Origin of the sequence: Streptococcus cristatus (assembly GCF_003943535.1) — a bacterium.
In the GTDB taxonomy this organism is placed as follows: Bacteria; Bacillota; Bacilli; order Lactobacillales; family Streptococcaceae; genus Streptococcus; species Streptococcus cristatus_L.
This window is the reverse complement of record NZ_RJPU01000003.1, coordinates 1-56962: the sequence shown is the minus strand read 5'-3', so window position 1 is coordinate 56962 and position 56962 is coordinate 1. Positions and strand designations below refer to the sequence as shown.

Annotated in this window: 58 protein-coding genes and 2 pseudogenes (1 of these 60 cut by a window edge); 47 read left to right on the top strand and 13 right to left on the bottom strand. The window is 44.2% G+C overall.

Going from position 1 to position 56962, the window contains the following annotated elements; translation table 11 throughout:
- The 8 genes from grpE to D8790_RS06095 all read left to right on the top strand — a co-directional run.
- Window positions 1-448, top strand: partial view of a nucleotide exchange factor GrpE gene (gene grpE, locus D8790_RS06130; RefSeq protein WP_125387968.1) — the 3' portion only. 119 nt of this gene lie to the left of the window's left edge; only the last 448 of its 567 coding nucleotides appear in the window; its start codon lies off the left edge, out of view; it ends in the stop codon at window positions 446-448.
- 252 nt (window positions 449-700) lie between these two features.
- Complete coding sequence (gene dnaK / locus D8790_RS06125; RefSeq protein ID WP_125387967.1) at window positions 701-2530, top strand: molecular chaperone DnaK; 1830 nt, start codon at window positions 701-703, stop codon at window positions 2528-2530.
- Window positions 2531-2740: 210 nt separating this feature from the next.
- Entirely contained in the window at window positions 2741-3070 is a 330-nt protein-coding gene (locus D8790_RS06120; protein WP_125387966.1) for a hypothetical protein, read from the top strand.
- Between the two features lie 278 nt (window positions 3071-3348).
- A complete protein-coding gene (gene dnaJ / locus D8790_RS06115; protein ID WP_045497925.1) occupies window positions 3349-4482 on the top strand; it encodes a molecular chaperone DnaJ in 1134 nt (377 codons plus the stop codon).
- A 49-nt stretch (window positions 4483-4531) separates the two neighbouring features.
- Window positions 4532-4951 (top strand): GNAT family N-acetyltransferase, encoded by a 420-nt coding sequence (locus D8790_RS06110; RefSeq protein WP_125387965.1) that lies wholly within the window; start codon window positions 4532-4534, stop codon window positions 4949-4951.
- Window positions 4952-5040: 89 nt separating this feature from the next.
- Window positions 5041-5460 carry a VOC family protein gene (locus D8790_RS06105; RefSeq protein WP_125387964.1) on the top strand — a complete coding sequence of 140 codons (420 nt, stop codon included), beginning with the start codon at window positions 5041-5043 and terminating at the stop codon, window positions 5458-5460.
- Entirely contained in the window at window positions 5453-6040 is a 588-nt protein-coding gene (locus tag D8790_RS06100) for a TetR/AcrR family transcriptional regulator (RefSeq protein WP_125387963.1), read from the top strand. The genes D8790_RS06105 and D8790_RS06100 overlap by 8 nt, the downstream gene beginning before the upstream one ends.
- On the top strand, window positions 6024-6770 hold the full coding sequence (locus tag D8790_RS06095; protein WP_125387962.1) for a DNA alkylation repair protein: 747 nt from the start codon (window positions 6024-6026) through the stop codon (window positions 6768-6770). The genes D8790_RS06100 and D8790_RS06095 overlap by 17 nt, the downstream gene beginning before the upstream one ends.
- 28 nt (window positions 6771-6798) lie before the next feature.
- Here D8790_RS06095 and rnjA read toward each other — a convergent pair whose 3' ends face one another.
- Window positions 6799-8481: a ribonuclease J1 gene (rnjA, locus tag D8790_RS06090; RefSeq protein ID WP_048765385.1), complete on the bottom strand. Its 1683-nt coding sequence runs from the start codon at window positions 8479-8481 to the stop codon at window positions 6799-6801.
- A 3-nt stretch (window positions 8482-8484) separates the two neighbouring features.
- Window positions 8485-8715, bottom strand: a complete 231-nt coding sequence (gene rpoY / locus D8790_RS06085) for a DNA-directed RNA polymerase subunit epsilon (RefSeq protein WP_045497905.1) — start codon at window positions 8713-8715, stop codon at window positions 8485-8487.
- 287 nt (window positions 8716-9002) lie between these two features.
- On the opposite strand from rpoY, the gene tsaB reads away from it, so the two are divergent.
- The 7 genes from tsaB to D8790_RS06050 all read left to right on the top strand — a co-directional run bounded on the left by tsaB (window position 9003) and on the right by D8790_RS06050 (window position 13885).
- Entirely contained in the window at window positions 9003-9689 is a 687-nt protein-coding gene (tsaB, locus tag D8790_RS06080) for a tRNA (adenosine(37)-N6)-threonylcarbamoyltransferase complex dimerization subunit type 1 TsaB (protein ID WP_125388036.1), read from the top strand.
- On the top strand, window positions 9686-10138 hold the full coding sequence (rimI, locus tag D8790_RS06075; protein ID WP_125387961.1) for a ribosomal protein S18-alanine N-acetyltransferase: 453 nt from the start codon (window positions 9686-9688) through the stop codon (window positions 10136-10138). The genes tsaB and rimI overlap by 4 nt, the downstream gene beginning before the upstream one ends.
- On the top strand, window positions 10128-11138 hold the full coding sequence (gene tsaD, locus D8790_RS06070; RefSeq protein WP_125387960.1) for a tRNA (adenosine(37)-N6)-threonylcarbamoyltransferase complex transferase subunit TsaD: 1011 nt from the start codon (window positions 10128-10130) through the stop codon (window positions 11136-11138). The genes rimI and tsaD overlap by 11 nt, the downstream gene beginning before the upstream one ends.
- 9 nt (window positions 11139-11147) lie before the next feature.
- On the top strand, window positions 11148-11843 hold the full coding sequence (locus D8790_RS06065) for an AzlC family ABC transporter permease (RefSeq protein ID WP_125387959.1): 696 nt from the start codon (window positions 11148-11150) through the stop codon (window positions 11841-11843).
- Window positions 11833-12171: a branched-chain amino acid transport AzlD family protein gene (locus D8790_RS06060; protein WP_125387958.1), complete on the top strand. Its 339-nt coding sequence runs from the start codon at window positions 11833-11835 to the stop codon at window positions 12169-12171. Before D8790_RS06065 ends, D8790_RS06060 begins: the two co-directional genes overlap by 11 nt.
- Before the next feature lie 123 nt (window positions 12172-12294).
- Window positions 12295-13041: a class I SAM-dependent methyltransferase gene (locus D8790_RS06055; RefSeq protein WP_125387957.1), complete on the top strand. Its 747-nt coding sequence runs from the start codon at window positions 12295-12297 to the stop codon at window positions 13039-13041.
- Between the two features lie 103 nt (window positions 13042-13144).
- Complete coding sequence (locus D8790_RS06050; RefSeq protein WP_125387956.1) at window positions 13145-13885, top strand: MerR family transcriptional regulator; 741 nt, start codon at window positions 13145-13147, stop codon at window positions 13883-13885.
- 181 nt (window positions 13886-14066) lie between these two features.
- Here D8790_RS06050 and D8790_RS06040 read toward each other — a convergent pair whose 3' ends face one another.
- The 4 genes from D8790_RS06040 to D8790_RS06025 form a co-directional block, all read right to left on the bottom strand.
- Window positions 14067-14522: an 8-oxo-dGTP diphosphatase gene (locus D8790_RS06040; RefSeq protein ID WP_125387955.1), complete on the bottom strand. Its 456-nt coding sequence runs from the start codon at window positions 14520-14522 to the stop codon at window positions 14067-14069.
- A 9-nt stretch (window positions 14523-14531) separates the two neighbouring features.
- Window positions 14532-15053, bottom strand: coding sequence for a DUF1697 domain-containing protein (locus tag D8790_RS06035; RefSeq protein WP_125387954.1), 522 nt, complete (start codon window positions 15051-15053; stop codon window positions 14532-14534).
- A gap of 13 nt (window positions 15054-15066) precedes the next feature.
- A complete protein-coding gene (aao, locus tag D8790_RS06030; RefSeq protein WP_125387953.1) occupies window positions 15067-16248 on the bottom strand; it encodes an aminoacetone oxidase in 1182 nt (393 codons plus the stop codon).
- A 161-nt stretch (window positions 16249-16409) separates the two neighbouring features.
- Complete coding sequence (locus D8790_RS06025) at window positions 16410-17336, bottom strand: aldo/keto reductase (RefSeq protein ID WP_125387952.1); 927 nt, start codon at window positions 17334-17336, stop codon at window positions 16410-16412.
- A 273-nt stretch (window positions 17337-17609) separates the two neighbouring features.
- Between D8790_RS06025 and rpsO the strand changes: the two genes are divergently transcribed.
- From rpsO to D8790_RS05965, 10 genes are all read left to right on the top strand, one after another.
- On the top strand, window positions 17610-17879 hold the full coding sequence (rpsO, locus tag D8790_RS06015; protein WP_001018251.1) for a 30S ribosomal protein S15: 270 nt from the start codon (window positions 17610-17612) through the stop codon (window positions 17877-17879).
- A 358-nt stretch (window positions 17880-18237) separates the two neighbouring features.
- Window positions 18238-18651: a YjdF family protein gene (locus D8790_RS06010; RefSeq protein WP_125387950.1), complete on the top strand. Its 414-nt coding sequence runs from the start codon at window positions 18238-18240 to the stop codon at window positions 18649-18651.
- A gap of 221 nt (window positions 18652-18872) precedes the next feature.
- Window positions 18873-20684, top strand: a complete 1812-nt coding sequence (glmS, locus tag D8790_RS06005) for a glutamine--fructose-6-phosphate transaminase (isomerizing) (RefSeq protein WP_125387949.1) — start codon at window positions 18873-18875, stop codon at window positions 20682-20684.
- A gap of 212 nt (window positions 20685-20896) precedes the next feature.
- Window positions 20897-21946, top strand: coding sequence for an LLM class flavin-dependent oxidoreductase (locus tag D8790_RS06000; protein WP_125387948.1), 1050 nt, complete (start codon window positions 20897-20899; stop codon window positions 21944-21946).
- A gap of 251 nt (window positions 21947-22197) precedes the next feature.
- Window positions 22198-23196 (top strand): uroporphyrinogen decarboxylase family protein, encoded by a 999-nt coding sequence (locus tag D8790_RS05990; RefSeq protein ID WP_125387946.1) that lies wholly within the window; start codon window positions 22198-22200, stop codon window positions 23194-23196.
- A gap of 15 nt (window positions 23197-23211) precedes the next feature.
- Window positions 23212-24096, top strand: a complete 885-nt coding sequence (locus D8790_RS05985) for a transporter substrate-binding domain-containing protein (protein WP_125387945.1) — start codon at window positions 23212-23214, stop codon at window positions 24094-24096.
- 21 nt (window positions 24097-24117) lie between these two features.
- A complete protein-coding gene (locus tag D8790_RS05980) occupies window positions 24118-24810 on the top strand; it encodes an amino acid ABC transporter permease (protein ID WP_125387944.1) in 693 nt (230 codons plus the stop codon).
- A gap of 3 nt (window positions 24811-24813) precedes the next feature.
- On the top strand, window positions 24814-25500 hold the full coding sequence (locus D8790_RS05975; protein ID WP_125387943.1) for an amino acid ABC transporter permease: 687 nt from the start codon (window positions 24814-24816) through the stop codon (window positions 25498-25500).
- A 12-nt stretch (window positions 25501-25512) separates the two neighbouring features.
- Window positions 25513-26277 (top strand): amino acid ABC transporter ATP-binding protein, encoded by a 765-nt coding sequence (locus D8790_RS05970; protein ID WP_125387942.1) that lies wholly within the window; start codon window positions 25513-25515, stop codon window positions 26275-26277.
- A 432-nt stretch (window positions 26278-26709) separates the two neighbouring features.
- Window positions 26710-28821, top strand: a complete 2112-nt coding sequence (locus D8790_RS05965) for an ATP-dependent Clp protease ATP-binding subunit (RefSeq protein WP_125388035.1) — start codon at window positions 26710-26712, stop codon at window positions 28819-28821.
- Window positions 28822-29125: 304 nt separating this feature from the next.
- Here D8790_RS05965 and D8790_RS05955 read toward each other — a convergent pair whose 3' ends face one another.
- The gene (locus D8790_RS05955; RefSeq protein ID WP_125387941.1) at window positions 29126-29998 is read right to left on the bottom strand and encodes an AraC family transcriptional regulator; all 873 of its coding nucleotides are present in this window, start codon (window positions 29996-29998) and stop codon (window positions 29126-29128) included.
- A gap of 264 nt (window positions 29999-30262) precedes the next feature.
- Complete coding sequence (locus tag D8790_RS05950) at window positions 30263-30613, bottom strand: hypothetical protein (RefSeq protein WP_062005058.1); 351 nt, start codon at window positions 30611-30613, stop codon at window positions 30263-30265.
- A gap of 285 nt (window positions 30614-30898) precedes the next feature.
- On the opposite strand from D8790_RS05950, the gene D8790_RS05945 reads away from it, so the two are divergent.
- The 9 genes from D8790_RS05945 (at window position 30899) to D8790_RS05905 (ending at window position 39115) form a co-directional block, all read left to right on the top strand.
- Window positions 30899-31357: a CtsR family transcriptional regulator gene (locus D8790_RS05945; RefSeq protein ID WP_125387940.1), complete on the top strand. Its 459-nt coding sequence runs from the start codon at window positions 30899-30901 to the stop codon at window positions 31355-31357.
- A gap of 4 nt (window positions 31358-31361) precedes the next feature.
- Window positions 31362-33791: an ATP-dependent Clp protease ATP-binding subunit gene (locus D8790_RS05940; protein ID WP_125387939.1), complete on the top strand. Its 2430-nt coding sequence runs from the start codon at window positions 31362-31364 to the stop codon at window positions 33789-33791.
- Between the two features lie 14 nt (window positions 33792-33805).
- The gene (locus D8790_RS05935) at window positions 33806-34246 is read left to right on the top strand and encodes a GNAT family N-acetyltransferase (RefSeq protein ID WP_005591148.1); all 441 of its coding nucleotides are present in this window, start codon (window positions 33806-33808) and stop codon (window positions 34244-34246) included.
- A gap of 84 nt (window positions 34247-34330) precedes the next feature.
- Window positions 34331-34813 carry an ECF transporter S component gene (locus D8790_RS05930; RefSeq protein ID WP_125387938.1) on the top strand — a complete coding sequence of 161 codons (483 nt, stop codon included), beginning with the start codon at window positions 34331-34333 and terminating at the stop codon, window positions 34811-34813.
- Window positions 34797-35198, top strand: coding sequence for a DUF4430 domain-containing protein (locus D8790_RS05925; protein ID WP_048791764.1), 402 nt, complete (start codon window positions 34797-34799; stop codon window positions 35196-35198). Before D8790_RS05930 ends, D8790_RS05925 begins: the two co-directional genes overlap by 17 nt.
- Before the next feature lie 178 nt (window positions 35199-35376).
- Window positions 35377-36435, top strand: a complete 1059-nt coding sequence (locus D8790_RS05920) for an AAA family ATPase (RefSeq protein ID WP_005591145.1) — start codon at window positions 35377-35379, stop codon at window positions 36433-36435.
- A gap of 21 nt (window positions 36436-36456) precedes the next feature.
- A complete protein-coding gene (gene pnuC / locus D8790_RS05915) occupies window positions 36457-37272 on the top strand; it encodes a nicotinamide riboside transporter PnuC (protein ID WP_005591144.1) in 816 nt (271 codons plus the stop codon).
- A 57-nt stretch (window positions 37273-37329) separates the two neighbouring features.
- On the top strand, window positions 37330-38118 hold the full coding sequence (locus tag D8790_RS05910; protein WP_125383460.1) for an NUDIX domain-containing protein: 789 nt from the start codon (window positions 37330-37332) through the stop codon (window positions 38116-38118).
- A 235-nt stretch (window positions 38119-38353) separates the two neighbouring features.
- Window positions 38354-39115: a hypothetical protein gene (locus D8790_RS05905; protein ID WP_125387937.1), complete on the top strand. Its 762-nt coding sequence runs from the start codon at window positions 38354-38356 to the stop codon at window positions 39113-39115.
- Window positions 39116-39173: 58 nt separating this feature from the next.
- Here D8790_RS05905 and dusB read toward each other — a convergent pair whose 3' ends face one another.
- The gene (gene dusB, locus D8790_RS05900; RefSeq protein WP_125387936.1) at window positions 39174-40151 is read right to left on the bottom strand and encodes a tRNA dihydrouridine synthase DusB; all 978 of its coding nucleotides are present in this window, start codon (window positions 40149-40151) and stop codon (window positions 39174-39176) included.
- Window positions 40138-41010, bottom strand: coding sequence for an Hsp33 family molecular chaperone HslO (hslO, locus tag D8790_RS05895; protein WP_125387935.1), 873 nt, complete (start codon window positions 41008-41010; stop codon window positions 40138-40140). The genes dusB and hslO overlap by 14 nt, the downstream gene beginning before the upstream one ends.
- A 236-nt stretch (window positions 41011-41246) precedes the next feature.
- On the opposite strand from hslO, the gene D8790_RS05890 reads away from it, so the two are divergent.
- Together D8790_RS05890 and trxA are read left to right on the top strand one after the other, a co-directional pair.
- The gene (locus D8790_RS05890; protein ID WP_125379903.1) at window positions 41247-41468 is read left to right on the top strand and encodes a DUF4649 family protein; all 222 of its coding nucleotides are present in this window, start codon (window positions 41247-41249) and stop codon (window positions 41466-41468) included.
- A 15-nt stretch (window positions 41469-41483) separates the two neighbouring features.
- The gene (gene trxA / locus D8790_RS05885) at window positions 41484-41798 is read left to right on the top strand and encodes a thioredoxin (RefSeq protein WP_001029581.1); all 315 of its coding nucleotides are present in this window, start codon (window positions 41484-41486) and stop codon (window positions 41796-41798) included.
- A 91-nt stretch (window positions 41799-41889) separates the two neighbouring features.
- Here trxA and D8790_RS05880 read toward each other — a convergent pair whose 3' ends face one another.
- Window positions 41890-42558 carry an MIP/aquaporin family protein gene (locus D8790_RS05880; RefSeq protein WP_125387934.1) on the bottom strand — a complete coding sequence of 223 codons (669 nt, stop codon included), beginning with the start codon at window positions 42556-42558 and terminating at the stop codon, window positions 41890-41892.
- Window positions 42559-42778: 220 nt separating this feature from the next.
- On the opposite strand from D8790_RS05880, the gene D8790_RS10880 reads away from it, so the two are divergent.
- Window positions 42779-43123, top strand: a complete 345-nt coding sequence (locus tag D8790_RS10880; RefSeq protein ID WP_045497799.1) for a hypothetical protein — start codon at window positions 42779-42781, stop codon at window positions 43121-43123.
- A gap of 86 nt (window positions 43124-43209) precedes the next feature.
- Here the strand turns inward: D8790_RS10880 and pepF are convergent, their stop codons facing one another.
- Window positions 43210-45006, bottom strand: a complete 1797-nt coding sequence (pepF, locus tag D8790_RS05870) for an oligoendopeptidase F (RefSeq protein WP_125387933.1) — start codon at window positions 45004-45006, stop codon at window positions 43210-43212.
- Between the two features lie 367 nt (window positions 45007-45373).
- Here pepF and pnp point away from each other — a divergent pair, with 367 nt between their 5' ends.
- The 8 genes and pseudogenes from pnp to kimA all read left to right on the top strand — a co-directional run bounded on the left by pnp (window position 45374) and on the right by kimA (window position 54231).
- Window positions 45374-47572: a polyribonucleotide nucleotidyltransferase gene (gene pnp / locus D8790_RS05865; protein ID WP_125387932.1), complete on the top strand. Its 2199-nt coding sequence runs from the start codon at window positions 45374-45376 to the stop codon at window positions 47570-47572.
- Window positions 47573-47660: 88 nt separating this feature from the next.
- Window positions 47661-48278, top strand: coding sequence for a serine O-acetyltransferase (gene cysE / locus D8790_RS05860; RefSeq protein ID WP_125387931.1), 618 nt, complete (start codon window positions 47661-47663; stop codon window positions 48276-48278).
- Window positions 48279-48454: 176 nt separating this feature from the next.
- Complete coding sequence (locus tag D8790_RS05855) at window positions 48455-49219, top strand: nucleoside phosphorylase (RefSeq protein WP_125387930.1); 765 nt, start codon at window positions 48455-48457, stop codon at window positions 49217-49219.
- Between the two features lie 8 nt (window positions 49220-49227).
- The gene (locus tag D8790_RS05850; protein WP_000301981.1) at window positions 49228-49749 is read left to right on the top strand and encodes a dihydrofolate reductase family protein; all 522 of its coding nucleotides are present in this window, start codon (window positions 49228-49230) and stop codon (window positions 49747-49749) included.
- A gap of 17 nt (window positions 49750-49766) precedes the next feature.
- Window positions 49767-51104 (top strand): annotated as a pseudogene (gene cysS / locus D8790_RS05845) (cysteine--tRNA ligase); the annotation flags it as partial.
- 447 nt (window positions 51105-51551) lie between these two features.
- Window positions 51552-51710: pseudogene (locus D8790_RS11080) on the top strand (CysS/YqeB C-terminal domain-containing protein); the annotation flags it as partial.
- Window positions 51703-52095, top strand: coding sequence for a Mini-ribonuclease 3 (locus tag D8790_RS05835; RefSeq protein WP_125387929.1), 393 nt, complete (start codon window positions 51703-51705; stop codon window positions 52093-52095). The pseudogene D8790_RS11080 and the gene D8790_RS05835, both read left to right, overlap by 8 nt.
- Window positions 52096-52383: 288 nt before the next feature.
- The gene (gene kimA, locus D8790_RS05830; protein WP_125387928.1) at window positions 52384-54231 is read left to right on the top strand and encodes a potassium transporter KimA; all 1848 of its coding nucleotides are present in this window, start codon (window positions 52384-52386) and stop codon (window positions 54229-54231) included.
- 79 nt (window positions 54232-54310) lie between these two features.
- On the opposite strand, the gene D8790_RS05825 is transcribed toward kimA, so the two are convergent.
- The gene (locus D8790_RS05825; RefSeq protein WP_125387927.1) at window positions 54311-55276 is read right to left on the bottom strand and encodes an aromatic acid exporter family protein; all 966 of its coding nucleotides are present in this window, start codon (window positions 55274-55276) and stop codon (window positions 54311-54313) included.
- 255 nt (window positions 55277-55531) lie between these two features.
- On the opposite strand from D8790_RS05825, the gene rpoE reads away from it, so the two are divergent.
- Together rpoE and D8790_RS05815 are read left to right on the top strand one after the other, a co-directional pair.
- Window positions 55532-56122 carry a DNA-directed RNA polymerase subunit delta gene (gene rpoE / locus D8790_RS05820; protein ID WP_015604416.1) on the top strand — a complete coding sequence of 197 codons (591 nt, stop codon included), beginning with the start codon at window positions 55532-55534 and terminating at the stop codon, window positions 56120-56122.
- A 188-nt stretch (window positions 56123-56310) separates the two neighbouring features.
- Window positions 56311-56793, top strand: coding sequence for a sigma-70 RNA polymerase sigma factor region 4 domain-containing protein (locus D8790_RS05815; RefSeq protein WP_125387926.1), 483 nt, complete (start codon window positions 56311-56313; stop codon window positions 56791-56793).
- Window positions 56794-56962: the final 169 nt, after the last annotated feature.

Here is a 56962-nt window from a genome sequence, read left to right as displayed (position 1 = left end):
TCCTGAAAAATCAGAATTAGAACTAGCCAATGAGCGTGCAGAAGACTTTGAAAATAAATACCTTCGCGCTCATGCAGAAATGCAAAATATCCAACGTCGTGCCAATGAAGAGCGCCAACTCTTGCAACGCTATCGTAGCCAAGATTTGGCAAAAGCGATTCTCCCTTCTTTGGACAACCTTGAGCGTGCGCTTGCCGTTGAAGGATTGACAGACGATGTCAAAAAAGGCTTGGAAATGGTGCAAGAGAGCTTGATTCACGCTTTGAAAGAAGAAGGAATCGAAGAAATCGCAGCTGACGGCGAATTTGACCATAACTACCATATGGCCATCCAAACCGTTCCAGCAGATGACGAACATCCAGCAGATACCATTGCCCAAGTCTTCCAAAAAGGCTACAAACTCCATGACCGCATCCTAAGACCAGCTATGGTAGTAGTTTACAGCTAAGCTAGAAAGCTTAAAAAACTTGTCCGAAACGACAATAAACTATGAAGAAAGATAAAAAATTGTTCAGCTTTGCAACAGTGAGCGAAGCGAACCAAAGACAATACTCTTCGCCGTGGCGTTATTTGCGCAAACTTTGAGACTTAGGCTCAAAGTTTAGTCAAAGAGATTGACGAAGTCAAGCTCTGACGGCGCCGCCACCTAAGAAGAGTATTAAAAAGAAAAACAGAAAATAAAATTTAAGGAGAAAAACACATGTCTAAAATTATCGGTATTGACTTAGGTACAACAAACTCAGCAGTTGCAGTTCTTGAAGGAACTGAAAGCAAAATCATTGCAAACCCAGAAGGAAACCGTACAACTCCATCTGTAGTGTCATTCAAAAATGGTGAAATCATCGTTGGTGATGCTGCAAAACGTCAAGCAGTTACAAATCCAGATACTGTTATCTCTATTAAATCTAAGATGGGTACTTCAGAAAAGGTTTCTGCTAACGGTAAAGAATACACTCCGCAAGAAATTTCAGCTATGATCCTTCAATACTTGAAAGGCTATGCTGAAGACTACCTTGGTGAAAAAGTAACTAAAGCAGTTATCACAGTTCCAGCCTACTTCAACGACGCACAACGTCAAGCAACAAAAGACGCTGGTAAAATCGCTGGCCTTGAAGTAGAACGTATCGTCAACGAACCAACTGCAGCAGCCCTTGCTTACGGTTTGGACAAGACTGACAAAGAAGAAAAAATCTTGGTATTCGACCTTGGTGGTGGTACATTCGACGTATCTATCCTTGAATTGGGTGACGGTGTCTTTGATGTATTGGCAACTGCAGGGGACAACAAACTCGGTGGTGACGATTTTGACCAAAAGATTATCGACCACTTGGTAGCAGAATTCAAGAAAGAAAACGGTATTGACTTGTCTACTGACAAGATGGCAATGCAACGTTTGAAAGATGCAGCTGAAAAAGCTAAGAAAGACCTTTCTGGTGTGACTTCAACTCAAATCAGCTTGCCGTTCATCACTGCGGGTGAGGCTGGACCTCTTCACTTGGAAATGACTTTGACTCGTGCCAAATTCGACGATTTGACTCGTGACCTTGTAGAACGTACAAAAGTTCCAGTTCGTCAAGCCCTTTCAGACGCAGGTTTGAGCTTGTCAGATATCGACGAAGTGATCCTTGTCGGTGGTTCAACTCGTATCCCAGCCGTTGTAGAAGCTGTTAAGGCTGAAACTGGTAAAGAACCAAACAAATCAGTAAATCCTGACGAAGTAGTTGCTATGGGTGCGGCTATCCAAGGTGGTGTCATCACTGGTGATGTTAAAGACGTTGTCCTTCTTGACGTAACCCCATTGTCACTTGGTATTGAAACAATGGGTGGAGTATTTACAAAACTTATCGATCGTAACACTACTATTCCAACATCTAAATCACAAGTCTTCTCAACTGCAGCAGACAACCAACCAGCTGTTGATATCCACGTTCTTCAAGGTGAACGCCCAATGGCGGCAGATAACAAGACTCTTGGACGTTTCCAATTAACAGATATCCCAGCTGCACCTCGTGGAATTCCTCAAATCGAAGTAACATTTGACATCGACAAGAACGGTATCGTATCTGTTAAGGCGAAAGACCTTGGAACTCAAAAAGAACAAACAATTGTCATCCAATCTAACTCAGGCTTGACGGACGAAGAAATTGACCGCATGATGAAAGATGCAGAAGCAAACGCTGAAGCAGATAAGAAACGTAAGGAAGAAGTTGACCTTCGTAACGAAGTGGACCAAGCTATCTTTGCAACTGAAAAGACTATCAAGGAAACTGAAGGCAAAGGCTTTGATGCAGAACGCGACGCTGCCCAAGCTGCCCTTGATGACCTTAAGAAAGCGCAAGAAGACAACAACTTGGACGACATGAAAGCAAAACTTGAAGCGTTGAACGAAAAAGCTCAAGCTTTGGCAGTGAAACTCTACGAACAAGCCGCAGCAGCTCAACAAGCTCAAGCACAAGCAGGAGCAGAAGGCGCACAAGCAACAGGAAACGCAGGCGATGACGTCGTAGATGGAGAGTTTACGGAGAAATAGGCGGTGAGACAGAACTAAAAATTGAAAGTTTTTAGTTCGTAGTCGAACCCCCGCGAGGATGATTAGGATTTTTGGGAGTCTGAAAGACGAACCCAAAATCCAATCAGCTACCGCGTCAAAGGTTTTTCGAAAAATTAGATGAGGTAGATAAGTTGGTGTCTTAGCCTCGGTCTATTATTGAAAATTAAAGATGAGGACCTACCAAAACTGATGGCTACTAAGGAAGAACGTGAATATCTTTCACGATATGTTGATATTTCTAATTCGCGTTTAAATGATAATGACGTAAGTTTGTTATTAAAATTTAAAGGTTGCGTTGGAAACAGTTCCGTGAAGGAACATAGTTTTGATAACTGGTGTTCTGATGGTAAGTATACTAGAAAAGAGATTAATGAGTATATTGTTGAGGATGACCATACAATCACTCATAATTATAGTTACTGCGATGATGATGGAACAAACGGCTCTTATTCTAAGAGGTATTCGAGAGCTAGAGAAATTATCAATATACTTAGAGAGGTTCCAGGATTACTTAAATAGTAAATATTTGAAATCCAGAGGTTGCAACCCAGCCTCTGTTTTTCGGTAAGAAAAGAGTTGGAACGTAAATTTTTGGTTTTTCTTTAAACTAAGTTAGAAAGGAACTGAACCCGACCTAAATCGAGGTTTCGTTCCGCAATATTAACAGAAAGGAACAAGGGTGTTCGTAATTGAACCCGAGCGGAAAGCTTGGAAATTAGATAAATCTCCTAAGAAATCAGGATTTCTTGTCGGTTTCCTAAATTTTAGTCGCTTTCTGTTCGCTCTTGGTATCTTATATGAACAATACAGAATTTTATGATCGTTTAGGTGTCTCAAAGAATGCTTCTCAGGATGAGATTAAGAGAGCCTATCGGAAATTATCTAAAAAATATCACCCAGATATCAATAAAGAGCCTGGGGCGGAAGATAAATATAAGGAAGTCCAGGAGGCTTATGAAACGCTGAGCGATGAGCAAAAGCGGGCTGCCTATGACCAATATGGTGCGGCGGGTGCCAATGGTGGCTTTGGCGGTGGCGCAGGCGGCTTCGGCGGCTTTGATGGCTCTGGTTTTGGTGGCTTCGAAGATATCTTTTCTAGCTTCTTTGGCGGTGGCGCGACTCGTAATCCAAACGCTCCGCGTCAAGGAGACGATCTCCAGTATCGGGTAAATCTCCGCTTTGAAGAGGCTATTTTCGGTACAGAAAAAGAAGTTAAATACAATCGTGAAGCTAGCTGTCGCACTTGTCATGGTTCAGGTGCCAAGCCAGGAACTAGCCCAGTAACTTGTGGGCGCTGTCATGGTTCTGGTGTCATCAATGTTGATACTCAGACACCGCTGGGTATGATGCGTCGACAAGTAACCTGTGATGTCTGTCACGGTCGCGGACAAGAAATCAAAAGTCCATGCGAAACCTGCCATGGAACAGGACATGAAAAGCAAGCGCATAGCGTTCATGTAAAAATTCCGGCTGGTGTGGAAACAGGTCAACGAGTTCGCTTGGCGGGTCAAGGTGAGGCAGGCTTTAATGGCGGTCCTTATGGAGACTTGTATGTAGTAGTGAACGTTGAGCCAAGCGATAAATTTGAGCGTGACGGTTCTACCATTTACTACAAGCTCAACCTCAACTTTGTGCAAGCAGCTCTGGGCGACAGTGTGGAAATCCCAACTGTGCATGGAAATGTTGAATTGACAATTCCAGAGGGAACCCAGACTGGCAAACGTTTCCGTCTGCGTGGTAAGGGAGCACCAAATCTGCGCGATGGAAGTGTCGGTGACCAATATGTCACTGTCAATGTCGTAACGCCAACAGGCCTCAATGACCGTCAAAAGGCGGCTCTTAAGGATTTTGCGGCGGCTGGAGACATCACAGTGAGCCCTAAAAAGAAAGGCTTCTTTGATAAGATGAAAGATGTCTTTGAAGGGGAATAAAGAAGGAAAAAGCAGAGTTACTATTCTGCTTTTTCGTTAGGAGCAAGAAATGACAGAATTTCATGACTTTATCGAGCAAGTTTTCAAGGAGCAATATGAGGCTTCTTTTGGGTCGGCTAGGCTTGAAGAACTTGAGCCCAAGGATTATTATCTGACACGTGAAGAGGAAGGGAAATTAATTGCCTTGCTCCATGCCCAACAGGTGTTGGAAAACATTCATATAAAGGCCTTAGTGGTAGATAAGGGATACCAGAAAAAGGGCTTGGGAGCTAGTCTGCTGGCAGAATTAGAAGAAAAGGCTGAGAAAGCGGGAGTCAGCAGCATCACCTTGTCCACCAAATCTTATCAGGCCAGGGATTTTTACATCAAGCAAGGCTATGAAATCTATGCCAGTCTGGAAGATGTTCCACAAAAAGGTGTGACCAAATATCATTTCATCAAGCGATTAAACGAAGCCATTCTCAAATAGACGGAAGCCAATTCGGTTTCTGTTTTTTAATATTCATTTGCATACATTCAGTATGTATGTTAAAATAAAATCTAAGAAAAGGAGAACAAGTGATTACCAGTTTATATCCCGTTTTAATGAGCGAAGATGTCCATCAAGCGGCACAATTTTTTATTGAGCATTTCCAATTTCAGGAAACCTTCCGTTCAGATTGGTATATTAGTTTAAAGAATATCAAGAGTGGTTTTGAGCTTGCTTTTATTGATAGTAAGCATGGGACAGTGCCACAAGCTTACCAGTCTAAGGCGAGTGGCCTAATCATCAATATCGAAGTTGACAATGTGGATTGTCTTTATGAAGAATTGCGTCAGCAAGGAGAAATGGAGTTCCTTCTTCCCATTAAGAGTGAAGATTTTGGTCAGCGCCATTTCATTGTGGAAGCGCCGGGTTCTGTTTTGGTTGATGTCATTCAAGTCATTCCCCCTAGCGCTGAGTTTGCGGCAAATTATTTGGAGAGTGAAGATGAATAAAAAGCAGCAGGCTTCCCTAGAGACAAGTAGCAAAATATTAGCTATCGCCCGGAAACATTTTTCTTTAAAGGGTTATGCAGAAACTTCCTTGGAAGAAATTGTAGATGAGTTGGGAATGACAAGAGGCGCACTTTATCACCATTTCGGGAATAAGAAGACTTTATTTACCGCCGTACTGGCACAAATTCAATCCGAACTGGGGTCTTATGTAGAAAAAAACGCCCTAGAAGCACAGGATTCTTGGGAGCAGTTGGTGGAAGGCTGTGTTGCTTTTGTTCGTTTTGCGACCTTGATCGAAAATAAACGCATTCTCCTGCTTGATGGTCCCAATGTCGTTGAGTGGAAAGAGTGGCGTCGTCAGGACGAGGCTAATTCTTTCTTTCATTTGAGAGAGCAATTAGACATTTTATCTAGAGAAGGAAGACTTATCTATATTGATTTGGATATGGCAGTTCATATGATTTCAGGCGCCTTGAATGAGTTGTCTCTTTTTCTGGCTGAGAAAGAGGAAGAATCAGAAGTTAGAGAAGCAGTGAGAAGTCTGTTAAGGGGATTTAAAAATCATGGCGAAAAAGGTTAAAGATTATTATGATTTGGTTTATGCCGAGGATCTGAGCCGTCGTTTGCAAGAAGTCACAGATAAATTTGATGCTCAGCATTTTATGTCTCTAGTTGAAAGCGACTTAGAGGCTTTGGAATTTACTCAGCGTCAGGAGCTGCTAGCAAGGAGTATCAAAGAATGCTTGCCGCTTTCTTATGCTGATTCTCTTAAGGTTTTTGAGCAGATACTTGGTCCAGAGTTAGAGGGCGGCTTGGGGATGTTTTCAGAAGGATACTGGTTGTGGCCGATTGGCAAATACGTAGAACTTTACGGAGGTCAGGAATTCGAGTTGAGTGCCTCCTTCAGCAAGGAATTAACCAAGCGATTTACTGGAGAATTTTCCATGCGGCCCTTGCTGGCTAATTATCCTAAAGCTACCATGGATTTACTGTTAGAGTGGAGCCAAGATGAGAATATGCGTGTCCGCAGGTTAGCCAGCGAGTGTATGCGTATCCGTCTGCCCTGGGCTAAGAAACAGACTGTGGTTTTAGATTATTTTGATGAATTTACCGCTATTTTAAGGAATCTAAAGAATGATAGGGATAAATCAATCCAAAAAAGTGTCGCCAATAATTTGAATGATTTATATAAAGAAGATCCTGAAAAATTCGAAAGGGTGATTGGAACTTGGCAGGAGGAAGAACTGAGTCCGAGTTGTGCTTGGATTATCAAGCATGCTTCGCGAACAAAAAATAAAGCAGAAAAATAAGCTTTGCTAGTCTAGCAAAGCTTATTTTTTAGTTGTCTTCGTCTGGTGTAAGCACCATCGGAATGATAATCGGTTCGCGCTCAGTGCTTTCGTAGAGGAAAGGACGCAAGGCGTTGACGATAGCGCCGCTGACAGATTGGACGCTGGCATCTTTATTCTTGAGTGCAATGCGAATAGCATTGAAGAGGATGCGCTGGCTTTGGCGAATGAGATCACCTGATTCGCGCATGTAGATAAAGCCACGGCTGAGAATATCTGGACCGGCTAAAATCATCTTGGACTCAAAGTCAACTGTTGCGACAGCCAGAACCACACCGTCCTCTGACAGGTCTTTACGGTCGCGTAGGACTGCAGCTCCGATTTCACCAATGCGGTTCCCATCAACATAAATATCTTGAGCGTTGAAGCTACCAGCAATACGAGCTGAGTCAGCTGTCAGAGCCAGCACGTCACCATTGCTCATGATGAAGATATTGTCTTTTGGTACTCCGGTATCAACGGCTAGACCTGCATGGACTTTTTGCATACGGTATTCACCATGAACGGGCATGAAATATTTAGGCTTGATTAAGCGAAGCATGAGTTTCTGCTCTTGTTGGCCACCGTGTCCAGAGGTGTGGATATTGTTAATCTTACCGTGGATGACTTCTACACCAGCCTCGGAAATGATGTTAATCAGCTTGTTTACGCTGGTCGTATTACCAGGGATCGGGCTAGATGAGAAGATGACTGTATCTCCAGGTTGCAGCTGAACCTGGCGGTGGGTACCATTGGCAATCCGTGACAGTGCTGCCATGGGTTCACCCTGACTTCCGGTACACATAATCAGCACTTCGCCAGCTGGATAGTCCTTGAGTTCATTTGGCTCGATGAAGGTATCTTTGGGAACCTTGATGTAGCCTAGCTCAATCCCGTTGACAATGGCCTTCTCCATAGAACGGCCAAAGACCGCAATTTTGCGCCCTGTCTTGACAGCAGCTTCTGCTGCCTGCTGGAGTCGGAAGATGTTTGAAGCAAAGGAAGCAAAAATAATCCGTCCATGTATGCCTTCGATAATCTTCATAATAGACTGTCCGACCACTTTTTCGGAATTGGTGAAGGTCGGAACTTCAGCATTGGTCGAGTCGGACAGGAGGCAGAGGACGCCTTCCTCGCCCAGAGCGGCCATGCGGTGCAAGTCTGCTGGTTCGCCGACTGGTGTAAAGTCAAACTTGAAGTCACCGGTACAGACAATCTTACCTTGCGGCGTATGGATGACAATTCCCAAGGGCTCTGGAATAGAGTGGGTTGTGCGGAAGAAAGTCGCCTTCAGATTTTTAAAGGTCAACTCTGTATTTTGATTGATTTCATAGAGCTTGGCATCCCGCAAAAGTCCATGCTCTTCTAGCTTGCCCCGAATGAGAGCCAGAGCCAAAGGGCCGGCATAGATGGGAACATTGGCTTGCTTGAGCAGGAAAGGAATGCCGCCGATATGGTCCTCGTGCCCGTGGGTGATGAGGACAGCTTTTACGCGGTCGATATTTTCTACAATATAAGAGTAGTCGGGGATAACATAGTCGATACCCAAGAGGTCGTCTTCGGGAAATTTAATCCCAGCATCGACAATGATAATCTCATCTTGATACTCAATTCCGTAGGTGTTTTTACCGATTTCGCCCAGACCGCCGATGGCGAAAACACCAACTTCTTCTTTCTTTAAGTTATATGCCATAGGTTACAACTCCGTCAATTCGAAGGCGCCTGACTCTTTTTCGTATTCCAAATGTTTGTCAGACAAGAGTTCGATAAATTCAATATTGTAAGGAGTCTTTTCTTCGACCAATTTGCGGGCTTTGATGCGGCCTTCTAATTCATCGGTTGCTTCTATATCTAAGTAGAGGGCGCGTGTTTGTTCACGGCGTGGGCTGCGTTCTTTTGTTTCTTGATAAAAAACTTTGTAAATCATTTTATTTCCTTCCATTTTTCACGATCAAGCTACAGAAAACGACAGCTAATCAGCTGTTTTGTTTTATTCAGTTTTATGAGTAGTAGATTGACCTTGATTCGATATAATTCTAACCAATTATATCATAAAACCAGCTTTTAGTAAAAGACATAGCCGAGAAAATCTTGTGGAGATTTTCAGAAAAGCTTTTGAGGACAATCTGGGTCATCAAATGACTGCCTCTCTCTACCCTTGTCGCTGCTTTTGTAGTATAATAAAAAGCAAACACTCGAGTAAGGAAGAAAATGATGAACATTTTAGCGATGGATACGTCAAATAAGGCTCTGTCTCTAGCAATTTTAGAGAATGAGGAGACCTTGGGGCAGGTGACGCTCAATATCAAGAAAAACCATAGTATTACCCTTATGCCGGCTATCGATTTTCTGATGAATAGTCTGGATATGAAACCGGCCGATTTGGATCGGATTGCGGTGGCGCAGGGACCGGGCAGCTACACAGGCCTGAGAATTGCGGTGGCGACAGCCAAGACTCTAGCCCATACCCTCAAGATTGAGCTGGTCGGTGTGTCTAGTTTGCTGGCTTTAGTCCCAGAGCAGGTGGAAGGCTTGGTCATTCCCATCATGGATGCCCGCCGCAACAATGTCTATGCTGGCTTTTACCAGTCGGGTCAGGCTGTGCGGTCGGAAGCTTATCTGCCTTTGGCAGAGGTTTTAGAAATGGCTGTCGCTGCTAACCAGTCAGTCACCTTTGTCGGAGAGACAGCAGCTTTTACGGAGCAGATTGAAGCGGCTCTTCCTCTAGCTGCCATTCAGCCGACCTTACCAGACGCGGCAGCTATTGGTCGTATCGGTTTAGACCTGCCAGCCCAGTCTATTCATGACTTTGTTCCTAACTATCTCAAGCGGGTAGAGGCCGAGGAAAATTGGCTCAAGACCCATCAGGAATCCAGTGATTCTTACATTAAGCGCCTATGATTGAGATGAGAAAATGGAGCGACAGCTCGGATGTGGCCGCGGCAGTTCTGGCAGAAGAGCTGGAACAGCTCTTACTTGCAGTTTATGAGGTCAGTCCTTGGACCGCAGGCCAAGTGGAAGAGGTCCTGCGGTCGGATGTGAATAGCTGTGCGCTAGTAGAAGATGAGAGTCAGCTGGTCGGCTTTTTAGTCTGGCAGGAGACAGACTTTGAAGTAGAAGTACTGCAGATTGCTGTATTGCCTAGCTATCAGGGACAGAAAATCGCGACAGCCTTGTTTGACTTTTTGCCAGCAGACAAAGAAATTTTCCTCGAAGTGAGGGAGTCCAACAAGCCAGCTCTGCTATTTTATAAAAAAGAAAAATTTGAAGAAATCGCGCGGCGGAAGGCCTACTACCATGCTCCGGTGGAAGATGCGATTGTCATGAAAAGAGAGAACCATGAAAGATAGATATATTTTAGCATTTGAGACGTCTTGTGACGAGACCAGTGTGGCGGTTCTGAAGAATGAGACCGAACTTTTGAGCAATGTCATTGCCAGCCAGATTGAGAGCCACAAGCGTTTTGGCGGAGTGGTACCAGAAGTGGCCAGTCGTCACCATGTGGAGGTCATTACGGTGTGCATTGAGGAGGCCTTGGCAGAAGCAGGGATTAGCGAGGAGCAAGTCACAGCGGTGGCCGTCACCTACGGTCCTGGTCTGGTTGGGGCGCTTCTGGTCGGCTTGGCAGCGGCCAAGTCTTTTGCTTGGGCTCATGATATTCCCTTGATTCCGGTCAATCATATGGCCGGGCACCTGATGGCAGCCCAGAGCGTGGAGCCCTTGGAATTTCCCTTGCTGGCCCTTTTGGTCAGCGGCGGTCATACTGAGTTGGTCTATGTCAGTCAGGCTGGTGACTATAAGATTGTGGGGGAAACTCGCGATGATGCGGTCGGTGAAGCCTATGATAAGGTCGGTCGAGTCATGGGCCTGACCTATCCAGCAGGTAGGGAGATTGATCAGCTGGCTCATGAGGGACAGGATATTTATGATTTTCCGCGGGCCATGATTAAGGAAGACAATCTGGAATTTTCTTTTTCTGGTCTCAAGTCGGCCTTTATCAACCTGCACCACAATGCCCAGCAAAAGGGAGAAGTCTTGTCTAATCAAGATCTTTCGGCTAGCTTTCAGGCAGCGGTCATGGATATTCTCATGGCCAAGACTAAGAAAGCGCTGGAAAAATATCCAGTCCAGACTCTGGTCGTGGCGGGCGGTGTTGCAGCCAATCAAGGCCTGAGAGAGCGCTTGGCAGCTGAGATTCAGGATGTCAAGGTGATTATTCCGCCACTGCGCCTCTGCGGAGACAATGCAGGAATGATTGCCTATGCCAGTGTTAGTGAGTGGAACAAGGAGAATTTTGCCAGTTTAGACCTGAATGCTAAGCCTAGTCTGGCTTTTGAAACGATGGAGTAAAGGAGAAGAATGCGCGGACAGACATTTAAACAGGGGGCACAAGCGGCAGTGCCAACGGCTCTGGGCTATATTGGGATTGGCCTAGCCTGCGGCATCATGGCGGCACCTCATATGAATCCCTTGGAGATGGGGCTGATGAGTATTCTGGTTTATGCAGGCAGTGCCCAGTTTGCCATGATTGGCTTATTTGCCCAGCAGGCGCCGGTCTTGGCTATCGCACTGACCGTTTTTCTGATAAATATTCGGCATCTTTTGCTCTGTCTGCATGCCTCAACCCTTTTTCGTAAGTCTAGCTTGGCTCAGAATATTGTCATTGGCTCTTTTTTGACAGATGAATCTTATGGGGTCTTGATGGGAGAGCAGGTGTATACGGAGGAGATTGCAGCTAGCTGGATGATGGGTAACAATTTCATGAGTTATGCTTCTTGGATTTTGGGTACTATTTTAGGAACTGCCCTCGGCGCCCTTCTGCCCAATCCTGAGAGCTTTGGCCTAGACTTTGCTCTAGTCGCCATGTTTATTGGTATTTTCTCCTCTCAATTTACAATCATGCTGCGACGGGTCAAGATAAAGAAGCTCTTTTTAGTCTTAGGTGTAGTGGGCCTTGCCTACTTGCTCCTGACCATGCTGCTTCAAAATTCGCTGGCGGTGCTTTTTGCAACCTTGTTAGGATGTACAGTGGGGGTGATCTTGGATGATAAGTAAGTATATTTTGCTGGCCATTCTTTTGTCAGCCCTGGTCACTTGGATTCCGCGGGTTTTGCCCTTTATCCTAGTCAAGTACAAGGGGCTTCCGCCCATGGTAGAGCGTTTCCTCAAATATCTGCCAGTTTCCATCATCTTTGCCCTCATCCTGTCCAGTGTCACCAATGCTAAAACGGGTCAGTTGCCGAGTTTTAAATGGCTGGATTTGCTGGCTGTTTTTCCGACGACTTATGTGGCTTTTAAGTATAAGAACTTAATTGCAACTGTTGTGTTTGGTGTAGTCTTGGTGGCCTTGCTACGCTATCTATCTGGATTTCTTGGCTTGTAAAGAAGATACAAGACAGATTGAATCAGTCGATTCGGTCTGTTTTTTTGTCAAATTCTAAGAATTATCTGAAAATATAATATTTTATGCTATAATGGAAGCAATCAAAATCATGGAGGTTTGGAGATGGCAGAAGCGGGTCATAAATTTTTAGCAAAATTAGGAAAGAAACGTCTTCGTCCCGGTGGTAAGCTGGCCACAGACTGGCTGATTGAGCAGGGGCAGTTTTCCAGCGATAAGAAAGTTCTAGAGGTTGCCTGCAATATGGGAACCACAACGATCGAGCTGGCTAAAAGATATGGCTGCCAGATTACTGCAGTTGATTTGGATAAGGCTGCGCTGGCTCAGGCTAAGCTTAATGGAGACAAGGCTGGTGTTGGTGAGCTCGTCGCATTTGAGCAGGCTAATGCCATGAAGCTGCCTTATGATGACAATTCTTTTGATATTGTTATCAATGAAGCCATGCTGACCATGCAGACGGATAAGGGGAAGGCCAAATGTATGGATGAGTACTACCGGGTGCTGAAGCCAGGTGGAGTGCTCCTCACACACGACGTCATGCTCAAGCAAAAAGATGAGAATGTCCGAGAAGAGCTATCTCGTGCGATTAATGTCAATGTGGGGCCTCTAACCGAGGGATCCTGGATTCAGCTGGCACGTTCTCATGCTTTTGACCGTGTGGACACCTTTGTCGGTGAAATGACTTTGATGAGTCTTCGAGGGATGATATATGACGAAGGACTGGGCGGCACACTGAAAATCTGCTTTAATGCCCTCAAGAAAGAAAATTACGGCCAATTTATGAAGATGTTTAAGATGTTCCAAAAGAATCAAGAAAAACTGGGCTTTATTGCCATGGTTTCTCGCAAATAATACTATCTACTTTGGAAAATTTAAAGTGATTAAAAAAATTTCATAAAAAGCTTGACTCTGCCCTAAGGTCAGGGCTTATACTATAAGGGCAAGGAGGTTTTTTATGTATCATATCAAAGAAGCTGCGCAGCTTTCGGGTGTCTCTGTCAAAACCCTGCATCACTACGACAAAATTGGTCTTTTGGTTCCTCAAAAATCAGAAAATGGCTACCGAACGTATAGTCAAGCTGATCTAGAGCGGCTACAGGTCATCCTTTACTATAAGTATCTGGGCTTTTCTTTGGAGAAAATAGCAGAGTTGCTGAGTCAGGACGATCAGGCCTTATTGCCGCATCTGGTGAGGCAGTTGGAATATTTGCAGCAGGAAAGAGACCGCTTGGATACCTTGATTTCCACCTTGCGAAAAACCATTCAAGAAGAAAAAGGAGAAAGAAAGATGACAATGAAAGAAAAATTCGCAGGCTTTACCTACGAAGACAATCAAAAATACCACCAAAAGGCTGTAGAGGAATATGGTCAAGAAGTCATGTCGGAAGCACTGACTCGTCAAAATGGACGGGAAGAAGAATCTGTCGCAGCCTTCAATCAAGTTTTTCAAAGTCTGGCAGAAAATATGCAGCAAGGCTTGCCAGTTGAAGCGGCAGAAAATCAAGAGCAGGCAGCGCGTCTCTTGCAAGCCATCCGTACTTATGGCTTTGACTGCTCTATTGAAGTCTTCGGTCATATCGGTAAAGGCTATGTCTATAACCCAGAGTTTAAGGAAAACATCGACAAATTTGGCCAAGGCACAGCCCAGTACACATCAGATGTCATTGCTGCTTATGTGCGGACAAATGCAGAATAAATGAGAGTGGGACAGAAATCGGTAATTCGTTAGAATTCGATTTCGTCGTCCCACCTCCGCACAGTTGAGTAGGGCTGTAAAAGCTGATGAAATCAGCGTAGTAGAGCCCACTCAACCACTGCGTCTTGCTCGACAATCCAAAGACAATTGAGAGGCTAGGACTTTTGTCCTAGCCTATTTTTTACTTCAAGTCATAAATCCAGTTGTCACCGTCTTTATAGTAAAAGAACTCACTTAAATCGTCTTCTAAAAAAACACGCAGCATATCTGACATATCCTCAGTTGCAAGTTTCAGATGAGAGAGATTTTCCAAATCTTCCCACCAGACCTTTCCTTCATCAGAGGATTGCAGCACACCGGAATAATGCTCTGTCTTGTAGAGCAGGACGACATAGCGGTAATCCTTGTCATCGTACCAGTCTTTGATACCACAAAGTTGAGGTTTGGATATGGTTAGTCCAGTTTCTTCCTTGACTTCCCTGATAACGGCATCGGTAAAAGATTCCCCACGTTCTACATGCCCACCGGGAAAGGTAATACCGGGCCAGTCGGGATTAACTCGGTCTTGGACCAGAACTTTTTCTCCGTCATAAATCATACACATGTTGACGAATTCGACTGTTTCGCATCTGTTCATCTTGTTCTCCTATTTTGTTAGTAACTTTTCCACTACGTTTAACTTTCTCATGGTCAGATCCACGCCAAACAATTTTTCAAGATAGTTAGTATTGAGCTTTTTTTGTTTTGCAGTTCTAGGAAGATAGAGGTAAAGACAGTGATCGCCTATACAGATTTCTTCCTCGCCAAAATCAGCTTTCAATTTTTCTAGTGGCAGACTTTGGATAAAACCTTGATAAAGAATTACATGCACACGATCATGAAGATAGTCTTCTTTAAATGGATTGTCATGAACAATCTTTTCAAAATCGTTCTTATTCTTAATAACCATTTTTAAGTCGGCCCCAATTTTTTCCTTTATCAAAGTATGAACGCGTTCTCGTATTTCTTCTAAAGCTAAGTCACTCTCAAGAATGATATTCCCACTTTGAATATAGGTTCGAACGTGTTGAAAACCAGCTTCTGTCAAAATATCTACCAAATAAGACATTTTCGGGATAGCATTTTTTCCATTAGGAGTAACGCCTCTTAGTAAAATAATATGTTCCAAAGGACTTCCTTTCTTATTTGGTACTTATTGGATTTGAGCCTGCCACCCAGCCAGTACAGAGGGCAGATGTGATGTTGAAGCCACCCGTGTGGGCATTGATGTCTAAAACTTCGCCAGCAAAGTGGAGTCCAGGTACTAGCTTACTTTCCAGAGTTTTAGGATTGATCTCCTTGAGGCTGATGCCACCCTTGGTAACAAAGGACTTGGCAAGAGACATTTTGCCAGTGACAGGGATGGGCAGTTCTTTGATTTGTTTGATCAGAGCCTCTTTTTCACTGAGATTGAGTTGTTTGACTTTTTCAGGATATCCTTGAACAAAAAATTCTGCCAAGCGTTCTGGCAACAAGGTTTTTAAAGCATTTTTTAGGGATTTTTCTCGATGTTCTTCTAAAAAGTCTGCCAAATCCTGCTGACTCATCTGAGGCAAGACATCTAGATAGATGGTCTCGCCGCCCTTGACAAAGCTGGACATGCGTAGGGCAGCAGGACCAGATAAACCAAAGTGGGTAAAGAGCAGGTCATGGGTGATGACATGCTTTCCATAGCTGAGGGTCACATCGTCCAGCGAAATCCCCTGAAGCGCTTTGTGAGGAAAGTCAGTCAGAAGTGGACTTTCGGCTGCTTCCAAGTCGGTCACAGTGTGCTTAAAGTGTCGGGCAATATCATGGCCAAAACCAGTCGAGCCAGTTGAAGGGTAGGACTTGCCGCCAGTTGTCACAATCAATTTCTGGCAGGTCCAAGTCTGGTCGCTGGATCTGACAGTGAAAAGCTCATCAGATTTTTTGACGGAGACGATTTCAGTATTGGTGATGACAGTGCCACCCAACTCTGCAATTTTATTTTCCAAAGCTTCGATAATGGTACGGGACTTGTCTGTCGCTGGGAAAACACGGCCATGGTCCTCAACCTTGAGTTTGACACCGTTCTCTGTAAAGAAGTTGATGATATCATGGTTGTCAAACTGGGAAAAGACGCTGTAAAGAAAGCGTCCGTTGCCCGGAATACCGGCCATGAGGTCATCTAGGTTTCCGTTATTGGTCACATTGCAGCGTCCGCCGCCTGTACCAGCTAGTTTCTTGCCCAGTCGTTTATTTTTCTCAAGAAGCAGGGTCTTCTGCCCGTAGAAAGAACTGGAAATGGCAGCCATCATGCCGGCCGGTCCTCCGCCGATGATGATTGTGTCGAAATGGTTCATTTGTTTTTTCCTTTCGTAAAATAGGAATTTTATATGGTAGTTAATCTTGCGCAAGGTGATTTGCCCTTTAAGCTATACAGTGGACATGCCTTGGTCAGATTTTTAAACAGTTCTTCAGCTAGCATCTTGGTAGAAAATTAATCGGATTTTAGGCTCATTTTTTAAGGAAGATCTTTTCCAGAGGCCCAATAGATTTCGTACCATTCTTTTCTAGTCAGTTCAATATCTGTCGCCTTGGATGATTCGATGATGCGGCTAGCCTTGGTCGTGCCGATGACCGCCTGCATGTGGGCTGGATAGCGTAGCACCCAAGCAATAGCCACTGCCGATGGTGATATTTGGTATTTATCGGCCAGTCGGTTTAAGACGGCATTGAGCTTGGAGTATTTATCCGAACCGACAAAAACGCCTTCAAAATAGCCATGCTGGAGGACAGACCAGGCCTGAATCACGACGTCGTTGAGGCGGCAGTATTCGAAAATGCTACCGTCGCGCATATTTGCGGCTGTTCCCTCCATGTTGACGTGGAAGCCAGATTCAAAGGCAGGTGAAAAAGCTGCGCTCAATTGGAGCTGATTTGCCACCAAAGGCTGCTTGATCTCTTTTTTGAGTAGCTCCATCATCATAGGATTCTGGTTGGACACTCCAAAATCAAGGACCTTTCCTTGAGATTTGAGCAGATCAAAAGCTTCAGCGATTTCACTGGGCTCCATCAGGGCATCTGGTCGATGCAATAGCAGAGAGTCCAGATGATCCACGCCTAAGCGCTGTAAAATACCGTTTGTTGCCTCTAGGATATAGTCTTTGGAAAAGTCAAAGTAGGTGAATTCTTCTATGCGGATCCCCACCTTGGACTGAATCCACATCTTAGCCCGCAGGTCAGGTCGATTTTTAAGCACTTGTCCCAGAATTTCTTCGCACTTGCCTCTACCGTAGATATCGGCTAAGTCAAAAGCATTGATTCCGACTGACAAGGCTGTTTCGACCAGTTCTTCCACCTCTTTGGGTGTCATTTGGGCAATTCGCATCAGCCCTATGATAATCTGGGAAATTTCCCTCTTGCTTTCCCCAAATTCAAGATATTTCATAAGCTCTTCTCCTCGTGTCATCTTACTCCCAGTATAAGCTAAACCCGCTCCAAAGTCAAAAACGACTAGCTAGATCGAACTTTGGAGAAAATGTGTAGAAAATTCTCGTTTTGGCTAATGAAATTTGGCTGACTTTGTCGGAAAAGTAGAAGATTTGACAAAAACTTGGCTTCCTGATAGAATAAGAATGTCTTAAAGACAAATAACTTCTTCTTGGTTGCAGGAATTGCCAAGCCTGTCACTCGGATGAAGCGTAAAGAAAAGGAGCTTATCATGGCAATCTCAAAAGAGAAAAAAAATGAAATCATTGCACAATATGCACGTCACGAAGGTGATACAGGTTCAGTAGAGGTTCAAGTTGCTGTCCTTACTTGGGAAATCAACCACCTTAACGAACACATCAAACAACACAAAAAAGACCACGCTACTTACCGTGGTTTGATGAAGAAAATCGGTCGCCGTCGTAACTTGCTTGCATACTTGCGTAAAAACGATGTTAACCGTTACCGTGAGTTGATCAACTCTCTTGGACTTCGTCGCTAATCTTGCGTTTAAAACGTTTCTATACTTCGTTGACTTCGTCTCGTCGCCTAGTCTATGAACGTTTTATCTAGCAAGAATAAAGCTCTCTGATCTCAGAGGGCTTTTTTATTTTCACTAGAATTTTAGTCTGAGCTCAAGTTAGCTCTCTGACTTTATAGGTTTTTCGTTATCCTTACTTTGTCTTCGATCAGTACAATTTTTAGCTCTCCTTGAATTTTTTAGAAAATCTTGCTAAACTGTAGCTACTAAGATAAAAACACAGTTCTGGTTGGTAGTCCAGACGCAAAAAATCCATTTTTGTCAGTAACCTTCCTCCTTGGTTGTCCATTCTTAGGGATTTTTTTAAGGAGGTGCTGTCATGGATAGGATTTCAATGACGCTGACAGTTTATTTTGAAGAGGGATTTTGGCACGGTCTTTTTGAGCAGGAACATGCTCAATCTTATAGAGTTTGCCGAGTCACCTTTGGTGCAGAGCCTAGTACGCAGGAATTGTTGGATTTTCTAGACCGTTATTATCATCGGTTGCAGTTTAGTCCTAGCATCAGAGTGAAGGAGAAGACTAAGTCCATCAGTCCTAAACGCCTGCAGAGACAGGCTAAAAAAGAGCAGATGGCTTCACTTTCTTCAAAGTCTCAGGAAGCGCTGAAGCTACAATTTGAAGAGCAAAAACAAATCGCTCAAGTCAAGCGCAAGCAGCAGAAAGAACTGGCTAAGCAAAGGAAATTCGAACTCAAACAGCAAAAACGATTGGAAAAGCAAAAGGGGCATTGAGCCTGGTTTTTCTGATTGCTATGAAAAGTCTTCTGTCGGGAGGCTTTTTTTGTTTCTTAAACAAATTTCCCTGCCTCGAAACTATACCAATTTTATGTTGACAAATGTCAAATCGGTGTGTATAATGTCTTTGTCTCTCGATAAAAAGATAAATAAGACTATACCAATTTTCAATAAAGGAGGAACTAGCTTTTTGCTGGCAAAGGGCTAGAAATAAATCTATGTGTGGAATCGTCGGAGTTGTGGGAAACCGCAATGCAACAGATATTTTGATGCAAGGACTTGAAAAGTTAGAATACCGAGGCTATGACTCAGCTGGAATTTTTGTGACAACAGGAGAAAAATCTAGTCTGGTCAAGTCTGTTGGCCGGATTGCAGATCTTCGTGCCAAGATTGGCATGGATGTGGCAGGTTCAACAGGTATTGGGCATACGCGCTGGGCAACCCACGGAAAACCAAGTGAGAATAACGCCCATCCTCATACTTCTCAGACAGGCCGTTTTGTTTTGGTTCACAACGGTGTGATTGAAAATTACCTGGATATCAAAAATAACTATCTTGCTGGCCATGATTTTAAAGGGCAGACAGATACAGAAATTACAGTTCATTTGATTGGGAAATTCGCGGAAGAAGATGGTCTCTCTGTTCTTGACGCCTTCCGCAAGGCTCTTCACATTATCGAAGGTTCCTACGCTTTTGCCTTGGTAGACGCTCAAGATCCTTCTACAATCTACGTTGCCAAAAACAAATCTCCGCTTTTGATCGGCTTGGGCGACGGCTACAATATGGTCTGCTCCGATGCCATGGCTATGATTCGCGAGACTAGCGAATATATGGAAATCCATGATAAAGAGTTGGTTATCGTGACGGCTAATAGCGTAGAAGTGCAAGATTATGAAGGCAATGTTCTTGAACGTGGTAGCTATACTGCTGAGCTAGACCTGTCTGATATCGGCAAAGGCACTTATCCTTACTACATGCTGAAGGAAATTGATGAGCAGCCGACCGTGATGCGGAAGCTGATTAGCACCTATGCGGATGAAAATAATAAAATGCTGATTGATCCAGCCATCATCAAGACAGTCCAAGAAGCGGATCGCATTTATATCATTGCTGCTGGAACTTCTTATCATGCGGGTTACGCTTCTAAACGGATGTTGGAAGAACTGACGGATACGCCAGTTGAACTGGGTATTTCTTCAGAATGGGGCTATGCTATGCCGCTTCTGAGCAAGAAGCCACTTTTCATCTTTATCAGCCAATCTGGTGAGACAGCTGATAGTCGCCAAGTCTTGGTCAAGGCCAATGAACTGGGCATTCCTAGCTTGACAGTGACTAATGTGCCAGGTTCAACCTTGTCTCGTGAAGCCAAGCATACCCTGCTTCTCCATGCTGGACCAGAAATTGCCGTGGCTTCAACCAAAGCCTACACCGCGCAGATCGCTGCCCTAGCTTTCTTGGCTAAGGCGGTCGGTGATGCCAATGGCAATGAGAAAGCCAAGAAGTTTGAGTTGGTTCATGAGCTGTCTATCGTAGCCCAGTCTATCGAGTCTACCCTTTCTGAAAAAGAACTGATCGAAAGCAAAGTCCGTGACCTGTTGGCGGAAACTCGCAGTGCCTTTTATATCGGTCGTGGTCAGGACTATTATGTGGCAATGGAAGCCAGCCTTAAGCTTAAGGAGATTTCCTACATTCAGTGTGAAGGCTTTGCGGCAGGAGAGCTCAAGCATGGTACTATTTCTCTGATTGAAGAGGGAACACCTGTGCTAGCTCTGCTTTCAGACGAAGTCTTGGCTAGCCATACTCGCGGAAATGTTTCTGAGGTTGTGGCGCGTGGAGCCAAAGTTTTGACCATTGCGGAGGAAAATGTGGCTAAGGATGGAGACGATATTGTCCTGAGTCAAGTTCACCCTTATTTGTCACCAATTTCTATGGTGGTTCCAACTCAATTGATTGCATATTTTGCAACCTTGCACCGTGGATTGGATGTGGATAAACCACGCAATCTCGCTAAGTCTGTAACGGTAGAATAACTGTCTTAATGAATCTCGATAAGAATACCAAGCCTCAGATTTTTCTGGGGCTTTTGGTATGGTATTTGGTGATGGAGCTCTTTGGAAGTCTCTTTCTATCATGACAAAACCATGTTATTCTATGCAGATAGACAATAGGTTGAGCATCATTTTTGCATATATTACTAGTTAGTGATAAAATGTTTTCATCTTAAATATCAGGAGGACAAAACATGGTGGAATTAGGTATTTCTACTTTTGGAGAGACAACGACACTAGAGGGGACAGGGCAGACCTATACTCATGACGAGCGGATTCGTCAGCTGGTAGCAGAGATTGAGCTGGCAGACAAGGTGGGACTGGACGTGTATGGTATTGGAGAGCATCACCGAGAGGACTTTGCCGTCTCTGCACCGGAGATTGTGCTGGCGGCTGGTGCGGTCAAGACAGAGAAGATTCGCTTGACTAGTGCTGTCAGTGTCTTGTCGAGCTTGGATCCTATTCGAGTCTATCAGCAGTATGCGACGATTGATGCATTGTCAAATGGCAGAGCAGAGGTCATGGCTGGCCGTGGTTCTTTTATCGAGTCCTTTCTGCTCTTTGGCTATGACTTGAAGGATTATGAAGAGCTTTTTGATGAAAAGTTGGATCTGCTCCTCTATGCTAGTGCCGAGACGCGGTTGAATTGGAAGGGTAAGCTGACGCAGACTATTGACAATCGGGAAGTCTACCCACGGGCGGTGCAAGAAACATTGCCAGTTTGGGTAGCGACGGGGGGCAATGTTGAGTCCACCATTAAGGTCGCCCAGAAGGGTCTGCCAATTGCGTATGCCATTATCGGTGGACAACCTAAGCACTTCAAACCCTTGCTGGATGCGTATCGCCGGATTGGGCAGGAAAGTGGCCACTCAGATGAAAAGTTGAAGATCGCTGCTCACTCTTGGGGCTGGGTCATGGAGGATAATGAGGAGGCGGTCCGGACTTACTTCCATCCGACCAAGCAGGTAGTGGACGCTATCTCTAAGGACCGCCCTCACTGGCGGGAGATGACCTATGAGCAATACCTAGATCAGGTAGGACCAGAGGGGGCCATGTTTGTCGGTAGCCCTGAAAAGGTCGCTCAGAAATTGATCAAGATGATAGACGAGCTGGGACTGGACCGCTTCATGCTGCATCTGCCGTTGGGCTCGCTTCCGCATGAGCAGGTTCTCCAGTCTATCGAACTCTTTGGCACTAAGGTTGCACCGCTTGTGCGGGAGTATTTTGCAGTTAAGGGTAAGTAAAATCGAAGTAGAGGTCTTTTGATAAAGATTGCCTATCTCTCCCATAGAAAATATATATCTTGCCTTTCTAAAAATAGTAAGAAAAACAGGTTTTTTATAGAAAGCTGAAAAACCTTGATAAAGCTAGCTCGAGCTAGCTTTTTTAATTTACTCTTATAAATATTTTTAATCGGGCTGATAGGAAATATATATTTGGAAAGCTCACTTTTCAGTGATATGATAATAGCAATCAAAATGAAAAGGAGCAAGATATGTCTAAAAGAGAGTTGGTTTTAAAAGCTTTTAAGGGAGAAAAAGTTGATCGAGTGCCAGTTGGTTTCTGGCATCATTTTACCAGCGAGGATGAGTGGCTGGCTGGTTTTGGCAATCGGGCCATTATTGAGAAAAATCTGACAGGGCATCAAGCGTTTCTAACAGAAGTCAAGCCAGACTTTGTCAAACTGATGAGTGATGGTTATTTTGCCTATCCTAACGAGAGCTTGAAGAAAGTCCAATCTATCAAGGAGTTGGCAGATATTGAGCCGCTAGGTGCTGACCATCCTTGGATTAGTGAGCAGGTGGAGCTGGTTCAGAAGATTAGGGCTGGCTTTACAGAGGACTTGGTCGCTATTTACAATATTTTTGCACCAGTAACCTACTTCAAATGGCTGGTTGGCAAGGTTGCTGGAGGAGATGACATCATTGCAGATTTTCTAGCAGAAGATGCGGAAGTGACAAAGCGGGTGCTGGATGTGATTGCTCAAGATATTGCGGCTCTGACAGAGCGGATCATCAAGGAAGCCGGTGCAGATGGAATTTACCTCAGCGTTCAGAGCATTCAGGATGCGAGAGTGTCGGCCGAAGATTACAAGGCTTACATTGCTCCTAGTGAATTAGCGGTGCTGGAAGCAGCCAATGCAGCTGGCGGAGTAAATGTTCTGCATATTTGTGGCTACGAAGGCGCGCGAAATGACGTTCATCTTTTCACAGATTATCCAGCTCAAGTTATTAACTGGGCAGTGGGGCCAGAAGGCATCAGCTTGGCAGAAGGTCGTAAATTATTTGGCGGTCGGACCGTTCTCGGTGGCTTTGAAAATGGCAAGACTGGTTTGCTCTACACAGGTAGCCAAGAAGCTATTCAAAATGAGACTAAGCGCTTGATAGCAGAGGCTGGCAAGGATGCTTTGATTATCGGGGCTGACTGCACCATCCCAAGCGATATTGATCCAGAGCGGATTGAGTGGGTTCGCCAAGCAGCAAGTTTAGCATAAAAAGGAGACGAAAGAATGAGTAAGAAAAAATGGATTATCGGTGGAGCAGCTGTGATTGCTATTGTTGCCGCAACTTATTTGGGACGGACCTTGACAGGGGCTTCGTCCAGCAAGGCGAGTAGTGCGGCATCAGGCAGTGACAAGGTCACGACTTTAAAAGTAGCTCATACGCAAAACTATGTTCCTTACGACTTTTTGGACGAAAAAGGCCAGTCAGATGGCTATGAAGTAGCGGTACTCAAGGCCATTGATGAAAAATTGCCAGATTATCAGTTCGAATATACTGGCACCAGTGACGAAGATCTTTTGATTGGTTTGGAATCTGGGAAATATGATATCGGAACCAAGGGAGCTTGGTACACTGAAGAGCGGGCTAAGAAGTTCATCATTCCAGAAAGTCCTATCGGAGCTAGTATCATCGGCTTCACCATTCGAAAAGCGGATGCAAATAAATTTAAAAATATTGATGATTTTGCCAAAGAAAAAGGGAAATTGGTGCCGATTTCGCCACAAAATGCTCAATGGACAGTGATTGAAGAGTACAACAAAAAGCACAATGCTAGTCCAATTGAGTTGACCGCAGCAGAGTCTTTTCAGATAGCGGATGCCTATGCTTGGGTCTTGGAAGGTCGCTATGATGCCTTCTTTGATATCAAATTGTCCTTTGAAAAAGCAGTGACAGACAAGGAAGGTTCCTACCATCAGTATGCGGACCAGTTGAGTTGGTTCCCTTATAAGGGTATCCCTACTTATCCACTCATTCATAAAGATAAAAAGAATGAAGAGTTTGCCAAAGCCTATGAAAAGGCTATTAAAGAGCTGGAAAAAGATGGGACACTCTCTAAATTATCGGAAAAATACTTTGGTGAAGATGTCTTTTCTTATGTAGATAAAGACTAAAAGCTGGAGAAAGGAGACCGTATGGTCGCTTATGATTTGTCCCGTGTTTTTGGCCTGCTGCCTGGTTTGTTACAGGCCTTGCCGACTACTTTATGGATTATGTTCGTGACGGTTTTAATTGGCTCCTTGCTAGGTGGTCTGTTGGCCTGGGCTCAGGTTGCGGAGGAGCAGGCTTTTGCTGGTCTGGCTAGAGGGTATATATTTATCCTTCGGTGTACACCGCCTATTGTCTTGCTCTTCTTGGTCTTCTATGGCATTCCAGAGTTTTTAAAATGGTGGTTGGGACTGGATATCAATAATTGGTCACGGACCGTATTTGTCATCATTACTATGATTCTGCTCTTTGCGGCCATGATTGCAGAAGTCTTCAAGGCAGCCTATCTAGCTGTTCCCAAGGGACAGAGCGAGGCAGGTCTCAGTATTGGTTTGACACCCGTGCAGACTTTTCTGCGCATCGTCCTGCCACAGGCTTTTCGCATCGCCCTGCCCAATCTGACTACTGCCCTTCTTAATCTCATGCGGGATGCTGCGCTGGCTTATACGATTGGGGCAGTGGATGTCATGGGAGCAGGGCAAAATCTTATCAGTCGTAATCTGGGCAATTATTCCCTCGAAACCTATACAGCGGTGGCCTTGATTTACTGGGGAATTGCCCTAGTGGTTTCGCTGGCTTCCCAGCTTCTGGAAAAAAGTCTGACAGTCAAGGAGAGGTGAAGCATGGATTTGAATTATATTGTAAATACCTTTCTGGTCACTTTGAAGGGCATACCGGTAACCCTGATCATTATGGTGGTGGCCATTCTGCTCAGCTTTATTCCGGCTCTGCTCCTGGCTCTAGGTCAGATTTATAAAGTTCGAGGTGTGAGGACCTTTTCGGTGGTTTATCTGGCCTTCATTCGGGCGACGCCGCCCATTTTACTTATCCTCTTTTTCTACAGTCTATTTCCTAGCTTGCTGAATCAATTTTTCAAAAGTCTGGGCAGTCAGGTAGATGTCTTTAAGTTCAATCCACTTTACTATGCTTTCATCATCTATAGCTTGATGACAACAGGGAGTTTATCGGAAATCTTGCGCTCTGCCATTTTGACAGTGGATAAAGGACAGTTAGAAGCGGCGCAGGCTATTGGTTTAACGAATTTTCAAGCCTATCGGAGGATTGTTTTTCCTCAGGCATTGCGCTCTGCCCTGCCTAATCTGGCCAATCTGGTTATCAATTTGGTTAAGGGAACCTCACTGGTATTTGTCATGACAGTGAAAGATATTACAGCTTTGGCTAAGGTCGAAGCCTCCCATTCTTATCAGTATTCAGAGTCTTACTTAGTGATTTTTGTTATTTATCTCATTATCTGTGGCTTGATTCAGTGGATGTTTAGGGGCTTGGAAAAGCGCTACGCTCTTGCTTAGGAAGGAAAGATTATGTTAGAAGTAAAACAGATCTCCAAACGATTTGGAGAGCACCAGGTGCTGGCAGATGTCAGTCTCAGAGTCAATCAAGGCGACGTTGTAGTAATTCTTGGTCCCTCAGGCTCTGGGAAAACAACATTTCTGCGCTGTCTGAATCACTTAGAAAAAGCGGATAGTGGTCAGTTGACTTTGGCTGGTAAGGACTATGATTTGGCTAAACTCAGCAAAAAAGAGATTTTGGAAATTCGCAGAAAGACAGCCTTTGTCTTCCAGCATTATAATCTCTTTGCCAATAAAACAGCCCTTGAAAATATCTTAGAGGGCTTAGTGATCGCTCGTAAGATACCGAGAGAAGAAGCGCTTGAGATTGCGGAAGAGTCCTTGAAGCGCGTGGGACTTTTAGCCTACAAGGACTACTATCCTTCTCAGCTATCAGGGGGTCAGCAGCAACGGATTGGGATTGCCCGCGCCATTGCTGTTAAGCCAGACGTTATCCTGCTGGATGAGCCAACTTCGGCTCTAGATCCGGAACTGGTCGGCGAAGTGCTCAGTGTCATGAAACAGCTGGCTCAGGAGGGAGTGACCATGGTCGTTGTGACCCACGAGATGAGCTTTGCCCGCGATGTGGCCAACCATGTCATCTTTATGGACGGAGGTCACATCATCGAAGAAAATCCTCCACAGGAATTCTTCACCAGTCCCAAGGAAGAGCGGACTAAGCAGTTTCTGTCCCGCATTCTGTCGGATGCCAGCTATAGTGTAGAGTATATGATTTAACTTGTATCAAAATAGAGAAGCTTTCTTCACATTTCTATGTGGGGGAAGTTTTTTGACTTTTAAAAAATTATGTAAATTTTTTGTTAAAACCTATTGACAAGGGAGTAAAAAGGATGTATAATTACAACTGTAAACAAAAAGTTTACACAGAATTTATTCAGAAGATGAGGATATAGCCAGTAGGCGATTATTTTTGGGAGGATTAAAAATTATGTAACATTATATTCTTCTGAAATAGATCCAACTCATCCATAAAGTAAGAGACTGAAGGAGTCTTAATTTTTGGAAATAGAATAAGTTATGTAAAATAATAGATAGGAGAAGATCTCCGATATGAACATAAATGTATAGTAAGTAAGAAAGAGATTTCTTATCTGAAACTTTAGCAAATGAAAAAATGATATAAAAACGTATAAAAAGTGAGGAAAAATGATGAATAACAATTACAACAATTTTAACAATATGGACGACCTTTTCAACCAACTCATGGGGCGCATGGGTGGCTACAACAGCGAACACCGGCGCTACTTGATTAATGGTAGAGAGGTCACACCGGAAGAGTTTGCTCAGTACCGGGCTACTGGCAAGCTTCCTGGTCAAATGACTAGCGAACAGGATGTGCAAGCTGGAGCGCATGGACCTAAGCAAGATGGCATTCTGGCTAAGCTAGGTCGCAATCTGACTCAAGAAGCGCGTGATGGTAAGCTGGATCCAGTCATTGGACGCAATAAGGAAATCCAAGAAACAGCTGAAATCCTTTCCCGCCGTACTAAGAATAATCCGGTTCTGGTCGGAGATGCCGGAGTTGGTAAGACAGCTGTCGTAGAAGGTTTGGCTCAGGCTATCGTCAATGGTGATGTGCCAGCGGCCATCAAGAACAAGGAAATTATTTCTGTTGATATTTCTGGCTTGGAAGCTGGTACTCAATATCGTGGTAGCTTTGAAGAAAATATCCAAAACTTAGTCAATGAAGTCAAGGAAGCTGGCAACATTATCCTCTTCTTTGATGAAATCCATCAAATTCTGGGAGCAGGTAGCACAGGAGGAGATAGCGGTTCTAAGGGCTTGGCGGATATTCTCAAACCAGCGCTTTCTCGTGGTGAGCTGACTGTCATCGGGGCCACTACTCAGGACGAGTACCGCAATACCATTCTCAAAAATGCGGCTCTGGCTCGTCGTTTCAATGAAGTCAAGGTCAATGCGCCGTCTGCCGAAGATACCTATAAAATCCTTCAAGGTATTCGTGACTTGTACGAAAAACATCACAATGTTATCCTGCCGGATGAAGTGCTGAAAGCGGCTGTGGACTACTCAGTTCAGTATATTCCACAACGGAGCTTGCCAGACAAGGCGATTGACCTGGTCGATGTGACTGCTGCCCACTTGGCAGCCCAACATCCAGTGACTGATGTTCATGCAGTTGAGCATGAGATTGCTGAGCAGAAGGCTAAGCAGGAAACAGCTGTTGAAAAAGAAGACTATGAAGCAGCTCTGAATGCCAAGACCCGCATTGAAGAGCTGGAAAAGAAAATTCAAAACCACACAGAGGATATGAAGGTAACGGCGACAGTCAACGATGTAGCAGAATCTGTTGAACGGATGACGGGTGTGCCGGTATCTCAAATGGGGGCTAGCGACATTGAGCGCCTCAAGGGCATGAATGACCGTCTCAAAGCTAAAGTTATCGGTCAAGACAAGGCTGTAGAAGCTGTGGCGAGAGCCATTCGCCGTAACCGTGCAGGCTTTGACGAAGGCAACCGTCCGATCGGAAGCTTCCTCTTCGTTGGTCCAACTGGTGTCGGTAAGACTGAGTTGGCTAAGCAACTAGCTCTAGATATGTTCGGTACCAAGGATGCTATCATCCGTCTGGATATGTCTGAATACAGTGACCGTACAGCCGTTTCCAAGCTGATTGGTACGACTGCGGGCTATGTCGGCTATGATGATAACAACAACACCCTGACCGAGCGTGTCCGCCGCAATCCATACTCTATCATTCTCTTGGATGAGATTGAAAAGGCTGATCCACAAGTGATTACCCTTCTCCTTCAAGTTCTGGATGATGGTCGCTTGACAGATGGACAAGGAAATACAGTCAACTTCAAGAACACGGTTATTATCGCGACATCTAATGCAGGATTTGGCTATGAAGCAGGTCTGGAAGAGGATGCTGAAAAGCCTAATTTGATGGATCGACTCAAAGCTTATTTCCGTCCAGAGTTCCTTAATCGTTTCAATGCAGTGATCGAGTTCTCTCATCTCAAGAAAGAAGACCTGATGGAGATTGTGAATCTCATGTTGGTTGAAGTAAATCAAACCTTGAGCAAGAAAGAAATTGATCTGGCTGTATCTGATGCAGCTAAGGAATTCCTGCGCGACGCTGGATATGACCAAGTCATGGGTGTTCGTCCGCTTCGCCGTGTTATCGAGCAACAAATCCGTGACAAGGTGACTGACTTCCACTTGGATAATCTAGATGCTAAGCACTTAACTGCAGATATGGAAGATGGAACTTTGGTGATCCGTGAAAAATCAGCAGAATAACAGCCGATCACTCTCAAAATGCCAAAAAGAGGCTGGGACAAAAGTCCTAGCCTCTCAATTGTCTTTGGATTGTCGAGCAAGACGCAGTGGTTGAGTGGGCTCTACTCCGCTGATTTCATCAGCTTTTACAGCCCTACTCAACTGTGCGGAGGTGGGACGACAAAATCGAATTCTAACGAATTACTGATTTCTGTCCCAGGCTCTTTTTTAGTCAATCCTGCCAAAGTCATTGCTTTGTTAGCAGGAGCATTTTTGGTCTTGGTGTTCAGATAAAAAATCTCCAATCAGCTGACGGGAGATTTCCTTATTTTTTTCGATATTGACTGGGTGTCATTTGATAGTATTTTTTAAATTGCCGGTTGAAATTAGAAAGGTTATTAAAACCAGACTGGCTGGAGATTTCTAGAACCGACAGGGTGGAGTGCTGGAGGAGCTCGGCAGCCTTGCGCAGGCGGAATTGAATCAGATATTCAATGCAAGAAACGCCCAGATGTTTTTTGAAGAAATTCATGAAGTGCGTCGGACTGTAGCCGCAAATACTAGACAGCTGATCAATAGAGAGTTCTTCCTGATAATGCTCATTGATATAGTCGATGATAGATCGAATTTTCTCTTCCTTGCGGTAGCCCTCGGCAGACAGCTCCTTAGAAACGATATAGTCATTCTCAAAGAGCAAGTAGAAGAGCTGGTTAAGCTGGGCCTTGAGTTGGAATTCATAGTAGTTCTTTTGGCAATAACCCGTTTCCATAGTAGCCAGCAGGCATTGACGAATTTCCTCATAGGCTTGATCAGTTGGCTTGATGACATGGACAAAGTCCAGTTGACCATTGTAGAGAGGCTGTAGGTAGTGGATACTAGCATGATCCATGGCCGAATAGCCCATTAAGTCCAAGTGAAAGTTAATGGCATCCATGTAGTGGCGCTGCTGCTCAATCGGATGAATGGAGTGAAGGGCATTGGGACGAATCAGGACAATATCGCCTTTGTGACTGTTAAAATAATGATCGTCGATATGAAATTGGGCACTGCCTTCGTGGACGTAAATGATTTCAACATCGGTGTGCCAGTGGAAGAGGATGTCAGGCTGGCCGTTTTCCGTAATGGTCCGAGTCAGAGAATAGGGGGTCCCTTGATTCTTATATTCAGTAGTTTTGTGCAATTGGCCCAAATCCATCATAACGCCCTCCTTCGTAGAATACTATCATTTTTTAAAGTAATTAGATTGGAAAATGTGTTTGCCAACTATTATAATATAATTAAAAAGAAAATGAAAGCAGGAAAATAGAGAGGAGAAAATTTTCTGAAAGTCTAGTTTAGGCTGGCAGAGTGGACGAACCATTTAAGAATATTTGGCTACCATCCAGCTCCTTATAGAATAAGAAAAGTGTGGAATCTATGGCTCTTTCGAGCTCATGTTGCTTCCACACTTTTTTGTGCTGTGTTATCTAGCGGCCTTTTGTTCTTTATGTTTGTGAAGGATAAAGGAGTTTGAAAAACTCAGGCTTGCTAGTACAAAAAGAAGAAGGGTTGTTGCTGGATAGCTAAGGGAGATATGATTGGTTTTGATGATAAAGAGAAGGGCAAAGGCAAGAATGGCAAAGAAGATGCTAAGGCTCCAAGTCATTCGGCGACTGAATAAATGCTGCTCAAAGAGCAGAGGAATGAGGAGACAGCCTAGAAGAAGGCTCGTTGGGAAAACGACATACTCGGCAGAAAAAATTGTCAAGATACTCAGAGTGACAAACAGGCAGCTAAGTACATGATGGGTATAGTTGAGCCAATTTATTTTCATTGGAAAACCTCCTTTTGATGATTGTTTGGATACGGTTGATGGTGTAAACACCACACTTTCACACCTTTATTATAAGTCTTTAAAAGTAAAAAGCAAGCGATTACAATCATATTTACTCAGCCTGTCAATCTTTTTCATTACTCTGAATTATCAGATATTTTCAAGTCTCCTGGGACTTCTTTTTCTTTCAAAAAATAGATTTTTTCGGTATAATAGTCAAAGATAGTCAATGTTAGAGAAGACTTGAATGCTTATTTTTAGATATAACAGATAGAAAGGTATATCATGGGCATCAAAAATACCTCGGATAGTATAGAAGAATATATCAAAACAATTTTAGCGCAGGCGGGCATGGTCGAGCTCAAGCGCAGTGAGTTAGCCGATGTTTTTCAGGTGGTTCCGAGTCAGATCAATTATGTGATTAAGACACGTTTTACGGAGAGTCGGGGCTATATCGTGGAGAGTAAGCGCGGTGGCGGTGGCTATATCAGGATTGGTAAGATTGAATTTTCCGATCAGCACCAAATGCTGTCTGATTTGTTGACCAATGTCGGTGAGTCGCTCAGCCAGCCAGTTTTTTCAGATGTTTTGCAGCTGCTCTTTGATGAAGAAATTATCAGTCAGCGTGAGGGAGATCTGCTCCTAGCGAGTGCCAGCGATGCTGTCTTGGGGGCAGAGGCTCCGAGGATTCGAGCCAGAATGTTACGGAAAATTTTGCAGCAATTAGATAGAAAAGGAAATTAAGAATATGAATTATTCAAAAGCTTTAGTAGAAAGCTTAGAGGCGGCTCAACTTTTAGCCGGTCATTTTGCTACTGATTATTTAGAATCGTGGCAGGTGCTGATGGCTTTGGCTAATAATCCCTACAGCGTGGCAGGCTCGGCTCTAAATGAATTCCCTATTGAAGTGGATAAACTGGAAGAAGCAGCCTTTGACATTACTGGAAAAGAGTACCAAAAAAAGGGTGGTTTTGACTTATTGCCTTTCTCTCACCGTTTGGAGGAGCTCTTTGCTCAAGCAGGGCAGATTGCAGAAGCCGTCCATGCTAAAAGCCTAGGCACAGAGCACCTGCTCCTAGCCATGCTATTTGATCGTGGGACCTTGGCAGCTCGTGTGCTAGAAGCTGCAGGTTTCGGCTATGATGATAAGAGTTCAGCCCCTCGATTTAGTGATTTGCGAAAGGTTTTAGAGCAGCGTGCTGGCTGGGGCAGAGAGGAAATCAAGTCTATTCGCTCACTAAATAAAAACACAGCCTCTGCCAAGCAAACCATGGCGAATATGATGGGCATGCCTCCTTCAACCAGCGGTGGTCTGGAAGACTATACTCGGGATTTGACAGAACTGGCTCGGGCTGGTCGTCTGGAACCAGTTATCGGTCGGGACGAGGAAATTTCCCGGATGCTTCAGATCCTCAGCCGCAAGACAAAGAATAATCCAGTGCTAGTCGGTGATGCGGGGGTCGGTAAGACAGCTCTGGCTCTGGGCTTGGCTCAACGCGTAGCAGCTGGGCAGGTTCCAGCTGAACTTGCCAAGATGCGCGTCTTGGAACTAGACTTGATGAATGTCGTTGCTGGGACTCGTTTCCGCGGAGACTTTGAAGAGCGGATGAACAATATCATCAATGACATCGAAGAAGACGGCCATGTCATCCTCTTTATTGATGAGCTGCATACTATCATGGGCTCTGGCAGCGGGATTGATTCGACCTTGGATGCGGCCAATATCCTGAAACCTGCTCTGGCCCGTGGAACCTTGCGGACAGTTGGTGCTACGACGCAGGAAGAGTACCAGAAGCATATCGAAAAAGACGCTGCTCTGTCTCGGCGTTTTGCCAAGGTCACTATTGAAGAGCCTACGGTGGCCGACAGCATTGCTATTCTGCAGGGTTTGAGAAAGAGCTATGAGAATCATCACAAGGTGCAGATTAGTGATCAGGCCATTGAAACAGCAGTCAAGTATGCACATCGCTATCTGACCAGCAAGCATTTGCCAGACTCTGCCATTGACCTTTTGGATGAAGCTAGTGCAACGGTGCAGAATAAAGGACCGCAGAATTATAAACAGTCGGATTTGACGCCTGTGGATCAGGCTTTGATGGCTGGAAAGTTGAAAAAAGTCGGTCAGCTACTCGCAAAAGAGCAGGAACCAACTGTTTACAAGCTGAAAGTGGAAGCAGAGGATATCTTAGAGACTCTCAGTCGCTTGTCTGGTATTCCTGTGCAGAAATTAACTCAGACAGATGCCAAAAAATATCTCAACTTGGAAAAAGAACTACACAAGCGGGTTATCGGACAGGATGCAGCAGTTTCGGCTGTCAGTCGAGCTATTCGTCGCAATCAATCGGGTATTCGCACTGGCAAACGCCCCATTGGTTCCTTCATGTTCTTAGGGCCAACGGGTGTCGGGAAGACAGAGCTGGCTAAGGCCTTGGCAGAAGTTCTCTTTGATGATGAATCAGCCCTGATTCGCTTTGACATGAGTGAATATATGGAGAAATTCGCAGCGAGTCGTCTCAACGGGGCGCCCCCAGGCTATGTAGGCTATGAGGAAGGCGGCGAGTTGACGGAGAAGGTTCGCAACCGTCCATATTCTGTTCTTCTCTTTGACGAAGTAGAAAAGGCTCATCCAGATATTTTCAATGTCCTCTTGCAGGTCTTGGATGATGGTCAGCTGACCGATAGCAAGGGCCGCAAGGTGGACTTCTCCAATACCATTATTATCATGACCAGCAATCTGGGGGCAACGGCCCTGCGGGATGATAAGACGGTTGGTTTTGGGGCGCGTGACATCCGCTTTGATCAGGCCAATATGGAAAAACGCATTCTGGAAGAGTTGAAAAAGACCTACCGGCCTGAATTTATCAATCGGATTGACGAAAAGGTGGTCTTCCACAGTCTGTCTGCTGAGGATATGCAGGAAGTAGTCAAGATTATGGTGCAACCGTTGATTAGGAGTCTGGCAGAGCAAGGTATCGTGCTTAAATTCCAAGCTAGTGCCCTGAAACTACTGGCTCAGGAAGGCTACGATCCAGAAATGGGAGCGCGGCCGCTGCGCCGTACCCTGCAGACGCAGGTAGAGGACAAGCTGTCTGAGTTGCTCCTGACTGGAGATTTGGCAGCTGGTCAAACGCTCAAAGTTGGCGTCAAAAACGGTCAACTCAAATTTGAAATGGCTTAGGGAGGATGTGTGCAATGGAAATTCGTGTGATGACAGAAAAGGATTATGCCTCTGTTTACCAGCTGTGGCTCTCTTGCGCTGGTATGGGGCTCAATAACTTAGATGACTCTGAAGAAGGGATTGCCCGCTTTTTGAAGCGCAATCCTGAGACCTGTCTGGTTGCATTGGAAGGGGAGAGCTTTATAGGTGCTATTCTAGTTGGCACAGATGGACGTAGAGCGTACATTTATCATACAGCTGTCCATCCATATTTTCGTAGAAAAGGAGTAGGCAGAGCTCTGGTCGAACAGGCCTTGTCAGCAGTGAAAAGACTTGGTATCCATAAAGTATCGCTGGTCGTTTTTGAAAGAAATGAACTGGGCAACCGTTTTTGGCAGGAGCTGGGATTTTCAGTTAGAAATGATCTGCTTTACCGAGATCAAGGACTAACGGAGATGATTCGACAGGATACATAAAAAGCTGATTTACTTAGCATTCTTGCTAGGCTAGTCAGAAACGTGTTATCCTACTGAAGAATATCGTTTAGAAAGGCAGAAACTGTGTCTCTTCGTTATCTTACTCGAATCGCTCTTCTGGCGGCTGTCTGTGTCGTGCTTCGTTATGCCTTTGCTGGTCTGCCCAATATCAAGCCGATTACAGCGCTGTATTTTCTCTTGGTGGATTTTGAGGACTTGAAGGGCTCGCTTCTGGTCATGTCTATCAGTATCTTTGTATCTTCTTTCCTCTTTGGAATGGGACCATGGGTCCTTTTCCAGATCTTATCCTTTGCGGTGGTCATTTGTCTATGGTATCTGCTGTATCGGCGACTAGGCTTGTTTGGTCAGAGTATGTTGGCCTTGCTTTTAGCCTTTAGCTATGGTCTTGTGATTGATGGTATCACAGCTTTGCTTTATCAAATGCCTTGGTGGACTTATGTGGCGGCAGGAGCAGGCTTCAATCTAGCTCATGCCTGCTCAACCATGCTCTTTTATCCTATTTTATATTTTATTTTAAGGAGACTTTATCATGAAAAAAATCTTTAGCTTACTTACGCTTACCTTTGCTCTCTTTTTAGTGGGCTGTAGCAATAATCAAACAAAAAACGATACCAGCTCTAGTTCGGCTGCTTCTTCCGTCAAAAAGGAACTGAAAATTAGCATCAGTATTGCACCAGAAGGTCAGGAGAAGAGCGAGAAAACGGTGGCTGTTGAAGAAGGAAAGACAGCTATGGATGCTTTGAAGAAGGCCTATAAGGTCGAAGAAAAAGATGGTTTTATCACTTCGATTGACGGTCATGCTCAGGATGAAGCAAAGGGCCTCTACTGGATGTTTAAGGTCAACGGAGAAATGGCTCCTAAGGGTGCCAATCAAATCACGCTCAAGGATGGAGACAAGCTGGAATTCTACCAAGAAGTCTATCAGCAATAAATCTTGTAGAAAAAGAATCTGATGCTTAAGACATTAGGTTCTTTTTTTGCGCTTAATGCAGTTTTAAAGTGTCTGAAAAATATTTTTATAAAATTTTATAAAAAACTATTGACAAAAGAAAAATATAGTTTATAATAAAACCATAGAAATAATAAAATATAATAAAAAGGTTAAGCGTATGAAAGAAAAAATTGCAATCGTCTTTGGAACCTTTGCTCCCTTGCATCAGGGGCATATCGATTTGATTCAGAAGGCGAAGCGTTCTTACGACAAGGTGCGCGTGGTGGTTTCTGGTTATCAGGAAGACCGTGGAGAGGAAGCAGGTCTGTCTCTGCAGAAGCGATTCCGTTATACTCGTGAGACCTTCGCAGATGATGAACTGACTCAGGTTTATAAACTAGACGAAACGTCTTTTCCCCGCTATCCTCTGGGTTGGGACAAGTGGCTGTCGACTTTATTAGAGTTGGTGGGCTATGATGCAGAAGGTGAAGAGCTGATTTTCTTTGTCGGAGAGGCTGATTATCAGGCCGAGTTGGAAAAGCGTGGCTTCAAAACTTCTTTTGAGGAGCGACAGTTTGGGATTTCAGCTACGATGATTCGGGAAAATCCTAGCCTTTATTGGAAATATATCGCCCAACCTTTCCGCCGTCACTTTACCAAGAAAGTGCTGATTATGGGTAGCGCCAGTAATGGTAAAACGACCTTGGCTAAGGATTTGGCTCGCTACTATGATGCTCCAGTTAGTCTAGAATATGCTCGAGAATACCAGATTCAAAATAACGTACGAGACGATGAGTTGACACCTAAGGATTACTATTATCTACTTCTGGGGCAATACGCTCAGACTTCTCGCCTCATTGACAGCAACGCAAACCGTGGTCTGGTCGTGGCCGATACAAATTCGCTAGTAACCAAGGCCTACTATGACTACTATCTGAAAGAAAGTCCCGTTCAAGACGAGGAGACAGATACCTTTGACAATCTCTTTGCCAGCATTTTGTCTAAGGAAAAATGGGATTTGATTCTCTTTGCTGAGCCGGTCGGAGCCTATGTCAACGATGGCTTTCGCGATATGAGCATGGCAGACGAGGCTATCCGCAGTGATTTTTCTAGCTATTTGAAAAGGCTGAAAGAGGAGTGTTTAGCTCATATTCCGACGGTCTATCTGGCTGGCAGTTATTTTGACAATTATCAGGCGGCTAAAGAAGCGATCGACATGATTTATCAAGCAGATTAAAAAAGAAAGTGGTAAAATAGAATGGTAGTAAAAAATCAAAAACTCTCACCTGCAGCTCTCTCCGCAGGACTAAAACAAAAATCTCAAACCTTTGCTCGGAATTTTCAGAATGTCTGTGCAGCAGCTAAAGAACAGGGCTTTAGCGGTATTGCCAAATTGCTCTGGCAGGATTTATTTGGCGGGCGTAGCTTGTCTCAATGGCTCTACTTGATTGCTCTTTCCAGTCTGCCCTTCATTCTGGAGTTTACCAGTGGGCAGGAGCAGCATGACTGGTTGGGACTCTTTGCTTCCTGGACAGGCATCGTCTGCGTCATCCTAGTAGCTGAGGGGCGGGCCAGCAATTACCTCTTTGGAGCTGTTAATTCGGCGATTTATCTCATTTTGTCCTTCCAGGCTAGCTTTTATGGAGAAGTGCTGACTACGGTTTACTTCTTTATCATGCAGCCGATTGGCCTTTATACTTGGCTGTCCAACCGAGTCAATGAACAAGATAAGACAGAGCCTTCTCATTTTGAAGCTAAGAAGTTAGACTGGCGTGGCTGGCTTAAATATTTGGCCTTGACTGCCTTGATTTGGATTGGCATGGGGTTTGCTTATAAGAGCATTCACAGTCACCGGCCTTTCCGCGATAGTGTGACAGATGCGACCAATGGAATCGGCCAGCTTCTCATGACGGGGCTCTATCGCGAGCAATGGATTTTCTGGATTGCGACCAATCTCTTCAGTATCTACCTCTGGTGGGGTAGCAACCTTCATATCCAGGCCATGTACTGGGTCTATACCCTCAATAGTATCGTCGGCTGGTATCAGTGGACCAAGGCAGTGAAGAAAGCTTAGAGCAAGATTTGGAGGATTTTTGATAGAAAAAATAGCTTAGGAAAGGAAGAAAAATTCATGACCAAACAGGATATCCCAGCGGGAATGTCGGAAAAAGAGTATTACGAAACAATGGCGGATGAGTCCGCCTTTTTAGCATGGTACAAGACACAGGATTTGCCCAAGTATGAGACACCTAGCGTAACAGCAGATATGGTGGCTTATTGTTTTGTGGAAGGCCAGATAAAACTCTTGGTTATTAAGCGCAAGGCCCATCCTTATCAGAATAAATATGCTCTGGTCGGAGGTTTTGTGGACAAAAATGAGGATGCCTATCAAGCCTGCATTCGGGAGGTCAAGGAAGAAGTAGACCTCGAGATACCGCTGGAAAAGGTGGAGCAGCTGATGACGGTTTCCACTCCAGGACGCGATCCGCGTGGTTGGGTTATCACCATTGCCCATCTGGTCTATCTGCCGGCAATCGCTATCAACCAAGTCAAGGCTGGTGATGATGCTAAGGAAGTCACCTTCCTTAATGTGGACTTTAAGACAAGGAGTTTTAGAGATGGCGAGCGGCTTCTAACAGCAGAGGACTTTGCCTTTGACCACTACCAAATCCTGCTGGAGTCTATCAAGCGGATTCAGGGGCGACTGGACTGGAATCCAACTTTTCTCCATCTGCTGGAATCACCGTTTACTGTCTATGAAGGGACTGAGTTGGTCAATCTCATCACGCCTAGACGCCCCATCGTCAGCAATAATTTTCTCGTAAAATTTGGAGAATATTTGGAAGAGGCCGGTGTCAAGCGCGTGCCAAAGAAGAAGCCGAGAAAAGTTTATAAACTGAAGACAGAAAAATCGGATTAAAAGGAAATTGATGATATAGTTTACTTGCAGGACAAAAATGTTCTGCTTTTTTTATTTTTATTACGAATATAAAAGTAGCGACATATCTGCTGAGGAAGAGAGGAGACCTAAGTTCTAGATGCTATTTGCTTCAAAATTTTTTGAAAAATTCCATTTATCTAGTTGACATACTTTATTACGAGTGTTACAATAATATTACAAAAAGATTTCCGAATGTTACGAAGGAGAAGAAAAAATGAAAACTAAGACTTATACAAAATTGATGGCTGCTACTGTTCTAGCTTCTAGCTTGCTTTTAGGGGCTTGTGGTCACAAAGAAGAAACCAAGACTAACGCAAGTGCTAATAAGACAGTACAAAGTTCTTCTAGCTCTAAAGTTACCTCATCCAGCAAAGCAAGCAGCGCTCTAAAAGCCAGCAGCAATGCTTCTTCAAATAAAACAGTAGGGCAAGCAGAACAAGTACAGAAAGCTGTGGAATCCGTTCAACCTTCACAAAATCAAACTCAACAAGGAGTGGATCAGCAAGTTCAAGCTCAACAAAATACACAGGCTCAACCAAGCCAATCTCAACAAGCTCCTAGTCAACAAGCTACGCCGACTCAACCAACTAAACCAAATCAAGCGACTCAGCCAGCCCAACCGAGTCAACCAGCTCAAAATCCAGCCACTGATCGTCAGCTTCAAAACAAGCAGGCAGAAACAAATGCTCGTTATAAAGGCGTTTTGAATATGGTGGATGGAGATTTCTCTGCAGCTGCTGGTAGTTGGACAGATGCAGGAGGTAGTACAGTGACTGTTTCAGCAGGCGGACAGTTTAGTGTCAAGTCAGCGAATGGAACTGTCAATACTTACCATGTTGCTTCATATGCCTATACTTTGGATGATGGTCGCTATACAGCTCAGCTGGGTTCTGCTGAGCCATCTGCTCCTAAATTGGGCATCCAAATCACTACTGGCGCTGACGGTAAAGTAGCTGGTGTTCAATTGATCAAATAAGAAAAAAGAAATTTGCAAAAAAGGAGGCACCTTTGTAGATGCTTCCTTTTTTATTTCTTTAATGTTGGAGTTGCAAGAGTTCCTCAATCTCTGCCAATGTGCTGGCTTGTGAAATGGCACCGCGAAGTTTAGCTGCACCAGATGTCCCACGAAGGTAGTGGGGTGCTAGGCCACGAAACTCGCGAACAGCAATGTGTTCACCTTTGAGGTTAATCAAGCGTTTCAAATGTTCGTAGGCGATTTTCATCTTGTCCTCGAAGGTTAAGTCTGGCAGGATTTCACCTGTTTCAAAATAGTGGTTGATTTGGTTAAAGAGGTAGGGATTTCCCATAGCTGCACGGCCAATCATGACAGCGTCAGCACCAACCTCTTCGATACGTTGTTTGGCTTCTTGCGCGCTGCGGATATCACCGTTAGCGATGAAGGGAATCTTGGTCAGGGCTTGGGCTACGTCGTGCAAGGTCTCGAGGTCTGCGTGACCTGTATACATTTGCTCACGGGTACGGCCGTGCATAGCTAAGGCTGAGACGCCAGCGGCTTCAGCTGCCAGAGCATTTTCTACAGCTAGTGAGCTGTCAGACCAGCCAGTCCGCATCTTGACTGTCAGAGGAATATCCAGAACGGACTGGACCTTGTTGATGATTTTATAGATTTTCTCAGGATCCTTGAGCCATTTTGCTCCAGCTTCGTTTTTCACGATTTTGTTAACTGGGCAGCCCATGTTGATATCGACGATATCCGTCTTGGTATTTTCTTGAATAAATTCCGCTGCGCGGGCCAGGCTGTCTTCATCACTACCGAAAAGCTGGATAGAAACAGGATTTTCGCCTTCATCGATGTGAAGCATGTGAAGGGTTTTTTCGTTGTTGTATTGGATGCCCTTGTCAGAGACCATTTCCATCACGACCAGGCCTGCTCCCAGCTCTTTGGCAATGGTTCGGAAAGCAGAGTTGGTTACGCCAGCCATAGGCGCCAGAACCGTACGGTTGGGAATTTCAACATTTCCAATCATAAAAGGGGTATTAAGATTTGTCACGAATCAGTTCCTCCAAGTCATTTTGGTCAAAGTGATAGGCTGTCTGGCAGAATTGACAGATGATTTCAGCTCCGTGGTCTTGGTCACGCATCTCTTCTAAGTCAGCCTTTGGCAGGGTAGCCAAGGCATTCATGAAGCACTCTTTGCTGCAATCACACTGGAAACGAATTTCCTCTTCAGACAGGCTTTTGTAGGGTTCGTCTCCATAGATGGCAGCCAGCAGTGCTTCGATATGGTCATCGGATTCCAGCAGTTTTGAGATAGCAGGCATTTCTTGGATCCGCTTCTCAAAGCGAGCAATATCAGCTTCTTTGGCACCAGGCAGAGCTTGTACCAAAAAACCACCAGCAACCTTAACTTTATCATGCTCATCCAAGAGAACATTGAGGCCAACGGCAGAAGGAGTTTGCTGACTTTCCGTCAAGTAGAAGGCTAGGTCTTCGCCGATTTCACCAGATATGAGTGGCGTCATAGAATTGTAGGGATTGCCAGTACCGTAGTCCGTGATAACCAAAAATTGACCAGAGCTGACAAAAGGGCCGACCAGAACTTCGCCAGTGGCTGTCTTTTTGATATCTACACCGGGATTTTGCACATAGCCTTTGACATTGCCCTCAGTATCCGCCACGGTGATGATTGCGCCTAGCGAGCTAGTACCAAGAACCTTGACGGTGATTTTGGTTTGGCCTTTTTCATTTGCAGCCAAAATCTGGCTGGCAATCAGTGTGCGACCAAGTGCAACGGTAGAGCTTGCTTGAGTTTGATGTTTTTCTTGAGCGGTCCGGACCGTCTCTGTGCTATCCAGCACATAAGCACGGAAAGAACCATTTTCTGAGATAGTTTTAATAATTTTGTCCATACCTTTTATTTTAACATAAAAATAAAAACAAACGTAGCCTTTGTGCTTGTTTTGTCAAAGATTTCTTCTTTACATTGTGCTAGAATCAAGTTAAACAAAAGGAGAAGATTGATCAATCAGGATTCAGAGGAATTCATCTATGATCTAGCAGTGGCGGATGCGTCTGATTTGACAAATGTAACTTTTTTGGTTACAATTAAATCATAAATTACGAATGGAATCAAAAAGGAGAGCTTATGATTGAAATTACTTATCTAGATGCAGCTAAGTCAGAACGGAAGATAACTTTCGAGTCTTATGAGGAGTTTGAACTATCACAGCAAGCCTGCCTGATCGGGGTAGCGGATTATCATCCAGTTAAAAAGTTAGTTTATAATGGCCATGATTTGGACTACCATGGGACTTATGGAGATGTTTACTTTTTCCTGATGAAACAGGATTTGAGCCAATATAACTAAAAAAGGAGAAATACAATGGCAAAAGCAATTACAGATGCAACATTTGAACAAGAAACAAAAGATGGTTTGGTCTTGGTAGACTTTTGGGCAACTTGGTGTGGTCCATGTCGTATGCAAGGTCCAATCTTGGACAAATTGTCTGAAGAACTGTCAGAAGATGTCTTGAAAATCGTTAAAATGGACGTAGATGAAAATCCAAACACGGCTCGTGCCTTTGGTATCATGTCTATTCCAACCCTTCTCTTCAAGAAAGACGGTCAAGTGGTGAAACAAGTCGCTGGTGTGCATACAGCAGAACAAATCAAGGCCATAGTTGCTGAATTGAGCTAATCACGAACACTCCCATTCAAAAGGGAGTCTTCTTTTGATTTCATAGAAAAAGCCCTGTTCCTCAAATTGAGGCCAGGGCTCTTTTTGTTTCTTATTCTTCTGTTCCAAGGCAGTTTTTAGCAACAAGAGCTGCAAGAACACCACCTACGATTGGGGCAAGGATGAAAATCCATACTTGTTGAAGGGCTGCGCCACCTACCAAGACAGCAGGCGCTAAGCTACGAGCTGGGTTCACTGAAAGTCCAGTGATATTCAATCCCACAAGGATCATAGCTGTCAATGACAAACCAATCACCAAACCAGCAATCGCACCATTTCCCTTGCTTTCTGAAGTCACGGTCATGATAACTAGAACAAACAAGAAAGTTGCGATGACTTCAAACAGGAAACCACCAAAGACAGTGACACCGTTTGCCAAGGCATTTTCACCAAGACTAGCAGTTGACATACCTGAGTTTGCCAAGAGGAAGAAGACCGCGCCTGACGCAAGGAAAGCTCCAACCACTTGTCCAAGGATGTAGTTGACAAGATCTTTCGACGACAAGCGTTTGTTTACAAACATAGCGATTGAAACAGCTGGGTTCAAGTGAGCGCCTGAAACAGTTCCGATTGAGAAAGCTGCGACTACGATTGCCAAGCCAAATGCCAAAGCAATTCCTAGGTGGCCAAGACCTTTAACACCATTTCCAAAAACAACAGCTCCTGTTCCGATGAACACAAGCATGAATGTACCGATTAATTCAGCAACAAATTTTTTCATTTTCTATCTCCTTTTTAAAAAATCTATGTATTAGTCTATCAAAACAAACAGGTGGATTCAAGAAAAGTGCTCTGAACATATATTTTGGCCGGAATATCCTTTGTTTATTATAGGGAAAATAGAGGAAATAGCCTAACTCTCAGTTTTTTTGTTGGAAAATATAGTTTTTAGGTTATAATAGGAAGAAGGTAAATTACAAGGTATAGAAAGGGCGCTGTTTATGCTTGAGTCATTATCGCAGTTTGGCTTTATTTTGATGGTTTTTACACCGTTTATTGCGGTGCCGATTTTCTGTTTCTTTGTGGGCTGGATGATTCCTAGATCGCAAATAACGGAAAAAAGCATCATGGCTGTATTAAGCTTTGTCCTTTTTTGCTTGGTTTTGATTTCATATTATGCTCCTCAACTGTTGGGAATGTTTTTTTGGGGTCTTATCTGGTTCTTTATTGGCCTCCTACGTGCTAAAAATTATAGCAAGTCACAGTTCTGGATAAGGTGGCTTATATTTAGCGTCTGTTTTACAATCTATATTTTGGTTTATCTATATTTCTTTAAACTTTTTTAAAAATTTAGCTTCAAATTTCATTTTAGGAACAGATTTATTGAATCATGTAAAAACAGACTGAGACAAAAATGTCTCAGTCTTGTTTTTTATTCCCCCAACTCTTTACTGTAGGCAATAATCTGATCTACAGTATCAGATAGAAATTGAATGGTGTCGCGGAGTGGTTTGTCTGTCGAAATATCTGCTCCGATAATCATAGCTGACTCAAGCGGAGTCTTGCTGCCGCCAGATTTGAGCAGCTCAAGCCAGTCACGGGCACCATTTTCGTCATTTTTCAGATGTAGGTAGCCAGCGGTAGAGATGACCAAGCCTGCGGAGTAAGTATAGCTGTAGAGTCCCATGTAGTAGTGGGCTTGACGCATCCAAGTCAGGGCAGCATCGTCGTCAATCTCAACGGCATCGCCCCAGAATTCTGTCAAGACTTCTTTCATGATAGCGTTGAGTTTACTTGCGCCGAAGGTTCCGCCTTCTTCAATCAAAGTATAGACCTTGCGTTGGAAGGCAGCTTCCAGCAAGTGAGTAATGAAGTTGTGGAAGTAGGTATCCGTCAGACGGTGAGCCAGGGCAAAGCGTTTCTGGCGAGGGTTATTAAACTGGCGCTCCAGATAATCACTGAGCAGGAGCTCATTAAAGGTAGACGGTGCTTCCACATAGTAGGTGGACATGTGGGCGTTGAAATAGCTTTGGTGATTGTCAGAGAAGATAAACTGACCAGAGTGACCGATCTCGTGAATCAGGGTATAGACATCACTCATACGTCCAGTCCAGCTCATGAGGACATAAGGGTGAACCCGATAAGGATCAGCAGCATAGCCTCCAGAATCCTTTCCAGCATTGGCCGCAAAGTCGACCCAGCGTTCTTCCTTATAGCGGGCAACTTCTTGACAATATTCTTGTCCGAGTGGCTCGACTGACTTCATAACGAGGTCATAGGCATCATCAATGCTGACTTCAGGATTGAGCTCGCTGTCTAAGTCCAGTTTCCAGTCGGCAAAGGTCATTTTTTCAAGTCCGTTTACCTTAGCGACATGCTTGAGGTATTTCCGAGCTACGGGGGCAAATTCGCTCATAATCAAGTCGATCTGTCGGTCGAACATAGAGCGATCAACTTCTTGCTCAGCTAGCAAGTAGTCAAAGACAGAGTCATAGCCCTTCATGTCAGCTAGTAATTTTTCAGACTTGACCTGAGCCAGATAGGCAGCAGCGGCAGTGTTTTGATGCTGACGAAGGCCTTCAGAGAAAGAGCGGAAAGCTTTTTCGCGGATTTCTGCATTTTCATGGTTTTGATAGAAATTCTCATAGGTGACAAAGCTATTTTTGTAAACTTTGCCGTCTACTTCAAAGTCAGCCATGGAAAAGTCGCCGGCCCGCATCTTGGTGTAAATATCCTGTGGACTGTAAAAGACTTCGCCTAAATTGGTCAAGGCTTTTTCGACATCCGCTCCCAGATAATGGGCTTTTTTGATTTTAGCTTGGCGAATGGCTGAAGTCAAATGGGGCTCTTGACCTAGTTTCTCCAAGACAGCTTCATCTGCACTGATTAGGGCGTCGTCAAAGAAGCTGAGTGCGACATTGGCCTCGGTCTCAAACTCCATGGCTGCTTGGGCAATCTGCGCAAAGCTCTCGTCACCATAGTCAGTGGTCTGTGGCATAAAGCCGTAGTTGCCGATGTGGCTGATTTGGATATAAATCTGCTCTAACTCAGCAAAAGCCCGTTCAAAATTTTCGAAAGTGCTAAGTTTGCCTTGATAATCACGGACGAATTTCTGGATGTCCTCTCTGGCCTTTTCGATGGCTCGCAGGAAGTCCTCTTGGTCTTGGTAAAGGGCCGTTAGGTCCCAGAGTTCATTTTCCGGAAATTCAGAACGATGTTTTTGTTCCATAGTGTACTCCTTTTGATTAAATAGCTATATTCAGTATAGCAAAAAATCCTTTAGAATGCCTTGCTCATAGGAAAAAAATAGGGAAATATGATTTCACCTGTCTGTTTATAAAAAAGAAAACTAGATTTTCAGTAATTTTATAGAAAAAAGCTATTTCCATCCTTTTTCTTTTGGCTGAAATTGTGGTAAAATAGGGTCTGTACGTGCTTGATACAAAGATGAGGATATAAGAAGCTACTAAGACCATGAAATTAAAGTCGAAGTGCTAACCGAACACGTCCGATAAGTTGTTTAAAGGCTTAGTATCTTGATCTTTGTAGCCAAGGCGTATGAAAAAATTTGAGCATGTGCTCGGCAAGGAGTCTTTATGACAAAACAAGTTTTTAAAACCGTTTTTGCAGGTTGTGAACTGGTAGTTGAAACCGGTCAGGTTGCAAAGCAGGCAAATGGCAGCGCCGTTGTTCGATATGGAGAAAGTACCGTTCTAACTGCGGCAACCATGTCCAAAAAGATGGCTATGGGGGACTTTTTCCCATTGCAGGTCAACTATGAGGAAAAAATGTATGCGGCTGGGAAATATCCTGGTGGCTTTAACAAACGTGAAGGCCGTCCATCAACAGATGCGACTTTGACTGCCCGCTTGATTGACCGCCCGATTCGTCCTATGTTTGCGGAAGGCTTCCGCAATGAAGTTCAGGTTATCAATACTGTTCTTTCTTATGACGAAGATGCTTCGCCTCAAATGGCTGCTATGTTCGGTAGCTCTCTGGCTCTTTCTATTTCAGATATTCCTTTTAACGGCCCTATCGCAGGAGTTCAAGTTGGTTATGTAGATGGTGAATTTATTATTAACCCTAGCAAGGAGCAAAAAGAAGTTTCACTTTTGGAACTGACAGTGGCTGGCACCAAAGAGGCTATCAACATGGTAGAATCCGGAGCTAAGGAACTGTCTGAAGATATCATGCTGGAAGCTCTTCTCAAAGGGCATGAAGCAGTCAAAGAATTGATTGTCTTCCAAGAAGAAATCGTTGCAGCGGTCGGCAAGGAAAAAGCAGAAGTAGAATTGCTGCATGTTGATGAAGAGTTGCAGGCTGAGATTGTCGCAGCTTACAACAGCGATTTGCAAAAGGCTGTTCAGGTAGAAGAAAAGCTAGCGCGTGAAGCCGCAACTCAGGCTGTCAAAGACCAAGTCACAGCGGTTTATGAAGAGAAATACGCGGACCATGAAGAATTCGACCGTATCATGCGTGATGTGGCTGAAATCTTGGAGCAAATGGAGCATGCAGAAGTTCGCCGTTTGATTACCGAAGATAAGATCCGTCCTGATGGCCGTAAGGTTGATGAAATCCGTCCGCTGGATGCGGAAGTGGATTACCTGCCGCGCGTGCATGGTTCTGGTCTCTTTACTCGCGGTCAAACCCAGGCCTTGTCTGTTCTGACTCTGGCACCAATGGGCGAAACGCAAATCGTTGACGGATTAGATCCAGAATACAAGAAACGCTTCATGCACCACTATAACTTCCCGCAATATTCTGTCGGTGAGACAGGCCGTTATGGGGCTCCTGGTCGTCGTGAAATTGGACACGGTGCTCTTGGGGAACGTGCCTTGGAGCAAGTCTTGCCTAGCTTGGAAGAGTTTCCTTACGCGATCCGTCTGGTAGCAGAAGTCTTGGAGTCGAACGGCTCTTCCTCCCAAGCCTCTATCTGTGCGGGCACCCTAGCTCTGATGGCTGGTGGTGTGCCGATTAAGGCGCCCGTTGCCGGAATTGCCATGGGCTTGATTTCAGATGGCAGCAACTACACGGTTCTGACGGACATTCAAGGTTTGGAAGACCATTTTGGTGATATGGACTTTAAGGTAGCTGGTACTCGCGAAGGGATTACCGCCCTGCAGATGGATATCAAGATTGAAGGAATTACAGCTGAGATCCTGACAGAAGCCTTGGCTCAGGCTAAGAAAGCCCGCTTTGAAATTCTGGACTTGATTGAAGCGACGATTCCGGCTCCACGTCCTGAATTGGCTCCAACTGCTCCGAAAATTGATACCATCAAGATTGATGTGGACAAGATTAAAATTGTCATCGGTAAAGGCGGAGAAACCATTGACAAGATTATCGCTGAGACTGGTGTTAAAATTGACATTGATGAAGAGGGCAATGTATCCATCTACTCTAGTGACCAAGCGGCCATTAATCGTGCTAAGGAAATCATTGCTGGCTTGGTCCGCGAAGCTAAAGTGGATGAAGTTTACCATGCCAAGGTTGTTCGGATTGAGAAATTTGGTGCCTTTGTCAACCTCTTTGACAAGACCGATGCCCTCGTTCACATCTCTGAAATGGCTTGGACTCGAACCAATAATGTCGAAGACTTGGTACAAATTGGTGATTTTGTCGATGTTAAGGTCATTAAGATTGACGAAAAAGGCCGCGTAGATGCCTCTATGAAAGCTCTCTTGCCACGTCCGCCTAAGCCTGACAAGCCAAAGAGAGACCACGATAAACATCAGGAAAAAGGGCATTTTCATAAGAAACATGAAGACGCCCCTAAAACTAAATCGGAAGAATAATGAAAAGGGAGAGATCAGGCTCGATTACCTTGCAAAGTTCTTTGTATGGAGCCTACTCCCTTATTTTACCTAATGAAAGGAGAAGAAGATGGGCTGGTGGAAAGAAGCCATTGAGATTGTAAAAGAAAATGATCCGGCTGCTCGTACTTCGCTGGAAGTCATCCTGACTTATCCAGGTGTCAAGGCCTTGGCAGCCCACCGTCTTTCTCATTTCCTCTGGAAGAAAGGCTTTAAGCTACTGGCACGCATGCACAGCCAATTTTGGCGCTTCTGGACTCAGATTGAGATTCATCCAGGTGCTCAGATTGAGTCAGGTGTTTTCATTGACCATGGTGGTGGATTGGTTATCGGTGAAACGGCCGTCGTGGAAAAGGGTGCGCTTCTGTATCATGGTGTGACCTTAGGCGGAACTGGTAAGGATACAGGGAAACGGCATCCGACTGTGCGTCGGGGCGCCTTGGTCTCTGCTCATGCTCAAGTCATTGGCCCAGTTGAAATTGGTGAAAATGCCAAAGTTGGAGCTGGAGCAGTTGTTGTTGCAGATGTACCTAGTGATGTAACCGTAGTTGGTATCCCGGCTAAGATCGTGCGTGTTCATGGTCAGAAAGATGAGCCAACCATCCACGAGGTGGAAGAACAGCGAGAATATTATTTGGATAAGCTGGAGCATGCCCGCGAAGCCAGCCATCATTCGTCGGAGCTCTAAGAAAGACTTGTTTTGAACAGTAACAAGACATCTTACGGAGGTCTTGTCAAGGAATAATTTGGCAAACTGTAGCTCAATGGGCTCACTATAAGTGAAGCCGAAAAGATGAGACCAAACTTTGCTGTCAAAGAAAAAGACGAGGATGGCTTTGCTAAAGTCTTAAAGAAAGTGAAGTTATGTTATTAGAGGAATTTGAAGATGTAGCAGCAGTCATTGAGCCAACTGAAAAGCCAGTCCATGACAAGGGTGAGGTATGTGAAACCATCATCCTGTCCTTTAATAGCGAAATTCTGAAACGTTTGATTGAGTCAGAAAAAGTCTATCAAGGAGGCTATTTGAAAAGCATCAACGGACAGCATCCATGTTATATTTATGGGCAAGAACCTAGCAAGCTAGCAGTTATGTTGGCTCCGATTGGAGCTCCCATGATAGTCGGCCAGCTGGAGGAGTTGGCGGCCAGAGGCTTCAAGAATTTCATCATTCTAGGTTCTTGTGGCGTTTTAGATCGCTCCATTGAGGCGGACAAGATTATCCTGCCGGCTGCTGCTTTGCGAGATGAAGGAACTAGCTATCACTATGCCCCACCGGGTGACGAAGTAGCCTATGACGAGTCTCTGCTGATCGAGCTGGAAGCCATCTTTGACAAGCACAATATCGAGCATATCCGCACCAAGTCTTGGACGACTGATGCCTTTTATCGAGAAACGCCTGATAAGGTCAAGCGTCGCTTGGCTGCTGGAGCCCAAGTGGTGGACATGGAAGCTTCGGCTATCATGGCTTGGAGTCAATTTCGCAAGACCAAGGTCTATCAGTTCTTCTACACAGCTGACTACGTGGATCACCATAACAGAATCTGGGATGCCCGCCATGAAGAGCGGACAGCTGATGCCATGACTTTTTTCACTATCGCTTTGACAATAGCAAAGGAACTAGAAAGGTAACTACAAGAATGGCAGTATATTTTTACGGCTGTATCACCATGGATGGCTACTTGGCAGACAGCCAGCACAGGATAGACTGGCTGCATCAGCTTGGTTCTGTAGAGGATACAGGCTATGATGACTTTTACAGGCAAATGGATATCACCATCATGGGCAAGCGGACCTTTGAGGAAATCCAAGATTTGCAAGATGTAGAAAGTTTTTATCAAGCTACGGAAAACTACGTCTTTACGCATGATAGGCACCTGCCTGTCAGCAATTATCAGCCAGTAGCTGGGGATGTGGTGGACTTTGTTCGCCAGATTGACAAAGGCAAAAATGTCTTTGTGATTGGTGGTAATTCCTTGGTAGGACCGCTCTTGGATGCGGATCTTTTCGACCACCTCATTATTCAGATAGCACCCCTTATCCTAGGAAAGGGGGTTCCCCTCTTTACCCAAGAGGAAGGGCAGCGCTTTTACCAACTGGATAGCCTCAGACAATTTGGCCCATTTGCAGAGCTGGTTTTCAGCCGAAAAAGTCAGAAATAGAGAAGGGAGTGGACCGCATGATTAAAATTTACGACACCATGTCTCGTGATTTGCGAGAATTTGTCCCTATCGAGGACGGTAAGGTCAAGATGTATGTCTGTGGGCCAACCGTGTACAACTATATCCACGTAGGGAATGCCCGATCGACGGTGGCTTTTGATACCATTCGCCGTTATTTTGAGTATCGGGGATTTGAAGTCAACTATATTTCCAATTTTACGGATGTGGATGATAAGATTATCAACCGTGCCAAGGAAGAAGGTATCACGCCTCAGGAGGTTGCGGACAAGTACATCGCGGCCTTTCGTGAGGATGTCTCAGCTCTGGGTGTAAAACCTGCGACTCGTCATCCGCGGGTGGTGGAGTTTATGGCTGACATCATCCGTTTTGTTGAGGACTTGGTTGACAAGGGCTACGCCTATGAATCAGAGGGCGATGTCTACTTCCGCGTCGAAAAGTCTCGTGATTATGCCAAATTAGCCAACAAAACCTTGGCAGACTTGGAGTTGGGTGCTTCTGGTCGGACAGATGATGAGACTGCTCGTAAGGAAAATCCGGTAGATTTTGCTCTCTGGAAGGCGGCTAAGCCGGGCGAGATTTCTTGGGACAGTCCTTGGGGACCTGGTCGTCCGGGCTGGCATATCGAGTGTTCGGTCATGTCGACAGAGATTTTGGGCGATACCATTGATATCCACGGTGGGGGAGCCGATCTGGAGTTTCCGCATCACACCAATGAAATTGCCCAGTCAGAAGCAAAAACAGGCAAGACTTTTGCTAACTACTGGATGCATAATGGCTTTGTTAACATCGACGACGTCAAGATGTCCAAATCTCTAGGCAATTTTATAACTGTCCACGATGCCCTCAAGACCATTGATGGTCAGGTGTTGCGTTTCTTCTTTGCTACCCAGCATTACCGCAAGCCGATTAATTTCACAGAAAAAGCTGTTCATGATGCAGCAACCAATCTCAAGTATTTGAAAAATACCTATGGGCAGCCTTTCACTGGTCAGGCAGACTCTGCTCAGCTTCAGAGTTTTCTGGACAAGTTCACCGCTGCTATGGACGAAGATTTCAATGCGGCTAATGGTATCACAGTTGTCTTCGAGCTAGCCAAGTGGATCAACTCTGGCAACTACACCGCTGAAGTTAAGGCAGCCTTTGCCAAGCTCTTAGAAGTTTTTGGTATCGTCTTTGTAGAAGAGCTGATAGAGAGAAATGCTGTTGTAGATATTATAAATCGACGTGAACAAGATATAATAAAAAGCGATTTTATAGCTGCTGAAAAGAAAGAAAATGCTCTTCTAAGAAGAAATATAGTGCTTCAAGAGACAGAAGGTGGGGCGATTTGGAGGCTAGATAATAAAAACAATAATGAAATTTCGAAAGTTTTATCTTATCTAGATGATATAGAGGACTACATAAACAATCCGCAAACTTTGGTAGGGATATCAAGCAAAGAAACAGGTATGATGATAGAAGAAAATCTGTTTTCATACCTAAGAAAGAAATTACCGTATTGGAATTGGTTGTTTGCTGAGAGAAATCTAGGAGCTGATATTGAAGGTTGTTTCCAAAATAATAAAATTTATATTGAAGTAATGGCTTCTAGAAATGATAGGATAGCTGTTAAGTTTTTGAAAACAATTGTGAATATAACTAGAGAAATGAAAAAGGACACTAATTCAATTATTATCTTGTGTGTTTTTGGTACAAAGATTACTAAGACAACACAAGAATATCTAAACTATTGTAGTATTGTTGGGGCAGAATATGGTGTTACAGTTATACCAAAATTTATTGAATTGTTAGAATTTAATATCGAAGCCTTAATCCGAGAACGCCAAGAAGCGCGGGCTAATCGGGACTTTGCGACTGCAGACCGTATTCGGGATGAATTGGCCGCTCAGGGCATCAAGCTTTTGGATACTAAGGACGGAGTGAGGTGGACACGTGACTGATGTCAACCTGATTAACGGCATTGCCCTCGCTTTTGAGGGGGATGCCGTCTACTCCATGTATATCCGGCGTCACCTGATTTTTCAAGGGCTGACCAAGCCAAATCAGCTGCACAGGGAAGCGACCAAGTACGTTTCTGCCAAGGCTCAGGCCAATCTCATCTCTGTCATGCTGGAAGAAGGAATTCTGACGGAGAAGGAAGAGGATATCTACAAGCGTGGCCGTAATGCTAATAGCCACACCAAGGCTAAGAATACGGACATCGTCACCTACCGTATGTCTACTGGCTTTGAGGCAGTCATGGGTTACCTGCATATGACCGAAGCCATTGAGCGACTGGAAGAACTGATTGACTGGTGTATTCTGAAAATAGAGGCTTCGTCCTGATTCGCTGCTATCTTATTTATTCTGAGATAGAATTCTTTTACTAACAACCACTAAAATTCAAGAAATTTATATATCAAAGACGAGTTTTACATAAAGCTCGTTTTTTGATGCTCCTATATAAACAAGCATGTTGTCTACAGAAAAACTGGAAAATTTTATAGAAGATTGAGTTTGAAACTTTAAATGTATTATTGGATAAAAAGTAGGAGGTTGAAATTTATTTTCGGAAAAGTATTGACATGTTTTCTGAAAAAGAGTAGAATGGCTCATGTTTTAAAGGAGGAACTTATGTTTGCCAAGTTAAAAGGCTTTTTTATTGGACGCCCATTAAAATCTGGAAAAGAGGGAGAAGATGGCCATTTATTGACTAAGATGCAAGCTTTAGCCATGCTCTCCAGTGACGCTTTATCTTCGATTGCTTATGGACCAGAGCAGGTTGTTTTAGTCTTGACTTCTGTTTCTGTTGGTGCCATTTGGTGGTCGCTTCCCATAGGAATTGTCGTATTGATTTTGTTAGCGAGTTTAACGATTTCCTATCGTCAGGTTATTCATGCTTATCCTCAAGGAGGAGGAGCTTATATGGTGACGACAGAAAACCTCTCTCCTACGGCAGGTTTAATCGCTGGTGGAAGCTTGCTGGTAGATTACATGTTGACAGTAGCCGTTTCGGTCGCTTCTGGAGCGGACGCAATTACCTCTGCGATTCCCGTCTTACATCCTTACAATCTACATATTTCTATTTTCCTAGTTCTCTTGCTGATGCTAATGAATCTCCGAGGATTAAAAGAATCGGCCACTTCCTTGATGATTCCTGTCTATCTTTTTATTGTCAGCACCTTAGTGTTGATTGGTTTCGGTTTTGTGCAAATCCTGACAGGAAATCTAGACTATCACGCAACTGCGCGGATTGGTAGTCCGATTGCTGGAGTCAGTTTGATCTTGCTGCTTCGTGCTTTCACTAGTGGCTCTGCTTCCTTGACAGGAGTGGAAGCTATTTCCAATTCGGTTCCCTTTTTCAAGAAACCAAAAGCTCATAATGCCGCAGCCACCCTATCGATTATGGCCTTAATTCTAGGAATCATGTTTGCGGGCATTACCTTCTTGAATTATTGGATTGGCATTGTGCCAGTCAAAGGTGTAACGACCCTGGCTCAGATGGCGCAAGCAATTTTGGGAACTTCTCCCCTTGGTCGTATCTTGTTCTATGTTTTCCAATTGTCGACTGCTTTGATCTTAGCAGTGGCAGCTAATACAGGCTTCTCAGCCTTTCCGATGCTTTCCTACAATATGGCTAAGAATAAATACATGCCTCATATGTACATGGAAAAAGGAGATCGGCTCAGCTATTCTAATGGCATTTTCACTTTGGCTTTTGGTGCCATTGCTCTTTTGTTCATCTTTAAGGGAAATACAGAACGCTTGATTCCCCTGTACACGATTGGTGTATTCGTGCCCTTTGCTCTCTCCCAAACCGGCATGGTTGTCCATTGGAAGAAAAAATATGGAAATAATTTCTTGAAGCATTCGATTGCGAATATCCTTGGTGCGATCATTTGTTATGGGATTGTCCTTATCTTGCTCTTGTTCCGTCTCCAAGATATCTGGCCTTTCTTTCCTATTATCATCGTCTTGACTTGGCTGTTCTTATCTATCAAGCAGCATTATAATAGAGTTGCTAAACAGTTGAGATTGCATGACCACATTGAGCGACAGAACTACACTGGTAATACAGTAATTGTCCTAGTCGGGAATGTTACTAGAGTCAGTGTTGGTGCGATGAGCTATGCTCGCAGTATCGGAGATGAAGTCGTGGCAATGCACGTTTCTACAGCAGAAACTGCTGAAAAAGATGCTGAAGTCGCCGAGGAATTTGCTGACTACTTCCCAGATATTCGCTTTGAGACAGTCACGACTAGCTACCGCAATATCATTAGTCCGACAGTTCAGTATGTGATTAAAGTGGCCAAGCGAGCCAAAAAAGAAGGACGAACAGTGACAGTCCTAGTACCTCAGTTTATACCTAAAAAGAGGTGGCAGAATATTCTGCATAACCAGATGAGTTTAAAATTAAAATACTATCTGAAGTGGTATGAGGATGTCGTGGTTGCAAGTTATTCTTATCACTTAAAAGAATGAGCAAATGCCTTTACTGAATGAGAAAAAGGAGTTGAAGATTTTTCAACTCCTTTTATTATTTATTGGGAATAGCACAGAGCTAACTTGCTTGTACCTTTTGGTAATTTTGATAAAATTCTACCTTGATCTTAATAAAAGTCTCCAAGTCTCGTAAAAGTTGCAGAAGTGTAGCGCGGGTTTCAAATTCTTGCCGAGTCTTAGGAAGCGGGCGTTCGCGAAAGACAGCCAAGCAGGTTTCGATTTCTTCAACTAGTTCGTGAGCAGGATTTTCTTGACTGAGCTGTTGGGCTGTCTTGGAGAAAAGACGTGCTAAAATCAAGCTCTCGCTGGCTGCCAATTGGCAATTATTGATATTTCCCGCCATGTCTTCTAGAATGCGATTCTGCGCCTGCCGCATTTCAAAATAGTGAATGTGGTAGTTGGTTTGATGAAAGAGATGGTTGGAATGGTCCAGATAGACCAGTGCTAAGGCTTCTTGAAGGATAGTATCCAGTTCCTTGATTAGAGTTGCATCGTTTCGGCCGTCACCAGCTTTCAAGAAATATTCAAAGCGCAGCAAGATTTTCTTTAGATGCTCTTCGACTTGAATGCGATAGTTATCAATATCTTGCTGATTCGAAGCCATATACAGATTGGCTAGGAGAGCGAAGCCCGTTCCGATAAGGAAAACAGCCATTTCGTTAGCTAAAAGAGACCAAGAAACAGAATGGGCCAGTAGTAGATGAGTGACCAAAACTGTGCTGGGAGTGATGCCTATTTCCCAGCCAAAGAGATAAGCCAAGGGAACGTAGAGCAGGATATAAATCCCTAAGCTCCAAAGGTTAAATCCTAGAAGGATGAAAGATATGCTCCCTATGGCTAGTGCTAAAATAGTAGACAAGAGGCGGTTACGGGCTAGTTTGATAGTGCTTCTGCGGGTGTCGGAAACGCTGAGAATAGCAATAATCCCGGCTGATATAGCATTGCTTAGACCTAAAAATGCAGCTAGAGCAGCAGCAAGGCATGTTGCAAGAGCTAGTTTGATGGTACGTTGGAGGAGAGGCATAAGCTTCTTTCTATTAAACAAAGTTTTTTCTATTATATCATGATTAGTTGAAGACTTGTGAGGACAAATATGTCAATGTATAAATTGAAGGAAGACGCTGTTTCACAGATGCTATGATTATAGTAGGATGGCTGGAGATAAAAAGTCGGTTGGCCTAGGTGAAATTTTTTTGACTAGACGGCAAATTTATCGTACAATAGAAAGTAGCGAAAAAATGCCTGGCTAAATGCCTGTGTAATCTTAAGGAGAATAACTTTGGAATTAGAAGTATTTGCAGGACAAGAAAAAAGTGAGCTTTCGATGATTGAGGTAGCACGTGCCATCTTAGAATTGCGCGGGCGTGACCATGAAATGTATTTCGATGAGCTTGTCAATGAAATTCAAAATTATCTGGAAAAATCAAATAGCGAAATCCGAGAAGCGCTGCCTCTATTTTATACAGAACTGAATGTAGATGGCAGTTTCATTCCACTTGGTGACAATAAATGGGGTCTTCGTTCTTGGTATGCGATTGACGAAGTCGATGAAGAAATCATTGCTTTGGAAGAAACGGACGAGGAAGACGAGCCTAAGAAACGCAAGAAAAAACGCGTTAATGCCTTTATGGACGGCGACGAAGATGCAATTGATTACAGCGATGATGATCCTGAAGATGAGGACTCATATGAAGAGGATCCAGCTCTTTCATACGATGAAGACAATCCAGATGATGAAAAGAGTGAGGTTGAAGCCTACGATGCTGAAATCAATGAAATAGCACCAGATGATCTCGGCGAAGAAGTTGAGTTAAATGAAGAAGACGATGAATATTCTGACGATGATCAGGATGTTGAAGACGAAGAATAATATCCAGAAAACAACTGCTTTTTGAAGCAGTTGTTTTTGCGTTCTAACATGTCATAAAAAGTCCCTGAGATGTCATAGATATTTTTGTTAGGTACCAGTTGGGGTATAAAATAGACAGGATAGGGACAGGATCCCTGAGGGAAGATTTTTTCTTGTAGAATCATATTATCAAAGAAAAAGGAGATAACATGAACTTCAAGGAACGCTATGAGAAAGTGCAGTGGATCGTCCGGCGCTGTGCACGAGATTATTATGTACATTTATGGGAGAGTAGTGACTGGGAACAAGAGGGTATGCTGGTTTATCACCAGCTGGAAGAAAGCCATCCAGATATCAGTCAAGATGAAAGCCGCCTTTATCGCTACTTCAAGACAAAATTTCGGAATCATATTCATGACATTCTTCGCAAGCAAGAGAGCCAAAAACGCCGGTTTGATCGACAGTCTTATGAGGAAGTTGGCACCATTAGTCATAGACTGAGCAAGCGCGAACTAGCCTTAGATGATTTAGTCGCCCTTCGAAGTTCGTTAGCAGCCTACACTTCCAAGTTAGACAAAGAACAACTAGAGTTATACCAGCGCTTGCTAGGAGACGAACGGTTTAAGGGACGTAAAAGACTGCTGCGAGAGTTAGAGGAATATTTAATAGACTTTAGCAGCACAGTGATATAGAGAATAAGGGAGAGGTAAGAGGGAGATGTTACCTTTCCCTTTTAGTTATTGATTTATCAGTGATATTGATTGTGTTAGGAAATAAATTTGTAAAAAAAGATAAAAAAATTTCAAAAAAGTGTTGACAAGGGAATAGATAGGTGATATACTGATATAGTTGTCGCTTGAG

Excerpts from the sequence above, each read along its gene's own strand:
- D8790_RS06100 (WP_125387963.1), top strand. The coding sequence starts at position 5,453 with ATGAATAAAAAGCAGCAGGCTTCCCTAGAGACAAGTAGCAAAATATTA.
- glmS (WP_125387949.1), top strand. The coding sequence starts at position 18,873 with ATGTGTGGAATCGTCGGAGTTGTGGGAAACCGCAATGCAACAGATATT.
- pnp (WP_125387932.1), top strand. The coding sequence starts at position 45,374 with ATGACAAAACAAGTTTTTAAAACCGTTTTTGCAGGTTGTGAACTGGTA.
- rpoY (WP_045497905.1), bottom strand. The coding sequence starts at position 8,715 with ATGATTTACAAAGTTTTTTATCAAGAAACAAAAGAACGCAGCCCACGC.
- D8790_RS05935 (WP_005591148.1), top strand. The coding sequence starts at position 33,806 with ATGGAAATTCGTGTGATGACAGAAAAGGATTATGCCTCTGTTTACCAG.
- aao (WP_125387953.1), bottom strand. The coding sequence starts at position 16,248 with ATGAACCATTTCGACACAATCATCATCGGCGGAGGACCGGCCGGCATG.
- tsaB (WP_125388036.1), top strand. The coding sequence starts at position 9,003 with ATGAACATTTTAGCGATGGATACGTCAAATAAGGCTCTGTCTCTAGCA.
- D8790_RS06025 (WP_125387952.1), bottom strand. The coding sequence starts at position 17,336 with ATGAAATATCTTGAATTTGGGGAAAGCAAGAGGGAAATTTCCCAGATT.
- D8790_RS05945 (WP_125387940.1), top strand. The coding sequence starts at position 30,899 with ATGGGCATCAAAAATACCTCGGATAGTATAGAAGAATATATCAAAACA.
- D8790_RS05975 (WP_125387943.1), top strand. The coding sequence starts at position 24,814 with ATGGATTTGAATTATATTGTAAATACCTTTCTGGTCACTTTGAAGGGC.
- pepF (WP_125387933.1), bottom strand. The coding sequence starts at position 45,006 with ATGGAACAAAAACATCGTTCTGAATTTCCGGAAAATGAACTCTGGGAC.
- D8790_RS06065 (WP_125387959.1), top strand. The coding sequence starts at position 11,148 with ATGCGCGGACAGACATTTAAACAGGGGGCACAAGCGGCAGTGCCAACG.
- D8790_RS06000 (WP_125387948.1), top strand. The coding sequence starts at position 20,897 with ATGGTGGAATTAGGTATTTCTACTTTTGGAGAGACAACGACACTAGAG.
- D8790_RS06095 (WP_125387962.1), top strand. The coding sequence starts at position 6,024 with ATGGCGAAAAAGGTTAAAGATTATTATGATTTGGTTTATGCCGAGGAT.
- D8790_RS06040 (WP_125387955.1), bottom strand. The coding sequence starts at position 14,522 with ATGAACAGATGCGAAACAGTCGAATTCGTCAACATGTGTATGATTTAT.
- rimI (WP_125387961.1), top strand. The coding sequence starts at position 9,686 with ATGATTGAGATGAGAAAATGGAGCGACAGCTCGGATGTGGCCGCGGCA.
- D8790_RS05955 (WP_125387941.1), bottom strand. The coding sequence starts at position 29,998 with ATGATGGATTTGGGCCAATTGCACAAAACTACTGAATATAAGAATCAA.
- D8790_RS05905 (WP_125387937.1), top strand. The coding sequence starts at position 38,354 with ATGAAAACTAAGACTTATACAAAATTGATGGCTGCTACTGTTCTAGCT.
- D8790_RS05970 (WP_125387942.1), top strand. The coding sequence starts at position 25,513 with ATGTTAGAAGTAAAACAGATCTCCAAACGATTTGGAGAGCACCAGGTG.
- D8790_RS05910 (WP_125383460.1), top strand. The coding sequence starts at position 37,330 with ATGACCAAACAGGATATCCCAGCGGGAATGTCGGAAAAAGAGTATTAC.
- dnaJ (WP_045497925.1), top strand. The coding sequence starts at position 3,349 with ATGAACAATACAGAATTTTATGATCGTTTAGGTGTCTCAAAGAATGCT.
- pnuC (WP_005591144.1), top strand. The coding sequence starts at position 36,457 with ATGGTAGTAAAAAATCAAAAACTCTCACCTGCAGCTCTCTCCGCAGGA.
- D8790_RS06060 (WP_125387958.1), top strand. The coding sequence starts at position 11,833 with ATGATAAGTAAGTATATTTTGCTGGCCATTCTTTTGTCAGCCCTGGTC.
- D8790_RS05815 (WP_125387926.1), top strand. The coding sequence starts at position 56,311 with ATGAACTTCAAGGAACGCTATGAGAAAGTGCAGTGGATCGTCCGGCGC.
- dnaK (WP_125387967.1), top strand. The coding sequence starts at position 701 with ATGTCTAAAATTATCGGTATTGACTTAGGTACAACAAACTCAGCAGTT.
- D8790_RS05850 (WP_000301981.1), top strand. The coding sequence starts at position 49,228 with ATGGCAGTATATTTTTACGGCTGTATCACCATGGATGGCTACTTGGCA.
- hslO (WP_125387935.1), bottom strand. The coding sequence starts at position 41,010 with ATGGACAAAATTATTAAAACTATCTCAGAAAATGGTTCTTTCCGTGCT.
- D8790_RS05985 (WP_125387945.1), top strand. The coding sequence starts at position 23,212 with ATGAGTAAGAAAAAATGGATTATCGGTGGAGCAGCTGTGATTGCTATT.
- D8790_RS05925 (WP_048791764.1), top strand. The coding sequence starts at position 34,797 with ATGAAAAAAATCTTTAGCTTACTTACGCTTACCTTTGCTCTCTTTTTA.
- D8790_RS10880 (WP_045497799.1), top strand. The coding sequence starts at position 42,779 with ATGCTTGAGTCATTATCGCAGTTTGGCTTTATTTTGATGGTTTTTACA.
- D8790_RS05855 (WP_125387930.1), top strand. The coding sequence starts at position 48,455 with ATGTTATTAGAGGAATTTGAAGATGTAGCAGCAGTCATTGAGCCAACT.
- D8790_RS05990 (WP_125387946.1), top strand. The coding sequence starts at position 22,198 with ATGTCTAAAAGAGAGTTGGTTTTAAAAGCTTTTAAGGGAGAAAAAGTT.
- D8790_RS05965 (WP_125388035.1), top strand. The coding sequence starts at position 26,710 with ATGAATAACAATTACAACAATTTTAACAATATGGACGACCTTTTCAAC.
- D8790_RS05920 (WP_005591145.1), top strand. The coding sequence starts at position 35,377 with ATGAAAGAAAAAATTGCAATCGTCTTTGGAACCTTTGCTCCCTTGCAT.
- D8790_RS05890 (WP_125379903.1), top strand. The coding sequence starts at position 41,247 with ATGATTGAAATTACTTATCTAGATGCAGCTAAGTCAGAACGGAAGATA.
- D8790_RS06110 (WP_125387965.1), top strand. The coding sequence starts at position 4,532 with ATGACAGAATTTCATGACTTTATCGAGCAAGTTTTCAAGGAGCAATAT.
- D8790_RS05940 (WP_125387939.1), top strand. The coding sequence starts at position 31,362 with ATGAATTATTCAAAAGCTTTAGTAGAAAGCTTAGAGGCGGCTCAACTT.
- D8790_RS06055 (WP_125387957.1), top strand. The coding sequence starts at position 12,295 with ATGGCAGAAGCGGGTCATAAATTTTTAGCAAAATTAGGAAAGAAACGT.
- rnjA (WP_048765385.1), bottom strand. The coding sequence starts at position 8,481 with ATGGCATATAACTTAAAGAAAGAAGAAGTTGGTGTTTTCGCCATCGGC.
- D8790_RS05980 (WP_125387944.1), top strand. The coding sequence starts at position 24,118 with ATGGTCGCTTATGATTTGTCCCGTGTTTTTGGCCTGCTGCCTGGTTTG.
- cysE (WP_125387931.1), top strand. The coding sequence starts at position 47,661 with ATGGGCTGGTGGAAAGAAGCCATTGAGATTGTAAAAGAAAATGATCCG.
- kimA (WP_125387928.1), top strand. The coding sequence starts at position 52,384 with ATGTTTGCCAAGTTAAAAGGCTTTTTTATTGGACGCCCATTAAAATCT.
- D8790_RS05825 (WP_125387927.1), bottom strand. The coding sequence starts at position 55,276 with ATGCCTCTCCTCCAACGTACCATCAAACTAGCTCTTGCAACATGCCTT.
- trxA (WP_001029581.1), top strand. The coding sequence starts at position 41,484 with ATGGCAAAAGCAATTACAGATGCAACATTTGAACAAGAAACAAAAGAT.
- D8790_RS06120 (WP_125387966.1), top strand. The coding sequence starts at position 2,741 with ATGGCTACTAAGGAAGAACGTGAATATCTTTCACGATATGTTGATATT.
- D8790_RS06050 (WP_125387956.1), top strand. The coding sequence starts at position 13,145 with ATGTATCATATCAAAGAAGCTGCGCAGCTTTCGGGTGTCTCTGTCAAA.
- D8790_RS05880 (WP_125387934.1), bottom strand. The coding sequence starts at position 42,558 with ATGAAAAAATTTGTTGCTGAATTAATCGGTACATTCATGCTTGTGTTC.
- D8790_RS06010 (WP_125387950.1), top strand. The coding sequence starts at position 18,238 with ATGGATAGGATTTCAATGACGCTGACAGTTTATTTTGAAGAGGGATTT.
- D8790_RS05950 (WP_062005058.1), bottom strand. The coding sequence starts at position 30,613 with ATGAAAATAAATTGGCTCAACTATACCCATCATGTACTTAGCTGCCTG.
- rpsO (WP_001018251.1), top strand. The coding sequence starts at position 17,610 with ATGGCAATCTCAAAAGAGAAAAAAAATGAAATCATTGCACAATATGCA.
- tsaD (WP_125387960.1), top strand. The coding sequence starts at position 10,128 with ATGAAAGATAGATATATTTTAGCATTTGAGACGTCTTGTGACGAGACC.